Annotated in this window: 49 protein-coding genes (1 of these 49 running past the window's edge); 13 read left to right on the top strand and 36 right to left on the bottom strand. The window is 36.9% G+C overall.

What is annotated here, in order from left to right; all coding sequences use genetic code 11:
- From FC19_RS10230 to pxpB, 11 genes are all read right to left on the bottom strand, one after another.
- Positions 1-2, bottom strand: a 2-nt sliver of a protein-coding gene (locus tag FC19_RS10230; protein WP_057876844.1) for an FAD-dependent oxidoreductase. It extends 1,360 nt beyond the left edge of the window; only 2 of the gene's 1,362 nt are visible here; the start codon is cut by the window's left edge — 2 of its three bases fall inside, at positions 1-2; its stop codon lies off the left edge, out of view.
- 310 nt (positions 3-312) lie between these two features.
- Positions 313-1,704: an aspartate ammonia-lyase gene (locus FC19_RS10225; RefSeq protein ID WP_057876843.1), complete on the bottom strand. Its 1,392-nt coding sequence runs from the start codon at positions 1,702-1,704 to the stop codon at positions 313-315.
- 314 nt (positions 1,705-2,018) lie between these two features.
- The gene (locus tag FC19_RS10220; protein WP_235809374.1) at positions 2,019-2,945 is read right to left on the bottom strand and encodes an ROK family protein; all 927 of its coding nucleotides are present in this window, start codon (positions 2,943-2,945) and stop codon (positions 2,019-2,021) included.
- Positions 2,926-4,278: an APC family permease gene (locus tag FC19_RS10215; RefSeq protein WP_057876841.1), complete on the bottom strand. Its 1,353-nt coding sequence runs from the start codon at positions 4,276-4,278 to the stop codon at positions 2,926-2,928. The genes FC19_RS10220 and FC19_RS10215 overlap by 20 nt, the downstream gene beginning before the upstream one ends.
- A gap of 426 nt (positions 4,279-4,704) precedes the next feature.
- Positions 4,705-5,943 carry an NRAMP family divalent metal transporter gene (locus FC19_RS10210; protein WP_057876840.1) on the bottom strand — a complete coding sequence of 413 codons (1,239 nt, stop codon included), beginning with the start codon at positions 5,941-5,943 and terminating at the stop codon, positions 4,705-4,707.
- Between the two features lie 26 nt (positions 5,944-5,969).
- Positions 5,970-6,719 (bottom strand): LamB/YcsF family protein, encoded by a 750-nt coding sequence (locus FC19_RS10205; protein ID WP_057876839.1) that lies wholly within the window; start codon positions 6,717-6,719, stop codon positions 5,970-5,972.
- A gap of 14 nt (positions 6,720-6,733) precedes the next feature.
- Positions 6,734-7,528 (bottom strand): putative hydro-lyase, encoded by a 795-nt coding sequence (locus FC19_RS10200; protein WP_057876838.1) that lies wholly within the window; start codon positions 7,526-7,528, stop codon positions 6,734-6,736.
- 18 nt (positions 7,529-7,546) lie between these two features.
- Positions 7,547-8,866, bottom strand: coding sequence for an acetyl-CoA carboxylase biotin carboxylase subunit (accC, locus tag FC19_RS10195; RefSeq protein WP_057876886.1), 1,320 nt, complete (start codon positions 8,864-8,866; stop codon positions 7,547-7,549).
- A 10-nt stretch (positions 8,867-8,876) separates the two neighbouring features.
- Positions 8,877-9,308, bottom strand: coding sequence for an acetyl-CoA carboxylase biotin carboxyl carrier protein (gene accB, locus FC19_RS10190; protein WP_057876837.1), 432 nt, complete (start codon positions 9,306-9,308; stop codon positions 8,877-8,879).
- Positions 9,309-9,323: 15 nt separating this feature from the next.
- The gene (locus FC19_RS10185; RefSeq protein ID WP_057876836.1) at positions 9,324-10,349 is read right to left on the bottom strand and encodes a 5-oxoprolinase subunit C family protein; all 1,026 of its coding nucleotides are present in this window, start codon (positions 10,347-10,349) and stop codon (positions 9,324-9,326) included.
- A gap of 17 nt (positions 10,350-10,366) precedes the next feature.
- Complete coding sequence (gene pxpB, locus FC19_RS10180; protein ID WP_057876835.1) at positions 10,367-11,086, bottom strand: 5-oxoprolinase subunit PxpB; 720 nt, start codon at positions 11,084-11,086, stop codon at positions 10,367-10,369.
- 325 nt (positions 11,087-11,411) lie between these two features.
- Here pxpB and FC19_RS10175 point away from each other — a divergent pair, with 325 nt between their 5' ends.
- A complete protein-coding gene (locus FC19_RS10175) occupies positions 11,412-12,326 on the top strand; it encodes an NAD(P)-dependent oxidoreductase (RefSeq protein WP_057876834.1) in 915 nt (304 codons plus the stop codon).
- A 253-nt stretch (positions 12,327-12,579) separates the two neighbouring features.
- Here FC19_RS10175 and FC19_RS10170 read toward each other — a convergent pair whose 3' ends face one another.
- From FC19_RS10170 to FC19_RS10155, 4 genes are all read right to left on the bottom strand, one after another.
- Positions 12,580-14,337 (bottom strand): glycerophosphodiester phosphodiesterase, encoded by a 1,758-nt coding sequence (locus FC19_RS10170; protein ID WP_057876833.1) that lies wholly within the window; start codon positions 14,335-14,337, stop codon positions 12,580-12,582.
- Between the two features lie 137 nt (positions 14,338-14,474).
- Entirely contained in the window at positions 14,475-16,163 is a 1,689-nt protein-coding gene (locus FC19_RS10165) for an alpha-glucosidase (protein ID WP_157061317.1), read from the bottom strand.
- A gap of 439 nt (positions 16,164-16,602) precedes the next feature.
- Positions 16,603-17,826 (bottom strand): MFS transporter, encoded by a 1,224-nt coding sequence (locus FC19_RS10160; RefSeq protein ID WP_420805508.1) that lies wholly within the window; start codon positions 17,824-17,826, stop codon positions 16,603-16,605.
- 242 nt (positions 17,827-18,068) lie between these two features.
- Entirely contained in the window at positions 18,069-18,842 is a 774-nt protein-coding gene (locus tag FC19_RS10155; RefSeq protein ID WP_057876831.1) for a tetratricopeptide repeat protein, read from the bottom strand.
- Positions 18,843-19,043: 201 nt separating this feature from the next.
- Between FC19_RS10155 and FC19_RS10150 the strand changes: the two genes are divergently transcribed.
- From FC19_RS10150 to FC19_RS10125, 6 genes are all read left to right on the top strand, one after another.
- Positions 19,044-19,799, top strand: a complete 756-nt coding sequence (locus tag FC19_RS10150) for a matrixin family metalloprotease (protein ID WP_057876830.1) — start codon at positions 19,044-19,046, stop codon at positions 19,797-19,799.
- Between the two features lie 291 nt (positions 19,800-20,090).
- Positions 20,091-20,336 (top strand): biotin/lipoyl-containing protein, encoded by a 246-nt coding sequence (locus FC19_RS10145; protein ID WP_057876829.1) that lies wholly within the window; start codon positions 20,091-20,093, stop codon positions 20,334-20,336.
- A 9-nt stretch (positions 20,337-20,345) separates the two neighbouring features.
- Positions 20,346-21,224 (top strand): lipoyl synthase, encoded by an 879-nt coding sequence (gene lipA, locus FC19_RS10140; RefSeq protein ID WP_057876828.1) that lies wholly within the window; start codon positions 20,346-20,348, stop codon positions 21,222-21,224.
- Positions 21,221-22,228, top strand: a complete 1,008-nt coding sequence (locus FC19_RS10135; protein ID WP_057876827.1) for a lipoate--protein ligase — start codon at positions 21,221-21,223, stop codon at positions 22,226-22,228. Before lipA ends, FC19_RS10135 begins: the two co-directional genes overlap by 4 nt.
- Before the next feature lie 213 nt (positions 22,229-22,441).
- Positions 22,442-22,828 (top strand): hypothetical protein, encoded by a 387-nt coding sequence (locus tag FC19_RS10130; protein WP_057876826.1) that lies wholly within the window; start codon positions 22,442-22,444, stop codon positions 22,826-22,828.
- 441 nt (positions 22,829-23,269) lie between these two features.
- A complete protein-coding gene (locus tag FC19_RS10125) occupies positions 23,270-23,494 on the top strand; it encodes a hypothetical protein (protein WP_057876825.1) in 225 nt (74 codons plus the stop codon).
- A 221-nt stretch (positions 23,495-23,715) separates the two neighbouring features.
- Here the strand turns inward: FC19_RS10125 and FC19_RS10120 are convergent, their stop codons facing one another.
- Genes FC19_RS10120 through FC19_RS10090 form a run of 7 tightly spaced genes read right to left on the bottom strand, consistent with a single transcriptional unit; the run spans position 23,716 to position 29,694 of the window.
- Positions 23,716-24,099, bottom strand: coding sequence for a Rid family detoxifying hydrolase (locus FC19_RS10120; protein ID WP_057876824.1), 384 nt, complete (start codon positions 24,097-24,099; stop codon positions 23,716-23,718).
- Positions 24,100-24,116: 17 nt separating this feature from the next.
- The gene (locus FC19_RS10115; RefSeq protein WP_083488439.1) at positions 24,117-25,322 is read right to left on the bottom strand and encodes an MFS transporter; all 1,206 of its coding nucleotides are present in this window, start codon (positions 25,320-25,322) and stop codon (positions 24,117-24,119) included.
- A gap of 8 nt (positions 25,323-25,330) precedes the next feature.
- The gene (locus FC19_RS10110) at positions 25,331-26,503 is read right to left on the bottom strand and encodes a pyridoxal phosphate-dependent aminotransferase (protein WP_057876823.1); all 1,173 of its coding nucleotides are present in this window, start codon (positions 26,501-26,503) and stop codon (positions 25,331-25,333) included.
- A gap of 15 nt (positions 26,504-26,518) precedes the next feature.
- The gene (locus FC19_RS10105; protein ID WP_057876822.1) at positions 26,519-27,466 is read right to left on the bottom strand and encodes a 2-hydroxyacid dehydrogenase; all 948 of its coding nucleotides are present in this window, start codon (positions 27,464-27,466) and stop codon (positions 26,519-26,521) included.
- 19 nt (positions 27,467-27,485) lie between these two features.
- Positions 27,486-28,211, bottom strand: coding sequence for an amino acid ABC transporter ATP-binding protein (locus tag FC19_RS10100; RefSeq protein WP_057876821.1), 726 nt, complete (start codon positions 28,209-28,211; stop codon positions 27,486-27,488).
- Entirely contained in the window at positions 28,204-28,866 is a 663-nt protein-coding gene (locus FC19_RS10095; protein WP_057876820.1) for an amino acid ABC transporter permease, read from the bottom strand. Before FC19_RS10095 ends, FC19_RS10100 begins: the two co-directional genes overlap by 8 nt.
- A 15-nt stretch (positions 28,867-28,881) precedes the next feature.
- Positions 28,882-29,694 (bottom strand): basic amino acid ABC transporter substrate-binding protein, encoded by an 813-nt coding sequence (locus FC19_RS10090; protein WP_057876819.1) that lies wholly within the window; start codon positions 29,692-29,694, stop codon positions 28,882-28,884.
- A 328-nt stretch (positions 29,695-30,022) separates the two neighbouring features.
- Here FC19_RS10090 and FC19_RS10085 point away from each other — a divergent pair, with 328 nt between their 5' ends.
- Entirely contained in the window at positions 30,023-31,204 is a 1,182-nt protein-coding gene (locus tag FC19_RS10085; protein ID WP_057876818.1) for a trans-sulfuration enzyme family protein, read from the top strand.
- Positions 31,205-31,236: 32 nt separating this feature from the next.
- Entirely contained in the window at positions 31,237-32,058 is an 822-nt protein-coding gene (locus FC19_RS10080) for a MerR family transcriptional regulator (protein ID WP_057876817.1), read from the top strand.
- Between the two features lie 133 nt (positions 32,059-32,191).
- Here the strand turns inward: FC19_RS10080 and FC19_RS10075 are convergent, their stop codons facing one another.
- The 5 genes from FC19_RS10075 to FC19_RS10055 form a co-directional block, all read right to left on the bottom strand.
- Positions 32,192-32,866, bottom strand: coding sequence for a triose-phosphate isomerase (locus FC19_RS10075; RefSeq protein ID WP_057876816.1), 675 nt, complete (start codon positions 32,864-32,866; stop codon positions 32,192-32,194).
- 285 nt (positions 32,867-33,151) lie between these two features.
- Complete coding sequence (locus FC19_RS10070; RefSeq protein WP_268872824.1) at positions 33,152-37,672, bottom strand: glycoside hydrolase family 70 protein; 4,521 nt, start codon at positions 37,670-37,672, stop codon at positions 33,152-33,154.
- Positions 37,673-38,503: 831 nt separating this feature from the next.
- On the bottom strand, positions 38,504-39,700 hold the full coding sequence (locus FC19_RS10065) for an iron-containing alcohol dehydrogenase (protein WP_201782335.1): 1,197 nt from the start codon (positions 39,698-39,700) through the stop codon (positions 38,504-38,506).
- 115 nt (positions 39,701-39,815) lie between these two features.
- On the bottom strand, positions 39,816-41,033 hold the full coding sequence (locus FC19_RS10060) for an aminotransferase-like domain-containing protein (protein ID WP_057876814.1): 1,218 nt from the start codon (positions 41,031-41,033) through the stop codon (positions 39,816-39,818).
- A gap of 382 nt (positions 41,034-41,415) precedes the next feature.
- A complete protein-coding gene (locus tag FC19_RS10055) occupies positions 41,416-45,489 on the bottom strand; it encodes an MMPL family transporter (protein ID WP_057876813.1) in 4,074 nt (1,357 codons plus the stop codon).
- A 178-nt stretch (positions 45,490-45,667) separates the two neighbouring features.
- Here FC19_RS10055 and FC19_RS10050 point away from each other — a divergent pair, with 178 nt between their 5' ends.
- Positions 45,668-46,207, top strand: a complete 540-nt coding sequence (locus FC19_RS10050) for a TetR/AcrR family transcriptional regulator (protein WP_057876812.1) — start codon at positions 45,668-45,670, stop codon at positions 46,205-46,207.
- Between the two features lie 227 nt (positions 46,208-46,434).
- Here the strand turns inward: FC19_RS10050 and FC19_RS10045 are convergent, their stop codons facing one another.
- The 4 genes from FC19_RS10045 to FC19_RS10030 form a co-directional block, all read right to left on the bottom strand.
- The gene (locus tag FC19_RS10045) at positions 46,435-47,364 is read right to left on the bottom strand and encodes an L-lactate dehydrogenase (RefSeq protein WP_057876811.1); all 930 of its coding nucleotides are present in this window, start codon (positions 47,362-47,364) and stop codon (positions 46,435-46,437) included.
- A gap of 134 nt (positions 47,365-47,498) precedes the next feature.
- The gene (locus FC19_RS10040) at positions 47,499-47,981 is read right to left on the bottom strand and encodes a class Ib ribonucleoside-diphosphate reductase assembly flavoprotein NrdI (RefSeq protein ID WP_187327551.1); all 483 of its coding nucleotides are present in this window, start codon (positions 47,979-47,981) and stop codon (positions 47,499-47,501) included.
- 117 nt (positions 47,982-48,098) lie between these two features.
- Complete coding sequence (nrdF, locus tag FC19_RS10035) at positions 48,099-49,208, bottom strand: class 1b ribonucleoside-diphosphate reductase subunit beta (protein ID WP_083488437.1); 1,110 nt, start codon at positions 49,206-49,208, stop codon at positions 48,099-48,101.
- A 314-nt stretch (positions 49,209-49,522) separates the two neighbouring features.
- A complete protein-coding gene (locus tag FC19_RS10030) occupies positions 49,523-50,929 on the bottom strand; it encodes an aminotransferase-like domain-containing protein (RefSeq protein WP_057876809.1) in 1,407 nt (468 codons plus the stop codon).
- A 150-nt stretch (positions 50,930-51,079) separates the two neighbouring features.
- On the opposite strand from FC19_RS10030, the gene FC19_RS10025 reads away from it, so the two are divergent.
- Genes FC19_RS10025 through FC19_RS10015 form a run of 3 tightly spaced genes read left to right on the top strand, consistent with a single transcriptional unit; the run spans position 51,080 to position 53,290 of the window.
- On the top strand, positions 51,080-51,784 hold the full coding sequence (locus FC19_RS10025; protein ID WP_057876808.1) for an AzlC family ABC transporter permease: 705 nt from the start codon (positions 51,080-51,082) through the stop codon (positions 51,782-51,784).
- Positions 51,771-52,094: a branched-chain amino acid transporter permease gene (locus FC19_RS10020; protein WP_057876807.1), complete on the top strand. Its 324-nt coding sequence runs from the start codon at positions 51,771-51,773 to the stop codon at positions 52,092-52,094. Before FC19_RS10025 ends, FC19_RS10020 begins: the two co-directional genes overlap by 14 nt.
- Positions 52,095-52,153: 59 nt before the next feature.
- The gene (locus FC19_RS10015) at positions 52,154-53,290 is read left to right on the top strand and encodes a trans-sulfuration enzyme family protein (RefSeq protein WP_057876884.1); all 1,137 of its coding nucleotides are present in this window, start codon (positions 52,154-52,156) and stop codon (positions 53,288-53,290) included.
- Positions 53,291-53,883: 593 nt separating this feature from the next.
- Here FC19_RS10015 and FC19_RS10010 read toward each other — a convergent pair.
- From FC19_RS10010 to FC19_RS11735, 5 genes are all read right to left on the bottom strand, one after another.
- Positions 53,884-54,342, bottom strand: coding sequence for an NUDIX hydrolase (locus tag FC19_RS10010; RefSeq protein ID WP_057876806.1), 459 nt, complete (start codon positions 54,340-54,342; stop codon positions 53,884-53,886).
- 131 nt (positions 54,343-54,473) lie between these two features.
- Positions 54,474-54,716, bottom strand: coding sequence for a single-stranded DNA-binding protein (locus FC19_RS10005; RefSeq protein ID WP_057876805.1), 243 nt, complete (start codon positions 54,714-54,716; stop codon positions 54,474-54,476).
- A 39-nt stretch (positions 54,717-54,755) separates the two neighbouring features.
- Complete coding sequence (locus FC19_RS10000; protein WP_057876804.1) at positions 54,756-55,526, bottom strand: SEL1-like repeat protein; 771 nt, start codon at positions 55,524-55,526, stop codon at positions 54,756-54,758.
- Positions 55,527-55,805: 279 nt separating this feature from the next.
- Positions 55,806-56,468 carry a CPBP family intramembrane glutamic endopeptidase gene (locus tag FC19_RS09995; RefSeq protein WP_057876803.1) on the bottom strand — a complete coding sequence of 221 codons (663 nt, stop codon included), beginning with the start codon at positions 56,466-56,468 and terminating at the stop codon, positions 55,806-55,808.
- Positions 56,469-56,689: 221 nt separating this feature from the next.
- On the bottom strand, positions 56,690-57,671 hold a 982-nt coding region (locus tag FC19_RS11735), incomplete at its 5' end, for a L,D-transpeptidase family protein (RefSeq protein ID WP_201782333.1).

Genomic DNA, 57,671 nt, shown 5'->3' with positions numbered 1-57,671 from the left:
ATGTAATAACCTCCTATCTTATATTTACCATTTCAATCAGATAGTACCATTTTAGAATATAGGTTAAAAGGATTTAGAACTGTCATTACTACAAAGTGAATAATTAGTTAATCAATTATTCAAAAATCATCCTTCTGAATATACTTATAAGGCTGAAAAAGCGGCTATAAGTTCTAAGCGTTTAGGCTTCATTTTTCCCCACAGCTCAACATTCAAATTTTCTTGTATATAAAAAATTACTGCCTTAAGACGTTCTGGCAGCAATTTTTTACTAGTACAGAGGACAAAATAGATAAAACGTTATTCTTTTTTTCAAGCAAGATTCCCGATCTTCTCGGATGAATGTTGATGAACTAGGCTTTCTTTCGAGAAAAGCTCATCAATTTTACTATCATCCATTAAAGACTCTGCTCTTAAAATTTCTTTAATAGAGCAATTTTTAGCAATCGCTCGCTTAACTAACCTAGTTGTTGCTTCATAGCCAAGATAAGGTGACAAAATTGTCGCCGTCACAACAGATTTCTCAACATCTAGTGCACATTTTTTGTCATTAGCCTTTATTTCGCAAATACAATTGGTAGTTAATGTTTTAATAGCTTGTGTTAAATGTTCTTCACTCTCTAAAATACGCTTGAACATAATCGGTTCAAATGCATTCAGTTCTAGTTGACCTGATTCGGCAGCCATCGTGACCGTAACATCATTTCCAATTACTTCAAATGCAACCTGATTAACAACTTCTGGAATTACTGGATTCACCTTGCCTGGCATAATTGAAGATCCTGCCTGTTTGCGTGGGAGCGTAATTTCATTTAATCCAGCTTGTGGTCCGCTTGAAAGCAAGCGTAAATCATGGCTTACTTTGGATAAATCAATCGCAAGGCTTTTTAATGCACCAGAAAATTCTGCAAATGCATCACAGTTTTGTGTTGCGTCAAGCAGGTCGGGCGCAAGACAAAGGTCAAGATGTGATTCATGGTTCAAAAGCGGAACAACTTCTTGTTGATAAATATCGCTTGCATTGATTCCCGTTCCAATTGCGGTTCCACCAAGATTAACGCTCTTTAAATTTACTGCCGCCATTTCGAGTCTTGCCAAATCACGTTTAAACATTGAATGATATGCATGGAAAGATCTCCCCAGTGTTGTTGGTACTGCATCTTGAAGCTGGGTACGTGCAACTTTGATTACAGCATTAAACTCAAAAGCTTTTTCTAACATCGTTTCGATCAAGTTGCGAATAGCTTTCAATAACTCTGGCAAGGATTTTAACATTGCCATTTTACCGGCTGTAGGAAAGGTATCATTAGTTGACTGAGATTGATTAACATCATCATTAGGATGAACCAGTTCTTTTCCAGCTTTTTGATTTGCTAAATGTGCAATTACTTCGTTGACACTCATGTTAGAAGATGTCCCCGCACCTCCTTGGATAGCCGGAACGATAAAAGCATCTGCATAATCTCCTTCTAATAGTTCATCGCAAGCATCAACGATTGCCTCAAACTTGGACTCAGGTAAAGTTCCGGCTTCATGATTTGCTTGAGCAGCAGCTTTTTTTATCTGAATTAGACTTTCTATAATTAGTGGGTGAACCTTTTCGCTTGAAATAGGAAAGTTCATCGCTGCCCTTTGACTATGGATTCCATAAAGAACATCATCCGCAATCTTCATCTTACCAATGCAATCTTCTTCAATCCTCATAAATTATACCTCTCCTTAAATTAATTTCTTAAATGCGCCATCAACTTACGTATCAATATATCTTAATTAGACTATAAGTCAATGGAGGTAGACCATTTATGAGTAATCCATAGATTCGGCTTTAAAAAACCCTTTTTATCCAAAGAATCAGCGCTGAATTTTTTATTAAAAAGAGCTTCGTGTTTTTTCGAACCCAAGCTATTTGCTGCTATATATGAACTAATTACGTTTTTTAGGTTCCTAATTATCTAATAACCGTTCAAACCAAAATTTTAATTTTTTTTATTTATTAAGTTGATAATTTAAAAAATAAACTATACCTTTTTAAAAAGAAGCTGGGCGATTCCGTTTAGCGAGGCATTCTGTTCGTAGTAAGCAGGTACCAGTTTAGGTGGAAAAGGAACATTATCGTGCAGTGCAGGTTCTAATCTATCTGCAAAATACGCGAATTGTGCTTCCATTCCCCCACCAATCGCTACAACTTCTGGATCCCATAGAATGCATAAATTGCTGAGCTGAAAACTGAGAAGGTTAAGAATTCTCTCCTTTAGTTGAAAAAGCTCGCTTTCTTCGGAAAAACTTTTATTCCAGAATGCCTTAGCTTCCATTTTAACATTTGTTTTTTTGGCTATTTGCTGAGAAATACCTTGTCCGCCTGCAATCTCTTCAAATGGGGCATGACCCCTCTTATAAGATGTATTATGTTCAACAGAATTCAAAAGATAACCAATCTCACCTGCCGCTCCGTGACTTCCTCTCATCACTTCTTCTCCATGCGTTAAACCAACAGCTATTCCGGTACCTAAGTTCAAATAAAGGCCATTTTTTGTATTTTTCAATGCCCCGTTTAAAACTTCTCCATAAGCAGCAGCTTTGACATCATTTTCAATATAAATAGGGACATTAGGATATTGGAGACTAAAAGCCTCACGCAGATTCACTTGATTCCAATCTTTGATTGTCGGTACTAATCTAAGGTAGTCTCCATCAACTACCCCAATAGTACTGATACCTATTCCAGAAATTAAACAATTCTGACTAAAAAATAAATTTCTACACATTTTTAATGTTTCAGCTACTATTTTATCTCCTTCTTGATGTGCTATAATTATCTTTTCTTTTGCAAGCAGCTTTCCCTGAAGATTAAACAACGCGGCAATAACCTTAGTTCCACCAAAATCAATAGCTAGAATGGTTCCTTTATCATCATCTAACAACATTTCACCCCCTCTTTTTTTCATTTCCGAATGGCCAGCCATCGTGGCTAAAAAAATTTCTGACCAAGAAGATCAATATTCCTAATATCGTCCAGAGAAATGCTAACCATATTGCATCTGTGCCGGAGGAAACAAAAACAAACGCCCATCCGATGAAGGCAATAATACTTGGAAGCGGGTAAAGGAACTGTTTATACGGTCGTTTTAAATTAGGCTTGTTTCTCCGCAGAACAGTTAGCGCAATAATCTGCATCATAAATTGAATAACAATTTGAACCGCCATTAAAGCATTGATCACTGTCGTTAAATTAAAGAAACAACAGACTACCATAATTGCTCCAATAACTAGCAGTGAGTAATTCGGGAATCTAAGTTTAGGATGCAAGTGTGAAAAACTTTTGAAAAAAACACCATCTTGAGCTGCATTGTATGGAATCCTTGACGCACCTAATAATCCGGTATAAACCGATGCGAAGCAGGTCCAAATGATCAAAAGTGTAATGATAATTCCACCTGGTGCTCCCCACGCCTTAGTCATGAATAATGAGCCGATATTAGAACTCTTGGCTGCCTCCTTCCAAGGAACATAGCCAATAATACCGATATTCATTAATAGATCGATTAATGCAACTAAAATGATCGACCAAGTGATGGCTTTGGGAATTGTTTTGCCTGGACTTTTTAGCTCATCACCCATATAAGCTGAAGTATAATAGCCCAAATAATCGTAAATCGACAACAACATACCAGCACCTAATCCTTTAAAAAAGCTTGAGGGTTCAAAAGCATCCTTAGGAAAATCAAAAGCCATTTTAGGATCAAAGTGCAAAACACCAGTTCCAATAACGAGAACAACTGTCAAAATCATCCCAATCCATAGAATAAATGATATTTTCGCTACGCTGCTAACGCGCCTATATAAGAGTGCAATCGCTAAGAGAGTTACAAAAACAGCAATAAGCTTGGTTTGGAGAGCAGTCATATTCGGCAAAAAGAAGCCAACATAATTTGCTAATCCAATTGCACCACTTGACATTGTCAGAGGTGTTGCTAGCAGCACCGACCAGATAAACAGAAAAGGCATCAAATTGCCTGTCCGCCTATAGAAGGCTGCTTTAAAAAAATTATATGTTCCTCCTTCCCCTGGAATTGCACTTCCTAATTCGCTCCATATCTGTCCATCTAACAAAGCTAAGGCAGCTCCAGCTATCCACCCAAACATTGCCTGCGGCCCTCCCATAGCGCTCAAAACGAGTGGTATCGTTATAAAAGGCCCCGCCCCCATCATTTGCGCCATATTTATCGTGATCGCTTGAAAGGAACCTATTTTTCTTTCAAGCTTTTGTTCGACCGTCATCCTTATCCCCCCTAATTATTATGTACTAATAAGCAAGCTATGTTACTAAAAATAACATGACTACCGAAAGTTTAAGCATCGTTGATTGGTTCGTCAATGCTTTTTAAGAAATAGAAGCGCTGACACATTGTATTCAAAGTTGTAATCGGTTAAATGCTTTTCTTAAAAAAGACAGTTTTTTCCGAAAATTATTTTCTCGTGAACAAAAACTTTGAGGTCGGTAAAACAAATTTTTTTAACACGAACAACTTGCCGAAATTGCATTTCTCTTAATCAGGTAAAAATTAGAAATCAATAGATAAAACTGACTCATAGAACGTAATCGCTGAGTTAAATTTCTAGTAAAAAAAGCCATGACAAGCTTTTAGCTTTGTCACAGCTTCAAATTAATACTTTGATTGTTCAATTAGGACTTTTCGCTAAAAATCAAAACAAGCCAATTATTGTTTTAATACTTGCAAAGGCCATAAACAACACAACGGCCCAGCCTGAATATGTCAGCCACTTAGGATGATTATAACTACCAATTATTTTCTTTCTCTTGCTTGCTAACAATAGAATGGTTAATGAAATAGGCAGTACGAACCCATTAGCTGCACCAACAAAAACCAATACTTTAGCAGGATTACCAACAAAATAAAAGATTAGTGTCGAGATCAGGATAAATCCGATAACCAAATACTTTCGGTATTTTTCATATGAACTAACGCCCTTATTTTTCACGGCATAATCAAGGAACGACGTGGAAGTGAAAGTTGATCCCAAAATTGAGGTCATACCAGCTGCAAAAAGGAGAATACCAAAAAATTTATATCCAAAATTACCGGCTGCATACTTGAAAATTGAGGCTGCTGGATTAGTTGGATCTAGTTTATACCCTGCGACTACAACAGATAGTCCAGCCAAAAATAGTAAAACACGTATCACTGAAGCAATTCCTATACCAGTTAATGCTCCTTCATTGACATATTTAATGTTTTTCTCTCCACGTACTCCACCTTCAATTAAACGATGGCCTCCAGAAAATGAGATGTAGCCCCCAACAGTCCCGCCAACAATCGTAACAATTGAGTAGAAGTCAATTTTCGTCGGGACAAAAGTATGCTGGATAGCTGTTCCATATGGTACTGACATTACAAAAATAATATAAACTAAAATTGCTACTTTAACAAAAGCTAATATTTGAACAGTGCGATCCATAACTACTAAAGCATTCTTAACAACAAAAATGATGAGTGCCAAGGCAGCTGCAATCACAGCCCCATTCTCAGGCGAAATTCCGAAAAGAACATTCAACCCTAAGCCTGCCCCACCAACATTACCAATGTTGAAAAATAATCCACCTGCTGCTACTAATGCGGATAAAACATAACCCAATCCGGGGAAAACATCATTAGCAATGCTTTGTGCTTTACGACCACTAACAACAATTATGCGCCAGACATTCATTTGAACAACAATATCAAAAATAATACAAATTAAAATTGCGAAACCAAAATTTGCTCCCATCTGGCCTGTAAATGTAGCAGTTTGCGTCAGAAAACCTGGTCCAACCGCCGCCATTGCCATCAAAAAGGCCGCTCCCATTGCTGTGCTTCGGGGTGAACGACTAGGTTTGATAATTGTATCTGGAGCACTATTATTCTTTTTTCGATCATTAACCATATTGAATTCCTTCTTTCGTTAAAAGATTAAAAGGTAACTGCCTCTATTCCTTCTTTTTCTAATGCTGCTCGCAAATTCTTCACGATCGCTAAAGCTGACTGATTATCGCCATGGACGCATACCGAATCAGTTTTTAACGGAACTTTCTCCCCATTAATCGCAACAACAGCTTGATCCTCGATCATCCTAATGACTCGCTTAGCGATTTGCAAAGGATCAGTAATAACTGCATTAGGTTTACTGCGTGCAACTAATGTTCCATCTGCTTCATAATTGCGATCCCCAAATATTTCTTGCGCATACGGAATCCCGATTTCTTTTGCAGCAGTAATTAATTCGCTATTAGCCAATCCATAAAGCGGTAATTCTGCATCAACTGCCTGAATACCACGGCAGATTGCAAGGGCCAAGTCATGATCTTGCGCAGCTGCGTTGTATAAGGCACCATGTGGCTTAACATGATGCAATTTTTTGCTTTTAGTAAAAGCTGCCAAAGCACCAACTTGGTAAGTTACCATGTGTTGAACTTCGGTTTGAGACAGATTCATGCGTCGTCTGCCAAAACCTTGCAAATCAGAATAGCCTGGATGTGCTCCAATGCCAATTCCTGCAGCTTCTGCCTTTCTTACTGTTTGTGCCATTACGTCAGGGTCACCGGCATGGAATCCGCATGCAATGTTAACTGATGTTACTAAGTTAATGATTTCCCCGTCATTGCCAATACTGTAGTGCCCAAAGCTTTCTCCTAAGTCACTGTTTAAATCAATTTTCAGCATCTTCAGTTCCACCTTTATTCATATTTAAGACTTGTATTCTTAACATCTGTGATCAACATGTGCCCAGGGGCATGTGTGATTACAAAGCTCGGTTTGATTTGCATGATCACATTTTGCGGAGTAACACCACATGGCCAAAAGACTGGCACTTCACCATGCTTAATTTCAACGGCATCACCATAATCTGGTTTCTGAAGATCCTTTATTCCGATATGTTCTGGATGACCGATTTGAATGGGTGCACCATGGACTTTAGGCATTGCAGCTGTTACCTTAACAGCTTTGATGACTTGTTTCTCAGGGATAGGTCGCATACTGACTACCATGTTTCCATGAAACCTACCCGCCTCCTTGAGCGGAATGTTAGTATTAAACATTGGAACGTTCACTTGCTGAGTAATATTGCGAACCTCTATTCCGGCAGCAATTAATTCTGATTCAAAGGAAAAACTGCATCCAATTACAAAGCTGACTAAATCATTACGCCAGAATGATTCAACACTTGTGACCTCCTCATCTAATTTTCCTTCACGATAAATTCGATATTTTGGAAAATCGTTGGCCAGATCAATGTCTTGAGCAAATTCTTTTAACTTTCTACTTCCGGCATCACTGACTTCTAAAACCGGACACGGTGCCGGGTTTCGCTGTGTAAACAGCAAAAAATCATAAGCCAGCTCTCTGGGTAAAATGACGAGATTTGCCTGAGTGTATCCCGACGCAAGTCCGCTTGTCGGTTTTGTGTATTTTCCCTCACGAATTAAATGTCGCAATTCAACTGGACTGTAATCTTTTAATGACTTCAACATTGACCTCTCCCTTCCTAACTAACCAACTTTTGTTAATTTTTCTAACCAATTAACGTCAGTTTTATTATGCAGATACTCAGGCTCATCCAAAAGTTGTGCTAAAAAATCAAGATTAGTCTGAATCCCGTCGATTACGGTTTCGTCCAAAGCTGTTTTCATCAGAGCAATGGCGTTATTCCGATCATGACCATATGCGATAACTTTAGCTATCATTGAATCATAATTCGGTGGTACGCGATAGCCTTGATATAGTGCTGTATCTACTCTGATCCCATATCCACTTGGCATATGCAAAGCGGTTATTTTCCCCGCCTCTTTTGCATTAATGCGACATTCCAAAGCAAATCCCCGAGTACTTATGCTTGCCTGTGCAAGATCGATTTTTTCTCCTAAAGCTACTCGCAACTGCAGCTCCACTAGATTAGTATTAGTTATTAATTCAGTTATCGGATGTTCGACCTGAATTCTAGTATTCATCTCCATGAAATAGAAATTTTCAGGATCATCTAAGAGAAATTCCATCGTTCCTGCACCTACGTAATTAATTTTTTTAGCAGCTTGAATTGAAATATCTACCATTTTCTGTCTTGTTTTATTACTGACTGCCAAAGCAGGTGCCTCTTCCAGTACCTTTTGATGATTAAGTTGCAAAGTACAGTCGCGCTCATGGAGCGCAACTACATTTCCAAATTGATCTGCCATAAGCTGAATTTCTATATGACGCGGATGTGGCAAATATTTTTCAAGATACATTTCATTGTCGTTGAATGCATGCTGTGCCTCTTGTTGTGCCAAAGAAAATTCCTTAACAAAATCTTCTTCTCGAAGGATGACTCGCATTCCTTTTCCTCCTCCTCCAGCACTGGCCTTCAGCATTACCGGAAACCCAATCTTTTTTGCATAACACAATCCCTCTTCGAAAGTTGAAAAACCTCCAGGGCTTCCAGGAACAACCGGTACCCCGACGTCCTTCATTGTTTGCCGTGCTGTCGCCTTTTCTCCCATCAGACCAATTACTTTAGCATTTGGTCCGATAAACTTAAGTTTATTTTTTCTACATTTCCGAGCAAATTCTTCATTTTCAGATAAAAAGCCATACCCCGGATGAATAAAAACCGCTTTAGTCATTTTTGCCGCTTCAATAATACTTTCTTGGTTCAAATAACTTTTAGTTGGCTCTGGTGGCCCTATACAAACAGCTTCATCTGCTAATTGAACGTGAAGAGCTTCCTTGTCAGCAGTTGAATAAACTGCAACTGCCCCCAACCCCAAGGTATGACATGCTCGGATAATTCGAACTGCAATTTCGCCTCGATTAGCAATCAAAACTTTTTCCACTGTTTTCACCTCAATTCTCTAGTTCAAAAAGAGCTTGATCATACTCAACTACAGTTCCATTCTCAACTAGAATCGCCGCAATAATACCATCAGCAGGTGCCTTGATTTCATTCATCATTTTCATCACTTCAATAATTGCAATTGTTTGTCCTTTTTTGACCCGATCGCCAATTTTAACAAAGGTTGGTTTATCAGGTTCTGGCGCCGTATACAAAGTTCCAACTAGAGGTGCTTTTACAATCTCGCCTTCTGTTGCGACTTCTTTTGTTGATTCAGAATCAACTTTTTTTACCGCACGGTCTGCATTTGATTCTATTTCAAGCGCTGCTGCATCGTTTTTTCTTTCCAAAACAATTCGGGCATCTTTTTCTTCAACTTCTAATCTGGCAAGATCTGAACGACCGAATAATTTAATTAAACTTTCAATCTTTTCAATCTCCATTTTTTAAACCACCTTCTAGCCTTTTTCGTTTAACAATACCTTCAATTTTTGTGCGCCTTTGCGCGCCGGTCCAATTGGGTAATGGTATCGATATTCTTTTAAAAACAACCTGAATTTTTCTAATTCGTCAGCCTGTTTAACTAGCTCAGATCTTGCTTCATCTAAAGAAACTTTCTTGAAATGTATTTGCTGCTGACTATTCAGTTGAACAAGTTTTCCCAGATCAACCGCAATAACTGTTGCAATAACCGGATAGCCCCCAGTAGTTTGCCTATCTGTCAAAAGAACAATTGGCAGACCTTCACGGGTAACCTGAACATTTCCTAAGACAGTTCCTTCTGAAAGCATATTGATCTTAGGGACAGACAATCTCGAACCCATCAAGCGGTACCCCATTCTGTCTGCCTGTTGCGAAATACTAAAAAAGTTTTTGCAAAAATTCGTTTGTGCCTCTGAAGTAAATAAATTCCATTGCGGGCCTTTGATAAAACGAATTTCAGCATTTTTTGCACTTCTGTTCTTTTTTTTAGATGTAAGTTCACGAAAATGTAGGCTTGCCATCTTGTAACATTCATTTATAGGAAGTCGATCTCCTTCTTGAAGTCTTCGTCCTTTGAATCCCCCCAACCCTAGCCTGACAGTCGTAGAACGACTGCCTAGTACTAAACCTGTTAAGAACCCCCCTCCCGCAACTGCTAAATACCCGTACCGACCCGCGCTCATTGGCTTAAATGAGAGAGTGGATCCTTTTTTAACGCTATAAACCTTGTTCAAAGAAATCGGTCTTCCATCTAGAAAAGGTTGGGATTCTCCTCCCGCAACTGCTATAAAAGTTCTACATGCAAATCTAAGTTTTGGACCCAACATACAAAGCTCTAAAGTAGCAGCATCATCATCGTTGCCAACCAACATATTAGCTATACGATGAGCCATGATATCAATCGCTCCAGAGACAGGAAATCCTTCTGCCTGATAACCAGAGCGCCCAATATCTTGGATAGTCGATGCCAATCCGCCTTCCAACACTTCAACTGTTTTCACAAAATCGCCTCCTAGAGTTAGACCAGCTCCTTAAGTTCGTAACTCCCTTTCAAATCGAGTTTTTGAATATAGTAATAATCTTTTTTAGAGATTGCTGTAAATTTAATGTGATCACCCGCATGGTAACGCGGTTCAGGATGAGCTGGGTCATACAATTTCACAGGGGTGCGTCCTAAAATTCTCCAGCCTCCAGGTGCTTCAATCGGATACATACCAGTTTGTTTTCCTGCTACTGCTACACTCCCGGCTGGAACCTTAGCACGTGGATTTTTAAGTCTTGACATTGCAATCTTCTCCGAAACTGAGCCCATATACGCGAATCCCGGCATGAAACCCATCATGTAAATGAGATATGGTGTTTCCGTGTGCAACCTGACTAACTCTTCAAAAGTTGTTTTCCCATATTTGATTACCGCTTCAAGATCTATACCAAATTCTTCATCATAGCAAACCGGTAGTTCAATGATGTGTTTTTTATCATCATTCTTTAAAAGTGCGTGGTTTTTAATCACATTCTCAATTTTGTTTGTTAATTCCGTAAAACTTGTCCGGAAAGCATCAAAATTAACTGTTAAAGTGTGATATGCAGGAATTGTCGCAATGATCCCCTCGTCAGTATCTAACAAGGCACGTGCCAGTGACTGGATTGCACGATTTTCTGCCGCATCAATCACCTCAGGGAAAACAATATTCAGGGACTGCTCTCCGACTGGTACAAATTGATAATCGTATTCCATACTTACGTCGCCTCCTCTTAAATTAGATTTTGATGAAAACCGATGTTCACATTCTACACATATAAACAAAATCTTGTCTACAATGTGAAAAAAATATTTTGTACTTTTAACGATTAAAGTAAGCGGTTAACAGGCATGGCGGCAACTAAATAAATTTTAATTCAATGTTTTATAAGCAAATTTATTTTTTTTCAAAACTAAAAGCTTGTTTTTTATTTTTTTAAAATTTAATAAATGTTACAATATTATTAATCTTTTTCTAATCAAAAAATATTTCAATTTGTGTTTATATTACTAAAATTTTAGAAGGGATCGATTAACCATCTTGAAAATTATATATATTGTAGAGCCCATTGAAGAGAGTGGAATTAATCTTCTGAGAAAAGCTGGATACTCCGTTTACGTCCGTCCACAGACTTTATCGATTGAAGAAAGCCGTTCACAGATCGATTTTCAGCAGGTCGTAGGCATGATCATCCGTGCCAGCGATCTAACTGCTTCCGAATTAAGCTTGTTCAAAAATCTTGCAATTATTTCTCGTCATGGGGTAGGCGTTGATAATTTGCCATTGGATACAATAAAAAAACGTAATATTTGCCTGACCTATACGCCGGGCCTAAATGCTGATTCAGTTGCTGAATTAACCTTGTTGCTGGTTTTGAATTTGCTTAGAAAAATACCTGTCAACAAAGTCAGCAGCACTTTCCCAGTCGGATCGTCTCTTGAAAACAAAAAAGTCGGCTTGATTGGTTATGGGAACATTGCTCAAAAATTTAGTTCTTATTTAACTCCGTTCAACAATAAACTGCTCGTTTATAATCATCGCCCCAAAAAATTGAGCTACGGAAAACAAGTCTCGCTCACATACCTGTTAGCTGAATCAGACATTGTCAGCCTCCATATTCCATCAAATAAAGATACACGCGGCTTAATCGGTGAAAAAGAACTTAAAGGAATGAAAAAGACAGCTTTTTTGATCAACACTGCACGTGGCTCGATCGTTGACAGTGATGCTTTATATGAGGCATTGATTAACAAAAAAATAGCTGGAGCTGCCGTCGACGTGCTTGACGTTGGTCAAAGACATGTTCTGAATGATTTTATTAAACTTGATAATTTCATCGCTACTCCGCATATTGGAGCAAACACAAATGAAACCTTAAAGTTATCTTCACTCCGTTGTGCTAAGGAAATCTTGCTATTCTTTAATGGTCAAAAGCCAATCAAACCTTACCTTTAAACACCTGAAATACAGAAGTAAGAAATTAAAGCTCTTCAACCTTCAATAGTAATACCGTAAACTCAGCGAAAAAAAATGATGTAGATATTTTGACAAAAAAATCTCCCCCAGATCCACAGGCTTTGCTTCTATCCTGTTTATCTGAAGGAGATTTTTTACACTTTTAATAACTCTTTGGATTTTTGTAACTTGATATTATATCCTTTTTTTAGTGATGGAGACTAATTCTGTTTAATTAAATAACTTGTGCTTTTCATCGATATAAATTTAACATCAGTGCAAGCATTTTATAAATGTAAGTTTTTTTTGAATGGTAATTCTTAATAGTTCTATTAAGTTTAGATGCATTATCTGTAATAATGCCATTAACTCCCATGCTTAGGTCCCCGTACATTGAGGGGCTTCGATTAACAGTCCAAGTATAAACTTTTTTATGCTGCCGCTGTGCCTCAGTTACAAAGTCATCATTCAAAGTACTGTATTCAACCGAATAAAAATTAGCAACTGTCTTCGGAACACCTAAAACATTAAAAGGTAAAATATATCCGACTTTTAGCTTCGGTGCTTTTTTCTTTAGTTCATAAACAGTCTTGTAGTCCAGAGAGTGCACGACATCTCCATAGCTAACCAATTTTTGCGCATATTTGTTTACAAAAATATCAAGCATATGTTTTGAGTCGTATTTGCTGACTTTAAGCTCAACAATAAGTAATTGACCTATTTTATGCGCTTCATTCAAATATTTATCAAAACTTGCCAGCTTTTCAGAATGTCTGCTTTCATAGGCAGTCAGCTTGGTTGCCTGTTTTAGAGTTAACTTTTGAGCTATTAGGTTTTTTCCAGTAAGTTTTTTTAAATTTGAATCATGACTCACTACAAACTTTTGATCCTTAGTTTCCTGAACATCCATTTCTGTATAATATGGTTTAGCACTTCGATTTGTTTTTTTTAGTGCACTTATAGAATTTTGCAGTGCATTATCACCATCAACACCTCTATGAGCAATCACAATTGGAACTTCATGTGGAGATTTCCGCATAAATATAAACGTATCTCTCGTTCGAATTGTCAGCAAACTCAAGAAAAAGATTGTTAGAAAACATGCTCCCAACAACCCATAATATTTTTGAGGAGTAGCATTTTGCAAGCTCACTTCATCTAATTGTTTCTCTTTATTCATAAAAAAAAGTACGATCTGGATAGAACCAATAATAACAGCTGCAGATGTCATCAGTCTGATAAACCAAGCTATCGTCGTCAATGCCGTAGCCGAATACAGCGCTAGTCCAACGAGGCCTCTTTCAAAAAGCCATTGGACTCCAAGCAAGCAAACATATAGAAAAAAATTAAATATCAGAGCCCCTAAAACTAAACTCGAAAAAGAAAAAGCAAGTTTCCAGAAATATTTTCTAGTTAAAGCAAGCGATTGTTTCAATGCTTTTTTCAAAGTAGACTTCTGCAAAATCATATATGGTAATGTAAATGAAAATCTTATTCCCAAATACATAAGCCCAACATATAACAATGCGACTAATGATATAAAAAGACGCCGCTCTTTAAAAATGTAATCCAAAATAAAAATCGGAATTTTGATCTTAGAAAGTAATTCTGACGTATAACCTGTGCCACTAAATGGCAGGATCAAAAGAAAGTAAAACAAGAAAAAAAATATTTTTTTTGAAAAAACTGCAGATGCTTCTTTAAAGCTACTTTGCAGCATTGACTGCGTTGAAAAGTTTTTGTGCTTAGAAAAATTATAACTGCATAGCAAGAGAAATGTATATTCAAAATAGGCCGCATATAACAGTAAAAAAACAAATATAATTCCACTCATTAATGTCAAATAAGAGCTGTGCGAAGTGAAATATCCGTATTCATCAGCATCTAGAAACCAGTTGCCTCCCATTACTAAACCAGGCATCACCACAAACAATACCAACGCATTGATCAACAAAATATTGGTTAAATATGCTCTTTTATCCTTGCTGTTTTTTTTATTCCACAAATTCAAACTTGCCACATCCTTTTATACTTTGGAACTTCAATCCATCACATATTCTACTAAAAAAAGAACGAGCTTCAAACCAAAAACTTAATTTGTAATCCAAATATATAAAAGAAAGTAATTTGTAGCTTGCGTTGCAAGCCCTATTCTGCAAGAATTACTGCTTGATATGGCAATAAAATTAATTCATTTTCGTCTTTTTGCAATGTGTGGTAATTGTTCAAAATAACCTTAGCCTCTGAACTGTGCAGTGCTTGTTTTACCTTGCTTAAATTAACCAATATTACAACTTTTTTATTATCAAGAACACGTTTATAGGCAATTACTGCTTGCGGGACATTCTTGATTTCCACAAGTTCACCTCTGACAAAAACATCTTGAAGATCCACTTTTTTTCTTAACTGCGACATCTCGCGATAATAATTCAAAACCGAATCAGGATCCAGTTTCTCTGACCCAACATTGATTCCCTTTCTATCTGTTCCCATTTTCAACCATGGCGTAACCCTAGAAAAACCACCAAAGGCCTCGTCATTCCACTGCATTGGTGTTCGTGCATTATCTCTGGACCTGCTGTTTACTATTTCCAAAGCCTCTGCGGGTGAATAACCTTCTTTCAATGCCATCCTGTAATTATTAATTGAGGAAACATCGTTAAATTCATCGATTTTTTTGCGCTTGAAATTTTTCATTCCCAACTCTTGTCCTTGATAAATAAAGGGCGTTCCAGGTAAAAAATAATACATAGTTGCTAGCGCTTTAGCTGCTGTGGGTGTTCGTTCATTAGGATCCTTAATCAGTTTCGACAATACACGCGGTTGATCATGGTTCTCCAAGACATTTGCCGCCCATCCATCGACATTTTTTATTGCTCGTTGACTGCCAAAAAGCGTATCCTTCAATTCTGATACATCCCAATTCGTTTTACCACGATACCATTCATCAGCATTCTTAACTTCAATGTTCATATAACTGAAGTCAAAAATCATTGAAAAATAACCATTCGGCCCTATAAACTTTCTTAGATCATCTTCAGGTACCCCATAAGCTTCGCCAACGGTCATAGCATTATGCTTATCAAAAGTTTCTTGTTTTAATTCATCCAAAAATAAATCTAAACCAGGCCTATTCTGACCTTTTTTAATGACAGCTGCCAGCCCATCACTTCCATCTGCCGGAATACTGGCCCAATCAAGATCTTTCTTTAAATGCGTAATTGCATCAATACGAAATCCTGCTATCCCCTTATCAAGCCACCAGTTAATCATCTCATATATTTCCTGGCGCAATTTTGGATTCTCCCAATTCAAGTCTGGTTGCTGGGCTGCAAATGTATGAAAATAATATGTCCCAGGTTCACCCTGCACTTCAGTCCACGTTGATCCACCAAAAAGTGAGCGCCAATTATTAGGCTTTTGTCCATTCTTTGAAGTTTTAAAAATATAGTAATCACGATAGGGGCTGGTAGGTGATGCTAATGCCTTCTGAAACCATTCATGCTGCTCGGAGGTATGATTTACTACAAGATCCATCATAATTTTGATTCCTCTTTTATTCGCTTCTCGCAAAAGCTCGTCGAAATCTTCCATTGTACCGAACTGAGGATCGATCTTTTGATAGTCTGAAATATCATATCCCATATCAACCATTGGCGACTTATAGATAGGTGAAATCCATATTGTGGACGCTCCCAGTGACTTAATATAATCAAGATGTGCAATAATTCCTTGCAGATCACCAATACCATCATTATTTGTATCTTGAAAAGATCTCGGATATATCTGATAGACTATTTCTTTGTTCCAACGACGTTTATCATTAATTTTTCCCATATTGATAACTCCTTGATTTTTTTGAACGTCCTAGTTCGTATCTTACTTACTAAAAGCATCAAACGAACCCTTCTACTGTTTTTCCATATTTGACTATAATCTTAAAAACTGTCTTAATTTCTTGGGACACTCCTCATTATAAACATTTCTACATCTTGTGCAAACGTTTACGTTGAAATTATTTTTGTGAAGTTGAGCACGAGCAATTTATGTTTAGCTTGGAATTCTGGACTATTGAAAAAACATTAGTTCGTCTAATATAACGATAAAATAAAGGAACTAGGTCAAAATTTACCATTTGACCTAGTTCCTCAGTTGACTTCGTACAAATCTATTCCATAAGTCAGAAATCTCTGTCTAACTTCAAATTGATCAAGGCAAAAAGGTACGCTCTGCCCATAATCTCACATTGTTTTCAAACTCATGCCTACTAATATTTTTACTTATCTAAATCTAGGTGCGAATTTTTTGTTGTCTCAGCCATTTTATAGTAAACGATTAAGCTAACTAAAACTGCACCGGAAACGTAATAAAAGAACCAAGACTCATGCTGAATATCTTTCAACCATAATGCAACATATTCAACTGTACCACCAAAAATTGCGACTGTTAAACCGTACGGAAACCCGACACCCAACGCACGAATTTCAGTTGGAAATAGTTCAGCTTTCACGATAGCATTAATCGACGTATACCCACTAACAATCAATAAGCCTACAAGCATTAAAAGAAAAGCTGCAAATGGATTATCTAAAACTTTCAATCCTGTAAAAATTGGAACCGTTAGCAGCGTGCCCAAAATACCAAACCAATATAATAGCGGTTTACGCCCTACTTTATCTGATATATGACCAAAAACAGGCTGCAAAATCATAAAAATAAACAACGCCCCAAAATTAATTAAAGTAACTAAATGGGTTGGAAGGCCTAATGTGTTTACCATATATTTTTGCATATAAGTCGTATATGTGTAAAAAGCAATTGTTCCGCCGAAAGTCAAACCTACCACGGTCATTACTTGTTTAGGATACTTTGCTAATAGTGTTAAAGTACCCTTAGCATTGGGATTTTTCGCCGTTTTTTTATACTGAATTGTTTCATCCATTGACAAACGCAGGTATAAGACAATTATCGCTCCTATTGCACCTAAAACAAACGGAATACGCCATGCCCAAGCTCTCAATTGTGTATCAGTTAAATAAAATTGGAGGACAATCTGAATCAAGAGTGCCAGCAACTGCCCACTGATTAGGGTAACATATTGAAAAGATGCATAGAAACCACGTCTTTTAGCACTAGCCATCTCTGACAAATAAGTAGCTGAAATTCCATACTCTCCACCTAAAGATAATCCTTGAATCATCCTAATCAGTATCAGAATAATAGGTGAAAAAATTCCGATTGTCTGATAGGTCGGGACTAGCGAAATAAGCAAGGATCCTGTTGCCATAATGCTGACAGAAAGTGTCAAAGCCGAGCGGCGGCCATGCTGATCAGCATATTTTCCCATCACAAAACTGCCAAAAGGTCGCATCAGAAAACCAATGGCAAATACAGCTGCCGTACTCAGAAGCTCTGCTGTTTGATTTTGACTAGGAAAAAATGAGCCTGCGAAATAAATTGAAAAAGACGCATATATGTACCAGTCAAACCATTCAACCATGTTTCCGAGCGATCCTTTTATAATATTACTAGTTATTCGATGTTCATTTTGCAATTTATCGCCCTCAATACTTATATTTTTTTAATCCTTAATTAATCATTATTTAATTATTTTAAGGCTAAAAACTTTCCTTGTAAAGAGAGTTCACATTTCAATGTGGAAACCGATGTGACAGGTCAATGTTCAATTACAACATGATATACTACAGTATTCATTCCCTGCTAAAGTTTTTATAGAACTATTTACTGTTTTTTTCTGCTCATTTTTTGCCAAAGTAATTCTTCTTCACAGGTTAAGGCTTCCTCTTCGAATATTAATTTTTCAGCTATTTTATATAGCTGTCTTCCCTTTTCTGGTTTCCCGTTATTTTGATACAAATCAGCTAATTCAGCCAAGGCATCGACGTCAGCATTATCTTTAATGGCTTTCTTAAACCAACGTTCCGCTTGTTCTATTTGTGCCATCTCATAATAAAGATAACCTGCGTGATACGCTGCTTTTTTGTTCTCTAATAAACATCCATACATAAAACATTTATGTGCCGTTATATAATCATGTGTTCTATTATAGGTTAGTCCCAGTCCAATGAAACCGTCTGTAATTTCTTGATCGATTTGAAACAAATAAATGTCCTCCGCCATTTCATATTCATCACAGTAGCGGCAGATGTCGCCAAAATATTGAAGATATACTTGGGAATTTTCCTCCTTGGCGATAAGATTTTCTTTTAATAGAGCAATCGTGTTTAAATTTTCGACTTTTATATCATTCAAAAATTTGTTCAAATTCATAAATTCTTTTGTCTCATCCTCTGGAAAGCTTGATACATATGCTTTTTTGGCCTTGTCAAAACAAAGAGCCTCTTGAACATAATCACGCTTGATTCCCTCGACTACACGCTCTAATTTATCAAAACCAATTTCTTTAATCCTCTTCTTTTCTTTAAATGCATACTTAATGTTTATTTGTTGCTGAAATTGCCAATCTACCTTCTCTAACATCCTTTTCTTATCCATCTTTTTCATCCTTTCATACTAAAAATTGGCCTTCCGATTTATAAGTACGCTTTTTACTGTTCTTTTTACTTCTAAAACAAAAATATTTTCTAATTTTTTTGTTTTCTTAAAATCCCACTTAAATTCTTAACTTATTTTTTAATTTTGGACGCTAAAATTCATGTATAATCAAGTCACAGCCTAAAATTGAGAGGTGATTATATGAAACCTTTTAGGTTTGTAAAATTGTTGTTTCTAGGTGTATTTCTTGCTTATTGTTTCCAAAATCCCCCAGATATTGAATATGGTAAAAAATGGATAAGCAATAAAATTGAACAAGTTACCTCACTTTTAGAAACACCACAACAAGTCCCGCTTCAAGGAACTTCTTCATCCGAAAGCAGCTCTGACTCAAGTGAAGACGATTCAAGCAGCTCAACTAGGTCCGTAAACGGACAGGATGATTCTCAAAGTTCTTCTTCCTCTACATCCTCGAGCACCACTTCTGATTCATCAAGTACGAATGGAGCTGTTTGGCCTAAAAAAACAGCTAGCGTATACTTCGATATTCCTGAAGATGTATCTTCCAACTATCGCTATGTTTGGGAACAAGCACTTAATAATTGGAACAAATTCAAGGTTTTCAACTTAGTCACGACCAACAACAAGAATCAGGCTGATATCATTTTAACCACTGAAAATGAAAGCAATACTGCACAAGCCGGTGTGACGGAAACAAGGTTATTGATAAATCCATTAACTAATAAAAAAGTCATGACGCACGCAGTTGCAAAACTTAATCTGTATTACCTCAACTACTATTCAACCGAGCGTAAAATCAATACTGCTGAGCATGAATTGGGGCACGCAATGGGTCTGGATCACGTTACCGACCATACTTCAGTCATGGAGCCTCAAGGTTCTGATTACGGTATTCAACAATCTGATGTTGAAAGACTGAAACAGTTATACAAGTAAAATGTTACTATAATGTGCTTATATTCTAGGTATTGATGTTGCAGTGATTAGAGCTTGTTATTATACATTCAGGATTACAACAGGGCTAGGCCAAATCTTTGGCCCAGCCCTTTATTTTGTTCCTCATATTATTTCAACAATTTAATAAACTTGTTGTATTAAAATATTAGGAACTTTTTGCTGTAAGTTATGGCATTTACAGCCCTTTTGTAAGCGCTATTTACTGATTTGTAACATAGTGTTATATTTAAGAAAATGATAGTTTTTTTTTGAAAGGTGGTGATCTTAATTATGATAAAAGAAGTTCACATGCCAAAATTGAGTCCTAAATCAAATCAGTATTTTTTTGGAGAATGGCTTAAAGAACCTGGTGATAAAGTTAGCAAGGGCGATGTTTTGTTTGAGGTCGAAACTGATAAAGTTGTCAGCCAAGTCGAAAGTCAGGAAACTGGTGTTCTAAAAGAACATCAAGTTAAATCTGGTCAAACAGTCGTGGTCGGCGATCTTGTTGCAACGATTGAAGTTTCAGAAAGCTGAGGTAGCACTATGAAGCAAAACAATAAAAAAACAACGAAACCAGTATGGCTAAAAGTCACTTATGATCAAAAAAAAGTTGATCGCATGAATGAACTTCTCTCAGGTTTAAGCTTAAATACCGTCTGTGCTGAAGCCAATTGTCCTAATCTAGGTGAGTGTTTTGGCAGTGGCACAGCTTCTTTCATGATACTTGGTCCTAACTGCACGCGTTCGTGTCGTTTTTGTGATGTTCCTCATGGTCATCCTAAGCCGGTAGATCTTACTGAGCCTTTACGTGTCGCTCAAGCAACAAAGAAACTCGGCTTAACGCATGTCGTAGTAACAAGTGTTGATCGAGACGACTTGCCTGATCTCGGATCAGATCAATTTGTCCGCACAATTCAAGCGCTGCATGAAGTTACACCTGAAACGACGATTGAAGTTTTGACACCTGACTTTCAGGGCCGCACCGATTGCCTCGATAAAATAATCGCAGCTAAACCTGATGTTTTCAACCATAACATGGAAACGGTTCGTTCAATTACACCAAAGGTACGTCACCGAGCAACTTATTCCACATCCTTGGGTGTCTTGAAATATGTTAAAGAACATGCCACTTCCAAAACATTTGTCAAAACTGGTATTATGCTAGGCTTAGGTGAAAAGGACGAAGAAGTTTATGCTCTCATGAATGATTTGCGCTCAATCAATGTTGATTTTCTTACTATCGGTCAATATGTTCAACCATCTGAAAAACACTACAAATTACGTGAATGGGTTCCCTTGGAACGCTATCAAAAATACTACCATGAAGCAAAAATACGTGGTTTTAAGTTCATAGCCAGTTCGCCGTTGGTTCGTAGTTCATACAAAGCCCAAGAAGAACTTATGGCGGTCTATGAGAAATGATTACAATACCTGTAGCATCGCTGAATGCCTCTTACATTTTCGCACTAGAATATTACCTAATGACGGAAAAAAAGTTCACTGATCCGATTTTTATGATCTGGTCAACCAAACCAACTGTTATGTTGGGTAAATATCAGGACGTCAGTACTGAAGTTGACTTAACCTATATTCAAAACCATGATATTCAACTCGTTCGCCGCTGCTCGGGAGGCGGAACAATCTATACCGACAATGGGTGTTGTCAATTTAGTCTTGTTCAGCCGACCAACAAAAAAATAATTGATTTTTCAGATGGGATACACATAATTGCAACTGCACTCAAAGAAACCGGCTTTCACATTACACCTGATAGCCGCAACGATCTTATTGATGATGTTGGTTTTAAAGTCTCTGGTAACGCGCAGTATCTGTTAAATGATTATCGCTTGCACCATGGTAGTCTTTTATTCGATCCCGACCAAGTATTTATGAACAACGCTTTACGTTCAGATCCTGTTAAATTAAAGGCTAAGGGTATCTCATCAACACGACAAAGAACCGGTAATCTAAAACGGCAGCAACCGACCTGGTCTCCTTCTAAATTTAAAAAAGAATTGAATGCTGCAGTCTTGAACAACGTGCCGCACAAAATTTATCACCTATGTTCAAAAGATAAAGAGCGGATCAACGATATTGCAGAACAGAGATTTTGCAGCGGTAACCTGCTCTCTTCTTCTGAGAAACTAAGTTTTTTAAAAAAGCGATACATCAAAGGGGCCGGTTTAGTTCAGCTTAAATTTGAGGTAAAAGAAAATAAGTTAAGACATGTCCGTATCAATGGTGACTTTTTTAGTGAACTCGATCCGCAAAAATTTTCAAATATTTTAGATGGAACTCCATTCACACCTTCTGCTATCCATCAAATAATTGAAAAAGCTTTGCAACCGACACCAATTGTCGGTATTACTGCCGGAGAACTAGTTGATTTAATATTTAAAAAAAATTGCCCACATACCAGACACTAATTCTTGAATCAGACTTTTATTTCTTATCTTACAAATAATTTAACTATGCGCAAGAATTGTCTTTATAGTACTTTAATAAATATTTGACGTGCGGCTTGCATATAACATTCCTTCGTTATTATTCTGCTTTTCTTTTTTAAAATATTTATGCTAATATTATGACTAAAGCGTATTCACATATTCTATATTACAGATTTTAGGGGGAAGCAAGGGATGAAATTTGACTGGAAATATGGCTTAATAACAAACATTCCGCTCTTCGTTTTATTTTTTATTGTTTGTTTAAGACAACTATTCTCACAGTTTTTTGACAACCTGCAAAATTATTTGATAATAGTCGCTGTCTTTGCTATAAGTTGGGTACTATATTATTATATCTGGGAACGCTCTTTCTATCGTGAACATCCAGAATATAAGGCGAGCAATCGAAAAATTTCAAATCTGGGATGGATAATTACCACATTAGGTGTACTTTTGCTTCTTGGTTTAATAGGAATATCAAATACAAACAATTTCACTCTTTACTGGGCTATTTTGACATTAATTATTTTTTTCAGAGATTCCCTATCACGCGTTAACCAGAACTTAGACAAGTGTTAAGAATGTGTAGCGGAAGAAGATAAAATCTAAATGTGCTACAAACCTGTTTTAGATCTTGAATCTATAACTAATTTGTATTTAAGTGGATTTAACTAACTACTAAAACATCTCCATTTCATATAATTCGTGGCTTAAACAAAAGGCTGGATCAAAAATCAAATTTTGGTCCAGCCTTATTTGAGTATCTCCTATACTATTTTTGCGAAGACATTTTCCTTGAATGATAACTTTTTCGTTCTATCATGCAGCTTTTCAAAAACTACAACACTTTAATTATAGTGCGGTCCTAATATGCTATATTTAACCTTATAAAACACAATTATTTGGTCTCCCTCATTTTTTTGGAATACTTGGTTAAAAATATGCTATAATAATTATAGAAATTAATAACACGGTTATTTAACTTAGATAATATGGTATATAAACCTATCCTTTAAAAGAATGAAGGGACTGATAAAAATTTTTGTAAAAGCAAGAAGAATCATCTCGCTGATCCTCCTGTCGATCTCATTAATTGCGTTGTTCTTTTTCCCAGAAGCTGTTCTCGCTAAAATATTTTTTGTCACTGTTTTAGCCATTTACGTTTTGACCACACCAGGGCCTTTTTTTCAAAAATCTGCAGGTAAACGTGCTGCCTTGCGTAAAGCAGGATATCAAAAAAGATAACTGCATATATCCAATGTCAATTGTTTTTAGAATAAACGATCTAAAAAGTTATCCAAATAACCCAATTTGAAAGTCACATTTCAAATTGGGTTATTTGGAATAGTTCACAACGTTCGACCGAACCTACTTAAGGACAGGGCTGCTTGTCAAATTCCCTCGCTCATTATCTTTTAAGCGAACATACTAGTACTATTTTTAAAAACTTGGTCTTCTGCTAATTTTCATTTTTGACATATAGCTTCCACTTCTATTTTGGCATCAGCTGGCAAAGCAGCCACATTCACCGTTGATCGTGCGGGATAATAATTAGATTCCTTAAAAAAAGCATTGTAAACATCATTTACTTTTTGAAAATCATGAATATTTGTCATAAAAATAGTTACTTTAACAATATTTCCAATGCAAAAACCCGCTGCATCAATGACCGCTTTTAGATTCTTCAGTGTCTGTTTCGTTTGTAGTGAGACTTCTGAACTCTTTATTTTTCCTGAGACAGGGTCAATTCCAATCTGTCCTGAACAATATAATGTATTTTCTATCTTTATTGCTTGTGAATAAGCACCAAGAGCATTTGGTGCCTGATTCGTTTGAATTCTTTCAGTCATTTTTGTTCCTCTCTTTTTCACGTTTTTCTAAATATTTTTCTTTTATTCATTTGGATAATCAATAACCCTGCAATCAACGAAATTAACAAAGCATTAAGCAAAAAAACGCTTTTTATTCCCCACACAGCTGAAACGCTGGTCCCAACTAATGTTCCCAACATGCCGCCTAAAGCATTCGCAGATTGATTGTAACTTAAACTTCTGCCGATGAATTTCTGGTCTACGTGCTGGGTTATACTAAGTTGAATCTCTGGAAGCGTACTTGCATCTGCGATTCCAAGCATAAAACGCAATAAAAATAAAAACGCAAGAGTCACAACCATACTTTGCAGAAGATTAACCACTATAGTCAGAAAAATTCCTAAGATAAGAATTCGCACAACTCCCCATTTATCAGCGGCCTTTCCAATAAAAAATGCAAAGAGAACGTTTGAAATTCCCGGTAAAGCTGCGGCTATTCCACTAAGCAACAGCAAATGACTGGCTGAGTCAAGTATTTGCTTGATGAAAAGTGTTAGAACCGGTACTATTGAAGCATTGCCTGCCTGAATAACTGTGGTCAACAATAACATTATTAATAAATACTTAATATCAGGAACATGTTCCCAAAATTTACCTGAAACCTCTTCAAAATTATTTTTCTTCTTAAATTTTTCAGCATCTTCCGTGACAAAAAACATACTGAGCAAAAAAACTGTAAATAGTAGAAAACCTGTCATAAAAAACGTGATCCTAATCGAAAAAAGATCTGCAAAAACTCCACCAACAATCGGGCCAATCAAGTTTCCCGATATATAACCAGTTGTAAGAACATTCACGATTTTCCCAAGCTGTTTTTTCGGAGCTTGTAGAATAATAAGTGCTTGCGCGTTGGGAGTATAGCCGTCGGAAAGGCCTTGAAGACACCTCAACAAAATTAGTTGCCATACATTCGTGGCCAATCCCATTAAAGTGATCGTAACTGCCATTCCCAATGAGCAGCGTAGCAACATAGCCCGCCTACCATAGCGGTCAGCTATTTTCCCCCAGAATGGGGAAACCAGAATTACGATAACATATGATGCAGAATAAACAATACCACTGAGGAATAATGCTGTTTTTTCAGATGTGTCATTCATTGATTTTACATATATTGTTAGAAAGGGCATGATTTCACTAAAACCAACACCGGCTAGAAAGGTCCCTATCCAAAGCACAATTAAATTTTTTCTCCAGTTTTCCATATACTGTTTTATTTGCTGAAAATTTTCAAACTTCTGACAGCCGACTCTAAGCGTGCCATTGCCTCTTTCAGGGTTGTCAAATCTGCAGCGTATGATATTCTGATATATCCTTCTGCATATTCTGAAAAAGCCGTCCCTGGAACTACAGCTAGTTTGTAAGTCTTCAATAGCCAAATTGAAAAGTCCCAAGAGGATATCTGAAAAGAGCTAATATCAGCAAAAATATAAAAAGCTCCTTCTGGTTTAACATATGGGATATTTAGTTTTTCTAAATAATCAGTAATAAATTTTTTCCGTTTGGCAAAAATAGGAACAAGTTTAGCTGGATTATCGCTATCTTCAGACATAGCCGCGACAGCTGCTGCTTGCGAAATGCTGGAGGCCCCACCGACATTAGTTTGATGAACCTTAAACATCTCCTTGCTTATCCACTCTGGTGCCAACACATATCCTATGCGCCAACCTGTCATACTATGTGACTTTGAAAGACCGTTTAGAACAATTGTGCGTTTTTTCATATCTGGCAACGTGACAATTGATGGTGCCTGTTTCATATCGCCATATACCAGTAAATCGTAGACGTCATCTGTAATTACATACAAATCATTTTTCTTAATAACCTCAGCCAACGCTGCTAGCTCCTTGAGTGATAAAATGGTGCCAGTTGGATTGTTGGGATAATTCAGAATAACGGCTTTTGTTTTTGGAGTAATAGCATTTTCCAATAGTTCAGATGTTAACTTAAAATCAGTTTTTGATGTATCGACCAAAACAGGAACTGCCCCTGCTATTTTGGTTGAAGTAATATAGGCCGGATATGCAGGTGAAGCCATTATGATTTCATCACCTGCGTTGCATAAGGTCCTTAGTGTCAGATCTATCCCCTCACTAACTCCGACTGTTACAGTAATCTCAGTTTTATAATCATATGCCATTCCGTAATGTTTGCCCACAAAGGTAGAAATTGCACTTCTCAGTTTCAACGTTCCAGCATTTGATGTATACTTTGTAAAATTATTTTTAATTGCATTAATACCCGCCAATTTTGTTTTTTCGGGCGTTGGCAAGTCAATCTCTCCAACTGTCAATTGGATTACATCACTTGTGTCATCAACAAAATCAGAAATATGTCTGATGCCTGATTGCTGTGCCTTTTCCACGTACTTATTAATATTTTTCATGCCGCTGCCTCCATTTTAATTAAAGTGGTTTACTGGATGGAGCAAAGTAGCGGTTTCTATAAAATTGACTACCTCTTTAGCAACCATCATTCCAGTTTTTTCAATAGTATCTGTTGTCTGTGCTCCAATATGCGGTGTAATAATGACATTAGACAACTTCAATAATGGATGATCTACACCTATTGGTTCATTCTGCAAGGTGTCCAAAGCAGCACCACCAATTTCCTTATTTTTTAAAAATTTGAATAGATCCTGTTCATTGATCAGACCACCTCTAGATGTATTAATCAATAAGGTTTCTTTGTGCATTTGTTTAAGTACAGTTTCATCTATCAAATTTGCGGTTGCTTTGACAAGTGGAATATGCAAAGAAACAATATCCGCATTGCAAATCAAGGTATCGAATGGTACTTGGCATCCGTACTTAATTTTTTTTTGAGAGCGATTTGCAACTAAAATATCAGTCCCGAAAACTTCTAAGAGTCTTTCAACTTTTTTTGCAATATGCCCATAACCAATAAGTCCAACCGTTTTACCTCTTAGTTCACTACCAGTCAGATGGCTGGCGTATAACTGTTTTACTCCCTTGTGCGATTCATTATTTGCAACAACGATTTTATGACTCAAAGCCAACATCAGTCCGACGCTCAGCTCCGCAACAGAATCAGCGTTAACTCCCTCAGTATTCGTTACGTGAATTTTTCTTGTTGTCAATTCGTCTAATGGTAAATTGTCGATTCCAACTCCGCATCTTGCAATCAAATGTAAATTAGGGAGATATTTCAACAATTCCATAGGAAATTGAATATCAGGAAAAATAAGAACACTGATTTTTTCACCGATCGATTTAAATGTTTCCATATCTAAATCTCCAGCTCCAAGAACAACTTCTATATCGTTATCGTTCAAATAATCAAGACAAACTCTAGGCAATCTTCCAATTGAATATACAAGCTCATTCATATAAAAACCTCGACTTTATTTAAACTAGAACTTTCGCCAAAAAGTCCTGTGTTCTTTGGTGAATTGGATGATCAAAAAGCTCGTCAGGGGTATTTTCTTCGACAATGTGCCCTCCATCCATGAATAAAACACGATTGCTAACTTGCCGTGCAAATCCCATTTCATGTGTAACGATAATCATCGTCATCCCTTCATTGGCTAACTTTTTCATTACCTGTAAAACTTCCCCTACCATTTCAGGATCCAAGGCGGATGTTGGTTCATCAAACAACATCAATTGAGGATGCATCGCAAGTGATCTAGCAATCGCTACTCTTTGTTTTTGTCCCCCAGAAAGAGAATGCGGATAAGCACCTGCTTTTTCTCCCAATCCAACAAGGTCTAACAGATATTTTGCATCTTCAACAGCTTCTTTTTTTTCAATTTTTTTCACAAGAATAGGAGCCAAAGTAATATTTTGTAATACAGTTAAATTGGGAAAAAGATTGAAATGCTGAAAAACCATTCCAAGCTTTCCTTTTAATTCACACAATTTATGATCCTCTTCTGTCATTTTGGTATCGTTAAAAAAAATATCTCCACTTGTCGCATTTTCTAATTTAGCTACACATCTAAGCAGCGTTGATTTTCCTGAACCAGAGGGTCCTATAATTACAACAACATCATTTTCATCAACTTTAAAATTAATATCTTTTAAAACTTCGGAATTGCCAAATTTTTTTTGTAAATGTTCTACTCTAATCATTAACAGCTAACCTTCTTTCTACACTATGCAAGATGGAACTGATTGATAACGTTAAAATCAGGTAAATTAAACCAGATGTTAAATACGGTTCCCATACCCGATAATATTGTGCGTTCATTGCTTGAGCCCAATACGTTACCTCAGGCGCTGAAATCACAGATGCCAACGACGAGTCTTTGATCAAACTGATGAATTCGTTCCCCAAAGGAGGGAGAATAATTTTTACTGCTTGTGGCAAAATGATATGCAGCATCGTTTGGTTAGGTGAAAGCCCTAAAGTAGCAGCAGCCTCTCCTTGACCCTCAGAAACAGCTTGAATTCCTGACCGAAAAATCTCGGCAATATACGCACTTGAGTTCAAAGACAAAGCTAATATTCCGGCAACTATACTGTTTGATTTTCCAAGTACCAACGGAACTACTCCAAAATTGATTACAAGAATCTGAACCAAAAGCGGGGTCCCTCTAAACAAACCAACGTATCCCTTAAATGGTGCAGCTAAAAATTTATTAGGAAGCATTTTACCCAACGCTATCAAGAGTCCAAATACTGTTCCTAGAGCAATACTGGCGATTGAAAAACCAATTGTATAAATAATTCCTTTAAAAAAGTAAGGCAAGTAATCGATAATCAACTGAAAATTAAAAGATGTCATTTAATTACCTCCCCCTTATTTGAATTTAGACAATTCTTTTGTATTTGGAGTTACCCCAAACCATTTCTTGTAGATTTTTTGATATGTTCCATCAGCAATCAATTTTTTCAAAGCTTTATCATAGCTCTTCTTATATGAAGTTCCTTTTGGAAACATCAAACCAAAATATTCCGGTGAAAACGCCTTGTCATCCTTAACAATTTTTAACTTATTTCCTTTGTTATTTTCAATAAATTTTTCATTATTTGTGTTGTCTCCTATTGCTGCATCAGCTTGACCATGCATCACCATTTGAAAAGTAACCCCGCTTTGCGTTGCTAAAATTTTAGAGTTGTCTTTGCCAAATAGTTTCTTTGCTGCTTCTTGTCCTGTAGAACCGGTTTGGACAGCAATTTTAGAATTTTTTAAATCACTTGCACTTTTTACTGTGCTGTTCTGTGGAACGACTATACTTTGACGTGAAACAAAATACGGATCTGAAAAATCAAAGGTTTTACCTCTATCCGATGTGATCGTTATTCCTGAAATACCAACATCGGCTTTTCCTTGCTGTAATTGGGTAAACATTGATTCCCAGCTTGCATTTTTGATCGTATATTTGTACCCAGCTTCTTTAGACAACTCTTTGATCAAATCAACATCGAAACCAACTAGTTTGCCATTTTTCAAATATTCGAAGGGATTCCAATTAGCATATGTCAGAACTCGGATTGTTTTATTGGAAGCTTTACTGCTGTTCGCGTCCTTCATTTTTGAAAATCCAAAAACAACGGCAATAAAGAGAATAATTATGCAAGTCACTATCCCGTAAATTTTACTTTTTTTCATATCAATGTCCTCCAATCTATTTATCCACTATTGTTAACTATGTAGTTAGTATAGAGTCAAAGTGATCTACTATCTCCTTGTTTTATTGTTATGCAGCGTTTTCATTGTTTTGTTTATTAATTCAAATTTATCTTTAGGTTTTAATAAACAACAATCTTGTTTTTTTTAACCTAAGATAATTATTATGCATTATAATGAGATCTATTATTATTTTTAATGCATAAAGCCTAGAATGTTAAGGTACAAAGGAGGTAAATAGTATTTTTTGACTCTATCGCTACTTTAGAGAATACAATATCCATAATTCTAAATTATAGGAGGAATTATGATGAAGAAAGAAAACACACGTGAAACAGATATTCTATATAAGGGTACGAGGGTTAAAAAAAATGCGCGCACACCTGAAACCCTCCCATTGTACTTAACAACCGCTTTTAACGTTGATGACTTAGCCGACTTAAAGAATCGTTATAAAGAGCAAGGTTACACATATATTCGGACGCGCAATCCTAATCGGAATGCTTTGTCAGAACTGGTTACTTATCTGGAAAAAGGCCAGAATTCAATAATATGTTCCTCTGGAATGGCCGCCATTTCGACTACCTTATTGACTGTTTGTCATTCAGGGGACCATATAGTCGCAGATCACACACTTTATGGGGAATCGATTGACCTGTTAGAAAAACTTAAGACTTATGGTGTCAGTGTTACATTCGTGAATGTTGCTGATCGGGATGAGGTTGAAAAAGCTTTTACAAAACATACGGTTGCCGTTTATACTGAAACAATATCCAATCCAACGATTAACACTATAGACATAGAAAAAATTGCTGCTCTAACTCATGAACATAAAAGTCAGTTGATAATTGATAATACTTTTGCAACTTCTTATCTCCTATCTCCCTTAACTCAAGGAGCAGATATCGTGGTAAATAGCTTAACTAAATTTGCCAATGGACACAGTGATGTCTGTCTTGGTTCAGTCACTAGTTCTAACGCGTTTATCAAAAAAGCATATGATCTTCAGGTTCTACTGGGGACAACTGCAGCTCCATTTGATGCCTGGCTTTGCGAACGTGGAATGCGAACTATGGATCTTCGTGTCCAAAAACAATCAGATAATGCTCTTGAATTAGCAAGATTTTTAAAAAACAGCAAATTTGTAAAGAAAGTCCATTACATCGGATTGGCTGACCATACTCAGCACCAATTGGCAAAAAAACAGTTTTCTAATGGTTATGGTGGAATGCTTAGTTTTGAACTTTCAGAAAATGAAACGCTGATTAACAAATTTCTCAACAAACTCACTTTTGTGCACTATGCAATGACATTAGGTGGTTACCGAACGACTATCTCTCACCCAGCAACATCTTCACATTATGACATGCCAAAAGATCAACGCTTAAAGTTAGGGATTACAGATGGTTTATTACGAGTATCAGTAGGAATTGAAAACATAAATGATTTAATTGAGGACTTCAAAGATGCTTTAACTGTATATGATGTGTAACTTGATTTAATAGATTATCAGTGGGTGATATATTGAACGAATTATTCACTATTGGGCAAACTTCAAAAATATTTGATGTTTCCGTTCAAACTTTACGCTACTACAGTAAAGTTGGTATTTTAAGACCGCACTTCGTCAACCCGCAAAATGGGTATCGCTACTATTCCTATGAACAATTTCATATTATTGATAGAATCAAATACCTGCGTCGGCTAGGTCTATCGATTGATGAAATTCGGACTATCTATTCAACACCGCAGACAACTGATGAATTGAAAAAAGATTTGAATGCGCAAAGCAAAAGACTCAGTTCTGAAATAAATCGACTGCAAAAATTGGTGCGCGAAGTTGATAGATATAAAAATTACTTTTCATTTCAAGGCAACAATGATATTGGATATGTCCCTTATTCGTTGTATAAAAATGAACGAAGACTGCTTTGTGTTTCTTGCAAAAATAAAACGCGTGAACAGTATCATATCGATCTTTTGAAACTCAGACACAGTGTTCCTTACAAAGAACTAGAAATTTTTAGACAGTTTGTTCTTATATTGGATATCAACGACCTAAAAAATAATATCATTACTCCATTAAAAATAGGGTTCTTTATAACAGATGAATGTTCTTTAAAATCATCACCAAATATTTTACAGTTACCTGCAAATGATTTCATTTGTTTTCAGGGTAAAATATTAACCGATGATTGGTGCCCTGATTTCGCACTAAAAATTGCTGAAAAATTAGGGATTTGTGGATCTGCTATTGCTTGTGAATACGAAAATAGTTTACTTGAATATAAAAAATGCATTTATGAAGTAGAAATTCCAGTTGACCTTCAAGAAAATGGAATGTAATCTGCCGGTTTGAATAAGTTCTGAGATTGCTAAACGAAAAAAGCTGACTATTCAAACAAAATAATTTGTTAGAGAACAAAATAAAACAAGAGGCTAGGTCACCATCGACTCAGCCTCTTGTTTTATTTTGTACTCATTTAAATTTAGACATTGCAGACATCATTTCTTCTAATTTTTCTTCCCAGTTTGAAGCCTTCACGATTCCACTGGCTCCACCGGTCCCATCTGCTCCCCATGTTAACATTTTCGAAACATCATCAGCATCATCCACTCCCGCAGCGGCGATAACTGCAATTTTAGGATCAACTGAATGAACAGCTTCGATTGCTTGCTTAACATAACTTTCATCACTTGTGCTACCAGATCCAACTAAATCTGCTGGCTCACAAATCATTATGTCAGGGTGCATTTCTGCAATTGCTCGACACTGCTCAAAACTATCAGCACATGCAATGCTCAGCATGGATAATTTACGAGCACGTTTTATACTATCATCAAGATCTGAAATAGTTAAGGGATCTTCCGAATGATTGAGAACTACGGCATCTACCCCGTAATAACTCAACGCTTCCGGCAAAACACTGCCCAGTTTACCTGGTTCAACAGCATCCATATGCTGTGCAGTAATGATTAAATGATCAGTATTTTCTTTGAGTGCAGGAATATCAATCTGCTGACTAGTAAAAAGGCAATCAAGACCGTACTTATCCGCTATCTTCTCTGTTAACTTGGCTAACTTGATCACATCATCCCCGTAAACATACGTTTTAGGGTTCACCATAAAAAGTGGTTTCTTAAATTTTCTCATCAAGTCACTCCTTAAAATTTTGGGTACTCATTATTGACTTCTATACTATCTATTGTATAGACTTCGCTATGCATTGCAAGCGATCACAACTGCCTTGCATTTTTATTATTCAATTTTCTATCCAACGTAGAAATGTTTCAGGAAAAAGAAAGCTACGATCACGATCAGCTTTCAACTATCAATAATTCAAAGTTAAGTGAGTAAAATAATGTTTAAATTGTAGTACTACATAAAGTTCAAGCTAAAACTCAAACCTGGAAAAATCTCTGCATCAAAAGTTATATATTAATGCTGTTCACCTTCTACTAATTCACCACTATCAGCAGCATAGTACTTTTTGTCGCCGTCACTATTAACAATATATTGTCCCTTAACTTGATAAGCATTTTGATCAAAATAAAGCTGTTGACCATTAATCGTTTGAGGACCGACCATAGCAATGCCATTATTATCTAAATATATCCACTTACTAGAGACTAATTGAACAAAACGATTAGTGAGCATTTCACCACTGTCGGCATCATAATATCGTAGATTGCCATCCTGATCTCTGACTGCCTGCCCCTTGATCTGATAACCATCCTTGTCAAAACAAAACTGCTGTCCATTAATCATCTGTACACCTGTTACGGCAATGCCATTACCCCCTAAATACACCCAAGTATTAGAAGACACTCTCTCAAAACGGTTAGTGAGCACTTCACCGCTGTCGGCATCATAATATCGTAGATTGCCATCCTGATCTCTGACTGCCTGCCCCTTGATCTGATAACCATCCTTGTCAAAACAAAGCTGCTGTCCATTAATCACCTGTGCACCCGTTGTGGCAATACCATTAGCTCCTAAATACACCCAAGTATTAGAAGACACTCTCTCAAAACGGTTAGTGAGCATTTCACCGCTGTCAGCATCATAATATCGTAGATTGCCATCCTGATCTCTGACTGCCTGCCCTTTGATCTGATAACCATCCTTGTCAAAATAGAGCTTTTGACCATTAATCACCTGTGCACCCGTTGTGGCAATACCGTCAGCTCCTAGATAAATCCATGTGTTAGGTGCGATTTCCGCAAAGGTATTTTTTTCCATATCTCCAGAATCACTTGAAAAATATCTTAAATTACCCTTTTCGTCTCTGATTGCCTGTCCTTTAATTTGATAACCATCCGCATCAAAATATTGTGTTGTTGTTTTGCCTCCGAAAGAAACCTCAACAAGCCCGCGGACCATAATTCCATTTTGGTCAAAGTAGTACCACTTTTTCCCATCAGTCATAAGATAGTTATTGGCGTAACCCGCACCTAGGTCTCCAAAGTAGTAAATATTTTTCTTTTCATCTTCGAAGAACGCGTCTCGCAACTCAACTCCGTTTGGAAGAAAATAATAGAGATTCCCATTGACGTTCTGCAGTCCGTACTGCATATGTCCGTTTTTGTCGAAATAATACCAATTTGCCTTTTCATCTTCGATAAAAGTCTCTTTAGCTTGATAGCCACTGCTTGAGTAATAGGTGATTCCCGTACCATCTGAGACGAATCCCGTAGCAGCCGATAAATTGAGTAGCTGTTTAGGCAAAAAGCTTTCAGTTTTACTGATCTTGAAATATTTGTTCGAACCCCAGTCTTTAAGAACATAGAAAGCTCCCCGACCTTGTATGTTGCTTCCATTGAAGTACTTTGCCGACCATTGTGTTATTCTTTTGCTTGCATCGATTGGAACTCCTGTCGAAATCTGATTCATGGTAAAGAGATCAGGATAAAGTTTTTTAATTTTTTTCAAGAAAGCTCCCCCGTACCTAGCTTGAAACTTTCCACCACCAACAGTTTTAGAAACATATAAGGTTTTGTTGATAACCGAGTCTTTATTTTGTTCACCAAAATTATTGATACGTGCTGCAGTTACAACCTCGTCTCCAGAAAGATTATAAATCTGATCTGGAACCCAGTCAGCAATAACTTTCATTTTTTGCGCATGTAAAGCTTTAACTGCTGATATAAGCTGATCAGCCGTCCCATATTTTGTTGGTGAACCAAACCCAAGGTCATATCGATCTGTAAAAGCATAACCATTCTGGATAATTGAATCTAAGAAACTATTGTCTGTACTGGAGCGATATTGAGGCGGCAGCTCAAAATATGTAATGCCCCAATCTTTAAACAACTCAGCATTTTCGACAATTTTAACATTTGCATACTCTTCAGTCGTAGTTGGAAAGTCCTGAAAATTAGAAAAGCCTTCATAAATAACTTGTGAATCCAATGCCGAATTCGAATGCAAGGTTTTTCCATCCGTGGAAACAGCTGAACTACTTTCTGTCCGTGCATCTTGATCATTCCCTGCACCGACAGGCACCCATGCTGCTAAGAACCCTGACACCTGCGGATTGCTCCGCCCGCTAATTTCTGAAGATTCAAAAATAAGTTGTCCATTTCCATCGGTATACTTAATATAACTTGCAGGTACTGAAGCATCTGTTTGGTATGTTGCAAGGCCATCAGATGTTGTTAGAATTAATGGACGGTAAGCTTGATTGCAATGAGCTTTCCCCATATTGACAACTATTCGATCAGATACATTAAGTTTTAAACCTGGTTCATTGCTTTCGATGACAGCTATCCCCTGTGTACGTGTTGTCGTATTTCCCTTATCATCGGCTGTTAATGCTCCGCTCCCATAACGAACAGAAGTTAGAACACCACGATAATCTTCTTGACTCATTGCCGTTGAACCTTCAACATAGTTCACTATCATACTTTGACCACCAGCAACATATTTTTGCCGTGCTCGCAACAATGTATCAATTGCAGAATAATACGGTGACTTATTAGCCATGTATTGCCCATTGTCTGTAAACAAATCTCCATAATATATCCTAGGAATTGTGTCTTTATTGGTCAAAAGCAGAGCATATGTACTGGGAATATTATATTGGGTAAACTGTTTGTCAGTCTTAAGTTGATCCGCGTTATATATTTCAAAAGCCTGCCGCAACTGGTCTAACGTGAAAGTTAATCCGTCTGACTTAGGATCAATTTTTTCTTTAATGATCTCTGCGATTACTGTCTGTACTTCGCTGTCATGCGCTCTGACAAAAGAATAATTTGGAATAGCTTCATTTTCAGTCATATCATTACTTCGATTTACCAAACTATTAGTGATCAAAGGTTCTAAACCGCTCCTTCTACTCTTGTTTGCATCAGTATAGGGCATTGTTAACGCGTATTTCAAAGACAAACGAAGTTTATTATCCATTGCAGCTTGTTCTGAACCATGATCTTTAACATACTGCGCATCATTATCACTCCAATCTTCCAATATAGAGATATGTTGATTGGCGTTATTATCGCTTTGGTTCACCTTGTAAGCATCTTGGAAATAATTACCCGCAATTTGAAGCAAGTCAGCATCAACATTGTCAACCGCATCAACACGAATACTGTCAAAATTTCCGTCTGCGTCATTTTTCACAATCGAGCCAAAGTTCAATAAGTAATACATCCAATTAAGCTGTTCAGCTTGGACAACTGGATTAGAGTTATCAACATCATTCGCTAAAAGAAACTCGTAGCCCCCAAGACTAGAATCGAGAGTATATGCCTTATGACCTTGCTGGTTAGTAGGCGTTCGGTTCAGCAGACGATAATTTGAGTTAGATTTGGGTGTCAAATCACTATTCTCGTAAAGCAGTGCCCCTCCTTGTAAATGATCTTTGCTATCTCCAGTTGTCTGTGATTCACTTGAAATATTCCAGTTAGGCTGACTATTAACAAATTCAGTTATCAAGCTTTGAAGCCATTGAGTGTCCCCTGTTTGACTGATTTTTTTCTCAATATTTGCCTGGACTTGCTCCGCTGAAGCATTTAAAACACTTTGATCATCATCAACCGTGTAAACTTTGTCGTTGTCTAATTTCTGTTGCTGCATAAAATTGAGATAATTAACTTGTGTTTTTTTATCGGGCCACCAGTCCATTAAGAGCGGGCGATAGTCAGTTGTAGAAGATGCCTCCCACTGAACACCATTACGCAGAATATTTTTCGGACGATACCAACTATTTGCAGTTAGATAACCGTCGGTAGTTTTAAAACTTTTAGTGGATGTGTCGTACGCTGAATTGTTTTCTGTATACTCATCATCCAGATTTGATAGCCCTTCCTTATATAAATTTGAAGTACTGGTCAATTCTCCTGTATTCTTGTCAAAATATAAGGTTTGTCCATCAACTACGATAGAGAAATTTTTCTTGATTTGACCACTATCATCAATATAATATTTTTTGCCATCAATCGTTTTAACATTCTTAGCATCTGCAAGAGCCTTAGTTAAATTATCATCTGTATTATCCGCAACGATTGCAGTCGTCTGCTGCGTTATCTGATCATTATTCTGTGTTGTCGCTTGCTTCTTATCCGCAGCGGTTGCAGTTGCCTGCTGCGGTGCCTGATCATTATTCTGTGTTGTCGCTTGTTGCTTATCCGCAGCGGTTGCAGTCGCCTGCTGCGGTGCCTGATCATTATTCTGTGTCGTTGCTTGTCGCTTATCCGCAGCGGTTGCAGTTGCCTGCTGCGTTATCTGATCATTATTCTGTGTTGTCGCTTGTCGCTTATCCGCAGCGGTTGCAGTTGTCTGAGTACCATTTAAGTTAACAGAAGTTTTCCCTGTCTTGACAGCATTATTATTGATTGTTTCAGCCTTTATTGCTTGATTGGCGTGCGCCGTTCCTAACGCTAATGATAGGACTGTTATGGCTGCAAAAGCCCAAGTTTTACCTTTTTTGTACATTTTGTAGTGTAACTTATTATCCAACAAACCAATTCTCTCCTCTTTAAAACAAAATATTCACAGTGATTTATAAATTTATAAATCTACCACATCCAATAATTATATTTATAGTCCACTTTTTTTGCTTATTAAATAAAATTAATGAGTTTTATGCTAATATTGTCCTCTCCCTTTTTTAAACATATTATTTGAAATTAAGATATATAACATGTAAAAATATAATTAAGAAACAACTTATGACCCTTTTTTATGATTATAAATTATTAAATTTATAAAAAGAACCATAAAAGAAACTAAACATTTAAAAGATTATCACATTTATTATGTTTTATTTTTTAAATTAAAATAAAATACTACCATCAAAAAAGTCTAGCCTTCACCTAATAAAAAAATATGTAAATATAAACATTTTTATTTATATATATATTTCATAAAATTGAACGTAAAATTCATATTATTTCCAAAATATTTACTTAAAGGTCAATTTCATTAGTCATGAAATAATTATTTAAGCAGCAATGGATCATTAAATAAAAGCGATATACTCTTTATACAGATTAAGCGATTACATTTTTCGGTAAAAAACTAATAATATAGATTACTTTTTCTAAAACTACTTTGATAACTAAGATACTTAATTTTTTACTGTTTTAAACATCTCAAAATTAAAAAAATGCCATTTATTCCTAATAATACATACATTAGCCTCTTCAAATAAATTCAAATGTTTAAAAAAGCATTAAGACGGACCCACAAGAAATGTTATTTTTTAAAATCAAAAATCCCCCAAAAGCTGAATATAATCCAACTTTTGGGGGATTTATTTGTATAAGACTTACTAGAGCAAATAACGTTTTACAAAAGGGTAATATAAATAGACGCAACATCATCTTCTGACAACTTAATTGGTGAATTGACCATCAAACGTTGCTGATTAGCAATAACTGATTTGGCAAATTCATGACACATTTTTTCATCCATTCCGATTTGACGCAAGCGTTGGTTCGGCAAAATCAAATCAATGATGCTTTCCAAACGTTTCCATACCTGATTAGGCTGCACAGACAGCTCATTCGCTAAGATTGTCTCTAATTCCGTTAAATCGGCACCTAGTTCCTGATATTTTTTAAATGTACCACTGAATACGAGATAATTAGATTGACCGTGAGCAATATGAAACTCTGCACCGATCGGATAAGCTAAGGCATGTACCGGCCCACAACCCGCATTTCCAAATGCGATTCCAGCCTGTGTGCTTGCTTCCAGAAACGCTTGTAAATCTTTCCCTTGGGGGGTCTTTCCTATAGTCTGTTCAAAAATCATTTTACGATAACCACGTAAAAAAGCAGTCATTGCACTTAAAGAGAAACTTTTACTAAAAGATGTTGCTTTTGGCGATATGTACGATTCAATCGAATGAACTAGAGCATCAATTGAGCTTGTCGCAAATACTTTGTATGGCATTGTTGTTGCGAGTTGCCCGATTAGATATACCTGATCTGCATACATTTGGTCATAAGCTAATCCAATTTTTGTTTTTTGGGAAACAAAGTTAAAAACAGCAACATTAGTTACTTCACTTCCGGTCCCAGTTGTTGTCGGAATAATAATCAATTCACGTTTTTTTGGCAATTCTTTGCCTTTTTTAACAAGTTCAGCAATTGTTAAACCCTCTCCGTAAACAGAAAGTTTAGCATTGTCGATTACTGATCCGCCACCGATTGCAATGACACGTTTATAATTTTTTTCACCAAGCTTATTTAATAGTTTGTCAGCTGCAACATCCGTTGGTTCACCCTTCAAGTAATCTTCTAAAAAGATAGTATCAACAGGAATTGAATCTAAGGGAAAATGCGGTTCGATAATATATCGATTTGTCAGTAACACATCTTCATCACTAGTATGAATAGTATTAAAAAAATCCTGCAAATTGGTGCTTGTCCGAATAATCGGCTTAACTATAAAAGATGACATTTTTAAACACCCCACTATTTTTTTGAACAATCCGCTTTCAGATTCAGCTAACTGCCCTTCAAGCTTAATATTAGACAAAACATTTGTTTTTAGCAATAAAAAAATGCATAATTCTTGTCTCAAAGTGCCCACTACTTTGATAAAAGTCAAATACATTTTTATAACACTATAAATATGACTGCTGTGCATCCTCTCAGAGAACTGCTCCAACTTTGTTTGCTGTAATTGCACTTCGAATACTCTTAGCTAATTTGGTTATTCCAACCTTAATCTGTTCCTCGTCTACGCCAGAAAAATTTAAACGCATCCCGTTTTTTCTGTTTCTTTGTGCGTAAAAAACCTTTCCAGGAACAAAACTTATTCGATCTTTCGGGATACAAATTTCACTTAACAGTTTTTGAGCATCAATAACTTCCGGTAAGGTCAGCCAAATAAAAAATCCGCCTTCGGGTCGAGTGTAACGAACATCTGTCGGCATTGTTTTGTCCAGAACAGCAAGCATAGCTTCCAACCGACTCCTATATGTCGGCAACATCTCTGCAATGTGTTTACTTAAGTCATTGTTCTCCATGTATTGATCAAGAGCCGCTAAAACAATCCCCGGAGTCTCTAAATCACTACTTGTTTTCAATTTGCGCAATCGCTCGATCAGTATTTTATCTGCAGCAACCCAGCCCACTCTTAGACCCGGCATTAAAATTTTGGAAAAACTGCTCACATACAAAACACGTCCATGACGGTCAAATGACTTAATAGCAGGTAGTTTTATGCCTTTGTAGCGTAAATCGCGATATGGTGTGTCTTCAAGAATGAAAAAGTCATATCTTTCTGCAAGTTCAACTAGTTTTTCTCGCTTCCGAAATGACAGTGTCACACCTGTAGGATTGTGAAAGTCAGGGACAGTATACAACAATTTAATATTTGGATGAGCCTGAAGCACTAGTTCCAATTGTTCTAAGTTTATGCCATCATCGTCCATCTCGACGTCATAATAGCAAGGATCATATTGATCGAAAGCTGACAACGCACCAACATATGTCGGTGCTTCAACGACAATTTCATCCCCAGCATTCAGCATAAGTTTTCCGATCAGATCTAAGGCCTGTTGACCACCCTGGGTTACTAGAATGTTATCTGCTGTAATGTTAATATCTGCTGTTTGACCAGCCCACTGCGCTAACCTTTCTCGCAGCTTTTCAAAACCACTGACTGTCTGATATTCAAAAATTTGACTGCCAGACTTATCAATAGCTTTATTAAAAGCTTGCTTCATTTGTGCTATGGGAAAAAGCTCAGAATTTGGATTTCCCGCAGAAAATTTTATTCCGTTTTCCCCGAGACTGCCACCGAACATCTCTGCTAAGCGATCCTCTGATCCTGTCACAACACGATCCGCAAATACATCATTCATGTATACCGTCCTCCTTAGACTTACTCTCTTTATTTGATGTTTTCAGTATATCCTAGTTTGCATGATAAATAAAATTCAACTTTTTCATTCTAAGGTGAATATAATTCAATTGTACATTTTGAATTTTTCAATTAGGGATAACTGAAAAAGCCTGATGATTAAAACGTTTTTAATGCGTGATATAAATCGGTAAGATTTGAGTACTAAGCTGAGACTACGAACATAACGTGTCTTTTTTGCTATGAGTAATTCGAAGTCAGTCGAAAAATTTTGATTTATGAAACATACTCATTATGTTTATCTGGAATCAAAAAGAGAACTGGGTCAAAAGTTAACTTTTGACCCAGTTCCCATGTTAATTTACTTATATTTCATTCGCTGCTTAATTTTTTTGCTCCTTTTTCGCATCGAAGTCTTGTTCTTTTTCCATTCGATCGGTTAACGGATATGTCAATCTGATCAAACTTGGGATAATGATTGGAATTGTAAAGACTAAGATCATCAGACCAATAATCACAACCAATGCTACCTGAATCAATGTCAATACTCCTGAAGGAATCAAAGCCGCAAAAGTACCGCTTAAAATCAGAGCTGCAGAAAGAACAACTGAGCCGATAACGGCTGAAGCCCGAATAATCCTAGTGCTTGGAGTTGCTGAAGCATTGTCGAATTCCCGATACTTCATCATTAGGAAGATACTGTAATCAACACCTAAAGCAATTAACATAATAAATCCGAAGAAAGGTGTATTCCAAGTTAGCATATCCTGTCCCAGAAAAACGTGGCTTAGAAGGCGCGTAATGCTTAATGACATAACATACGCCAAAAGCAGTGTTCCTAAAATATAAAATGGTTGCAGAATTGAACGTGTAATCACCATCAATGCAAGCAAGATACCAACTAACATGATCGAAGCCGTTCGAACAAAATCATTTGAGGCAATTTTTTGTGTATCATTGATTGAGGATGTCTCGCCACCAGCCGCAACAGTTGCGCCGGACAAAGATGTTCCTTTTAATGATTTTTGTGCCTGCCCTTGTATCTCTGTGATCTTCTTCATCGCATTTTTAGAACTTGGATTTTCGTTTAAAATGATTGTCATCGATGTTGCATGCTTGTTTTCAGACATGTACGCTTTTACCGCTTCATTATAAGTTTTGCCCTTCAAAACTTTTTTAGGAACGTAGTAGGTATTAGCCGCAGATGAATTTTTGAGCCCTTTTAGATAGCTGTTTGCAGAACCTACTCCTTTATTAATTGTTTTAGTTCCAGTACTTGCGGATCTCAAACCACTCTGCAAAGCACTCATTTGCGAAACGAGCCCCTTCAATGAACTGTACATTGTTTGCTGACCGCTATTAACTGTTCCAAGACCAGAAGTCAATTCACTCTGCTTGTCAGCTAATTGCTTATTTCCAGAGGCTAACTCTCCAGCACCATTCGTCAATTTAGAGGAATTGGCTGCAAGTTTGCCCGTGCCTGTACTCAATGCTCCAATTGCACCAGTCAATTGTGGCACCTGACTCTGCAAGTTTGTCATTCCTGATGCCAGCTGTGTTGAACCGTTACTTAATCGACTAACTCCACTGACAAGGGCAGGTGTTTTAGAATTCAGTTGCCCAACACCGTTGTTAAGTGTCGAAGCACCACTCGTCAATTTATTCGCTCCGTTAGCAGCGCTGGTCACACCGGTTGTGTACTCGCTCAATTTGTCCTTTAATTCATCTGTTCCTGCACTTAACTGACTAAGTCCTGTTGAGACCTGTCGGGAACCATCCAATAAACCAACTTGACTTGATGTTCCCGCTAATGCCGTTTGAATTTGTTGCATCCCCACAACAGCATCGTTAAGTTTATTCAATGCCTGTATAGAAGCATTATTAGCTTTAATCGAATTAGAAGCCAAAGTACCTAAGCTTGAAAGCTTGCTCATTTGAGTACTTAATGCTTTCAATTGATTCAGCTCACCAGTTAAATTTTCACCTGTCGTAGAAAGCGAAGCTAGATCCGTTTGCAATTTTTTAGCACTAGCAGTTGCTGAGGTAAGACCGCTTTGTGCTTGATTTTTTTGTGCATTAATTTTCTCTGAAACTGCAGATTCCAATACTGCCTTCAAAGCGGCAGTTTGCTGTGTACTCAAAGCTTGACCACCATTACTTTGAGAACTCTTGTTAATCGAAGAAACGATATTTTCAATATCTGTCGAAGTTAACCCCGACGTTGTTGAAGATGAGCTCGTTAAGCTTGCGAGTGCGCTCTCCAATGTTGCTGCATCACCCTTCACCGTGTCACTTGAAGCTGACAAAGCTTGAGCCGTCGTCTGAAGTTTGCTGATATCCGGTGTTGAAATAGAACTTGAACTTTGCTCTAACTCAGACATAGCAGTGTTCAACTTCTGTAAATTTGTTTTTAATTCATTGATTTGATCCGTATTTCCAGCAGAAGATGCGGAACTAACTTTACTTTCAAGTTCTTGCAGTCCATTCGAAACTTGCGAAGAACCTTGTTGGAGTTTGGCAACACTTGCGCTTAAGGTACTTGTTCCTGATAATACTTGAGACTTTTTGCTGTCTAAAGTATCAAGTCCGCTAGAAAGCGTCTGCGTTCCAGCGAACAGAGAACTAGTTCCGCTTGCTAACTGTCCGATGCCAGAAGTCAATTGTCCAGTCTGACTGTCCAACTGGCCCAATCCATTGTTTAAAGAATCAGCACCACTAGCTAATTTGTTGACGCCAGTCGTGAGTGTGCTGCTCTTGCTGTTTAATTGATTCAAACCATTGTTAACAGTGAAAACGCCGTTAGAATACGTAACGATGCCTTGCTGAAGAGTTGAAGCTCCATTGGCCAATTGTCCTGCACCGCTGCTCAACTGCTGACTACCGCTATGCAGCTTGCTTGTTCCATCTGCCAGTTTTTTAGCTCCTGAAACACCCTGCTGGGTATTTGCACTGCTTAACTTACTATCAGCACTATCTAACCCATTGCTGATCTTATGCAATCCCTTGCGCGCTGATTTCATTCCACCAGTAACCGTCCCAAGTTGCTTGTTAACATATAGATCTTTAACTGCTGTTCCACCAGGTTGAGTGACAGAAGCAACTGTCTTTACCCCATCAATCTTCCGTAAACGTTTCGTTAATGCATCTATTTCTTTTAAATCTTTTTCATTATTCAAAGAGTGATTACTCTTGATATAAAGTGTCGAAGGTTCAGCAGTTCCTTTTGAGAAGTGATTTTGAACGACCTTAAATCCCCTCTTAGCAGGAATAGAATCATTTAGTTCTGCAAGTGTGTCATAGTTTAACTCGTTATTGTAAATTAGCAGAAATGGCAGAGAAACAGCAAGCACGATTGCCAGATAAACAAGTGGCAGCCGTACCGCACGTGTTGCCAAACCATGCCAGAGTTTACTGCTGCTACCACCATTAAAAGTTTTCATCGGCCAAAATAGTCGTGGACCCAGAATTGCCATGAAAAACGGATTTAAAGTCAGCAAGACTAAGAGTAAAACAGCAACAGCGACGGCAACACCAACTGCTGAGCGATAAACAGAAAATTTTGCTAATCCCAGTGTTGCAAAACCGATCAGAACTGAAGAGCCACTGTAAAGGATCGTCCTTCCAGCAGTTTTCAAGGCCCTTTGAGTCGCTTCTACCTTGCTGCCTCCACGGCTGAGTTCTTCCTTAAACTGATCGAATAGTAGAATATTATAGTCAGTCCCAATCCCAAAAAGAACTACAACCATAAAAACCTGTGTGAAATTTGATAATGGAAAATTAAACTTTTCAACCAAATTCATAACAATACTCAATGAGATTATGAACGAAACACCGACCGACAGTAATGAAACGAGTGGTGTGATTGGTGATTTAAATACTAACATCAAAACAATGAAAATGAAGATGACTGTTATCAGCTCAGTTTTTTTAATCCCCGTTTCTGTTTCCTGAGTGAAGTCATCATTTAAAATATCACTACCAGTGACATAGGTTTTAACACCATTTGTCTTAGCTGCCTTTGTGATATCTTTATTCATCTCGGCAACTGTTTTCTGATTGCCAACCATAAGTTGTAAGAGCTGGGTTGATTTGTCTTTTGAAACCAATTGCTTTTTTGCTGCAGCACTGTCGCTTGCAGCAGTCAAACTCTTTACATGATATTTTTTCTTGTTGTTCTTAAAACGCTGAATTGTTTGCTCAATATGTTCTTTTTGACTTGTTGTAAGTGGTGAAGACCCATTATTAAAAACAACAATAACCTGCCTTGCTCCACCTTGACCACGTCCCCAATCATCTTGAATAGCCTCAGCTACTTGGCTTTTAGCGGTACTCGGTAATTCAGTCTGCCCTTTTTCACGAAGAAGACTGCTGACGTTTGGCAGCATGACAACTGCGGCAAGCATAACAACTAACCAGACAATCGCTTGTATGATGAAACCTCTTCTTTTTGCTCTCACTCTCTACCCCTTCTTCACTAAATAATAAAAGCTCATAGTGACATTTAATGTATAATGTGTTTAAATAATAACAATATGTTAATTTAGATTTACTTAAATTTCAATCATCAATTTCTATCAAAACGTTATTAATTGGACAAATATAGTTTTATTATCTATCTAATGAGGTGTAAAGATAATGGTAGGTGTAAAAAACAACCGACGCGCGCAAATGACGAAGCGCATTATTCAGGAAAGTTTGATCAATCTGCTGCATGAAAATAATAGTTCACTGAATGAGATCACCGTTACGGCTGTCTGCAAAGCTGCTGATGTTAATCGAGGGACCTTTTATGCTCATTACAAAGATGTTCCAGACTGTATGCATTCGATGGAAAAGAGTGTTAGTGCCGAACTCTTAGCCGCAATTACTTTTACTGAACGTCAAGATTCATGGGAAACGGTTCTAACCGGAATACTTGGTGTTGTTAAGAAAAACTATGCGGTAGCTTCTTACATTTTGAGTAATGATCATGATTTCCTTATGCATTTTTTGTCTTCAACCAAAAACAAGATCCTTGAACAAGATAAAAAAATCAATTCCAATCTTGGAATTAATGAAAGCCAGTATATGTACGAGTTTTATTTAAACGGGATCGTTGGTGTTATTCGTTATTGGCTGAAGAACGGCCTGCAGGAATCGCCAGAGGAGCTAGCTAGAATTATCAATGATTGTTAGGAAACTCTCAATTTGGTTCTTCACTCCTGCTAATATGCGCGGTTCAACACTCTGAGTACATTGATATAATAATTGCAAATTAAAAAGAGGGAGCTGTACCAAAACTAAAGTTTGGATGCAGTTTCCTCTTTTATAATTAACTATCGAACAAAATATTTTTCAATTCCTATCAAAAAAGTACTACAATTTAGACTGGTCTGCTATTCATGCAGCTCAAAATTCGTTGCTTACTCCAGAGAAGCGAGAATTGCACGCATTTTTTCTGCTGACAGTGCCATTTTTTGGCGCTCTGTCGCCACTAGCTGCATTTCAATCACTTGTTTGATTCCACCGCCAGCTATTATAGCAGGTGTACCTAAATAAATGTCTTTTTGCCCATAGTGGCCGACGAGCGGTGCTGAAATCGGCAATGTTACCTCTTCATCATTCAAAATTGCCTTGCAGATTTTCATTAAACAAACTGCCACCCCATAGTGAGTTGCGCCTTTTAAATCAATAATTCTGCTGCCTCGACTCCTGACACTTTCCTCAAGCTCTAATAGTGTCTTCTTGTCCAGAGCAGCAATCTCAGAAAGATTTTTCCCTAAAACTGTGGCCTCCGCAAAAGTCGCGAACAAGCTGTCTCCATGCTCACCTAAAACATATGCATTTTTAATTTCACTCACAAGTACATTTAATTTCAGTGCAAGCTCAACACATAACCGAGCACTGTCTAAAGAAGTTCCTGTGCCAATCACCTTTTCTTTTGAAAAGCCCGATAAGTGCTGTGTAATGGTTGTTAAAACATCTACTGGATTACTTGAAATAACAAAACATCCCTCAAACCCGCTGTTAACGATCGGTGTTACGATCGCTTTAAGAATATTTGTGTTCTTTTTAAACAAATCCAAGCGAGATTCTCCTGGCTGTCGTGGAACACCAGCCGTAATCACTGCAATATCCGCATCAGATGCATCGTCGTAAGTCCCTGACCGAACAACACTGCTGCCAGTCAATGGTGTTACATCTTGCAGATCCAGTATATCTCCCAACGTTCTTTCTTTATTAATATCAACAACCACAAGGTCGACCGAAGCTACATTCTGCAGCAATGAAAATGCGAAGGATGAACCAACTGCACCACTTCCAACTAAAATAACTTTACGCTGCTTTTTCATGGACTCAGCCTTCCTTTCCAAATCCGGAGTTCAGAAGTTACAAACTGCTAGTTTCTTTTAAGTTACTTGCCTTACCCACATTATACTTAATTTTTCCGAAATACTTTAAATTATTGCTTTGCTTCTTTTTGATGCTATTGACCATTAAAAGCTTTAAGTTTCTTTTCGAATTCTGTTTGATACGTAACAAGTTTTGTATAAATACGTTCGACATCAACCGAAGTCCCCCTCAACTCATAGAGATCAATTAGGGGAAAACTAAATTTACTTGCATAATGTTTAGCTGTCAACCCATATTGAGCATTAAAATTTTTATTGCCGCTTCCTACAACACCATAACAAAACTTGTAATTATCATCGTCCTCTAGCGTAAACCGCAACTCTTCAGTCATAATTTCAGTATAACCATTGTGAATGCCATTGCCTCCGCTTAAGTATGTTGGAACAAAAGTTACAAAGGGATCTTTCATTAAAATTTCCCCACTCGCATCTGAAACTTCAACGGTTTCAATTAGCCGAGCATTTTTATCTTGTTTGCAAACTTCTTGAGCATATTCAGCAAGCTTGTGAACAAAGGATCGAGTATTGCCTTCGATACTAATGAACAAGATTCGAATTGGATCTTTTCGTTTATTGTCAGTCATTTTTTTAAAACTCCCTTAATAATTCTTCAGTTAAATAAATACCCGCAAAAAAACTCTACGACCTTTTGGAATTCTTTTTTTATCGACCATCTATTTTTTTGATTTATGAGTTGGATCTTCAGTTCCAACTGCTCCAGATTCTTTTGCAATCTTAAACTTGCCTTTATCATTTGAACCTAAGATCTTATGCTCACTTTTTTTGAATTTCCGCCCCCTATCCGATAGCCCAGGATAACTGTCATCCAATCCAATTAAATAGTCATCATCCTTCATCGCTTCAACTTTTCCCATTAAATAGCCGTTTCCAACTTGTGAGAAGAAGTCATGATTGACCGTTGTTGTTGAAATTCCATTGATAACAATCGGGTTAACATCATCCGCTGTTTCCGGAAAAAGCGGGTCTTCACCTAAATTCATCAAAGCTTTATTGGCATTATAGCGCACAAAAGTCATGACCTCTTTTGTCCAGCCGACTTTATCATAGAGAAGTGTCGCATATTTTTCTTCATTTTCATACAACTTATACAAAAAATTGTACAACCAGTCACGTTGTTGCTGCTGCTTAGCCTCCGAAAGTTCTTTTTTGGCTAACTGGAACTTGTAACCAATATATGTTCCATGAACTGACTCATCACGCAAAATTAATTTAATAATTTCAGCAACATTATTTAATTTATTGTTACCAGCATAATATAGTGGCGTATAAAACCCAGAATAGAACAGACAAGTTTCCAAAAAAACATTTGCAACTTTTTTGTGCAGCGGATCTGGATCATTGTGATAAATATCTATAATCCACTGTGCCTTGTTCTGAAGCAACTCATTTGTATCACTCCAATTAAAAATCTCATCGATCTCGGGTATTGTATTCAGTGTAGAAAAAATAGTTGAATAGCTTTTAGCATGCACAGATTCCATAAATTGAATGTTATTCAAAACAGCTCGTTCATGCTGAGTACGTATATCTTTACTTAAAGCTGCCATCCCATCTTCAGATTGAACCGTATCAAGCATTGTCAGACCACCAAAAATATGCCCAACAAGCCATTGCTCATCAGAACTTAACTCTGCCCAGTCATGTAAATCATTTGAAACAGGAATACGTGTATCAAGCCAAAACTGTTCTGTTAATTTCTCCCACGTTGCCTTATCAATCTGATCTCCGATATTATTCCAATTAATTGCTTTTTTGTTTTCCAATATAGTCCATCCCTTCTATGTACTGCAAAATCTGCTATTAGTTTGAGCACTTGATGTTATACACACAGACTTGCACTATATATGGTAATGCACTATTGATTATAATACAACATATAGTTTGTAGAGACTTATATTAATTATCTTTTCTATACCAAGAATGGCTCCATGAACTTTGCAGCAAATACTTGACTCCAGCTGCCGCTGAATACCTTGTCACACTCCTCTTAAATTGTCTTCAACTTGTTCTAGAATAAAAAAATAAACTAAACAATTATCCTATGCATTATTTTTAAATTAGAAAATTTAATTCTTCCCTAGATCAATTTTTGTTCCCCTAACACCACTTTCAATTTTGTTAGAGCTGGCTTTAGCAGGCCGATTGTTTGTGTTGCTGATAAGGAAATTCTTAAAAACTCGTGATTAATTTTGGGACCGACTAAAAACCGATCTGAATGGAAAACTCTGATGCCATTAGCTAACAGCAAAGACTCGATAGCTTCAGCTCCCAAGTTGTTCTTTTTTAACGGCAGCCATTTAATAAATGCCGGCGTATTCTTGTACTCTTTTTCTTTGATGTCAAAAACCGCAGAAAAAATAGCGTTGGCTTTAAGAGCTAATTGTAATTTTTTATGCATAATTTTATATGCTGTTCCAGTCAGCAGCGCTTGCGTAATAATTTCAGCATCTAAAGACGAAGTTTTAACATTAATATTGCACAATGCCTGTTGTAAATTTTGCCGATAAGCATCCGGAAAAACCAAATATCCAACTCGCAGTCCCGCAGCAACTGGTTTGGACATGCTACAGATATAGACACTTTGTTTCGGAAGTAAAGAACTTAACTTGACAATTTTATTTTCGTTATCCATACCGATAAAACCTAAGTAATCGTCTTCAATAACAATCAAGCCATATTTTTTGATTACACCAGCCAATGTCTTGCGACGTTTCTCCGACATTCTGATCCCGGTCGGATTAGAACATCCTGTCATTAAATAAATCCCACGCAAATTGCTGTTTCGGCATGCCTTTTCTAGACCAGCTGCTATCATTCCTTCACCATCGAAATCAATTGGAACCAGCTTGATATTAATCATTTTAGCTAATGCAATAAAATTAGCGTATGTAAAACGATCTACCGCAATTTTGTCATTTGGATTAAATAATCCCAGCAATATAATCGTCAATGCATTCTGACCGCCAGAAGTGATAGCTATATTTTCAGTTTTTGCTTTGATGCCTAGTTTAGCTAAGTAATTCGCGGCAACCTGCCTATGAAAAACAGTTCCAACAGCATTCTTATAGTTCAACAATTTTTCTATGCTGGATTTAGCAGCAACATCTGCAATAGTGGTGTTCAACATACTATTACATTGCTCAAACGATGAATTTAATCCTAATTCAAATAGAGAATCTTTGTATAACGAAGAAATTGAAATTGTTTTGTTCGCAGCTTGTGCAATATATGTTCCTTTACCAATGAGTCCATATGTTAACCCAAGTTGTTCACTCAATTTATATGCTCTTGTAACTGTCGTAAAATTGATATCTAAGAAATCTGCTAATTCTCTTTGCGATGGCAGCCTTGTTCCAGGCAGCAAAATACCTTTCGCGATATCACTCTCCATTTTACTAACTAATGCCTTGTAAAGAGGGCGTTTAAGAACTGTTCTGTTGGGCATCCACGTCAAAGAATTTTGCTCAAAAGTATTAATCGACATATAAACAACCTTTCACAATGATTAAAAACAGTTTAGCGTTTAGTAATCAAAATTTAAAAAACATTGTAATGCATACAATTATATCATTGATTGTACCATTTTAAGTGATAAAATTTCCTTATACAAGTCTTAAGGAGGTGTTATTTAGTAATGGACAATGCTAAAACTGCTGCTTTTAAATTTGCACTAAAAAAAACAATGCCAATTATGACTGGTTTTTTATTTATTGGAATCACTTATGGTGTGTATATGCATCAAGAGGGTTTTAACTTTTTATATCCCACGCTAATGGCATTTATTATTTTTGCTGGATCATTAGAATTTGTTGTCGCTAGTTTGTTGATCCATACATTTCATCCTCTAAGTGTATTTCTTCTGGCACTGATCATTAATTCTCGACACCTATTTTATAGTGTTTCGATGCTTGAAAAGTACAATATTGATGGGTGGAAAAAATACTACATGATTTTTGGAATGTGTGATGAATCTTTTTCAGTGAATTATACAACAGAGGTGCCAGAAGAAGTGGACCATGGATGGTTCATGTTCTATGTCACTTGCTTAAATCATTTTTATTGGGTATTTTCATCAATGCTTGGCGGCCTTTTCGGCAGTCTTATCCATTTTAATCTTAATGGCTTGTCTTTTGTTATGACCGCCCTATTCATTGTACTTTTCGTTGATCAATTGATACGTGAAAATAATCACGTCAGCTCCTTATGCGGTGTCCTTGTTTCTTCTATCTTGCTAGTCATTTTAGGTAAAGAATTTTTTTTACCGCTTAGTATGCTGTTGATCACTCTTATCTTTTATATCAAAGAAAATCGGAAGGTGAAAGCACATGAATCTAGCTGAGGAAATTCTAACAATCGGGATCGCAGCTTGTGGAACAATGCTAACTCGCTTTCTTCCATTTATACTGATTCCTAGCAATAAACCTATTCCCGCTTTTATTCAACAACTTGGAAAGTTTCTGCCGCCAGCAATTCTCGGAATGCTAGTCATTTATTGTTACAAAGATTTGCCTGCTAATCTGAATTTAAATGCTCTTTTTGAAATTACTGCCGGTATAATCACAGCACTTGTTCATTTTTGGAAGAAAAACATGTTTTTATCAATCGGCATAGGCACATGCAGCTACATTCTGCTGCTAAATTTTTTCTAAATCCGTATCAATATTATCAAAAAATCACTCAAATATTCTTTGGAAAAGGAGCACAAAAAATGAAAATAAATACAAAACTATTGCACGATTATCCCGTTGTCGATACTTATACAGGAGCTTCTTCAATTCCTAAATACCAATCATCAACATTCGCGCAGAAAGAATTATACGGTCAGCCTCAAAAATATCTATATACGAGATTTGGTAACCCAACTGTTGATGCTTTAGAGAGTGGGTTTTGTTCACTTGAAAACGCAAACTATGCTTTGGCATATTCTTCTGGAATGGCTGCCATCGCAAATGTTCTTATGCTTTTAAATGCAGGTGATCATATTATTGCTCCACTTGAGGTTTACGGAGGAACTTGCCAATTCGCGACAGAAATTCTCCCTAAATACAACATCAGTGTTTCATTCGTAGATATGTCAGATTTAAATGATATAAAGGCCCATCTTCATTCGAATACAAAAATGATTTACATTGAAACACCATCGAATCCCTTGCTTAAAGTTTGCGATATTCAGAAAATTGTTGCATTAGCACACCAAAATAATATTCTGACTGTTGCTGACAATACATTTATGACAGCTTTATACCAGAAACCTCTTGATCTAGGAAGCGATATTGTTCTTGAAAGTGTAACCAAATTTGTTAATGGTCACAGTGATGTGGTAGCAGGTTTAGTGGCTACAAATCAATCTTCCCTAGCAGAAAAATTGCGGCTGTTACAAAAAAACTTTGGTGCAATTCTTGGCGTCGAAGATGCTTGGCTTGTTTTGCGCGGAATGAAGACCATGGGTTTGCGGATGGAAAAGGCAGTTGAAAATGCTCAACAATTAGCTGAATACTTGGTAACCAACCCTAAAATCAAGCATGTTTATTATCCTGGATTAGAAGATCATCCCGATGCAGCTGTCCATGCCCACCAAGCTTCAAATGGCGGAGCAGTCTTATCTTTTGAGGTTTATGATAAAAAAACACTTGAAAAGCTTACTAAAAAAATAAAGTTGCCTATATTGGCTGTCAGTTTAGGCGGCGTTGAATCGATCCTCTCACACCCTGCTACGATGTCACACGCTTGTTTGACTCCGGAAGAACGCCAAAAACAAGGTGTGACTGATGAACTATTGCGTCTATCTTGTGGAATAGAAAACATTGAAGATCTCTTAGAGGACTTCAAACAGGCCTTGAAATAAAGGTTTTAAAAGCAAGCCTGACAGAGTTCATTTTTCAGGTTTCCATGATGGACTGCTAGCATAAAATTATTGACTTATTCATAATGTTTCCTGATTTAGATGAAAAAATTATTTTGGAACGTTAATCACGTAAACTACTAACCAGAAATAAACTTAGGTCCAGTTAAAAATTGATTTCGATCAATTTCTAACTGGACCTAAGTTTTTATTATTTATTTTTTCAAAACAAACGTAAGTCTTTTTATTCTGAAAAATTTTTGGACTAGACGGCTAATCGTACTTTAAAGCATTCTCACTTTTTTGAACAGCCAGTTAACTAAACCGACTATCATATCGCACATTCCACCCAAAAACACCATAAAGGTGAGTGACCAACTAACTAACCATCCTAGATTGGTCCACATTAATCCACTCAATACTATTAACAATGTTATAACAAATAATGTTGTCATCATAAATTCATCGCATTCCTATTGACTTTACTGCAACTTCCAATTTAATACTAACACATATACGATTTTGATGTTAGTCTTTCAAAACGTTTCTATAGATGTATGCTTAATTCCAATTTTTTACTAAACATAAAAGTATACTCAGGAACGACATGTCTGTTCCGCATAAAAAAGCATTTCCTCCGTCTGTTTGTTGAGTAATGGCGGCAGATTGTTAAAATTAAAATAACCCAAAGCAAGCGTCTCGTCCGTCGGTTTGCTTAGCAGATTGCCTCCAACTGGTTGCACTAAAAAAAGCTGTGAGATAGTTTGTGCTTTATCGCCATTCGGATATTCTACAAAACCACGATCAAACATTTTTAGAGGCCGTATGATTTTAACCTCCAGCCCACTATCCTCTTTGTATTCTCGAACACATGCTGCAGCAAACGTTTCCCCATATTCTAAATAACCGCCTGGTAAACTCCAATTATTGGTATCAGTTCTTAGATGCAGCAAAACTTTTTTGTCATCATTTAGTAAGATTCCAGCTGCTGTGTTTAAAATAATAGGAGTGTTGCCGACCATAGATCTGATCATTTTAATGTAATTTTCTTCCATCGATTCCCATCCTTTCAACAGAACCAGTCTTATCACTTTAATTGATAATAATAGGTCTGAGGCTGAGGTGCACCATCAAAGATAAAGTTAAAGCCAAAAAAATAACTTCATCGATATTTACCAGATATTACCTAGTGTTTTAAATACTGAGTACGTTTTTTTCTGTCCTTTTTAGGAAGCAGACTGACGTTAATGTAATGTCCCTGCAGTACCTCCCGGCGGAACATGTTTCCGGCCATTACGCGATCTCCAATATAAAGCTTATCCCATTCTTTTTCTCCATACAGTTCTGGCAGAGAAAAATTTTGATTATTTGGTATGTCATCTAACTGTGCATCGATTACTTCAAAAATGCTTTTTAATTTGCTATTCATATGAAGCATCTCCTAGCTTGAATTTTTTGCTCAAACTTTTTAATGCTCGCTCAACATTTTAGCAATTTGCTGATCAGCCTGTTTTATCATCAGTAAACCAAGCTGTTCTCTGTTAGTGTCAACGTAGAGTTCCCCCAGCTCACGTAGTGAATGAGGGTACTTATCTCTTTTAATTGAAACCTCAAACCATTTTTCCGCCAGTAATAAATCCTGTGGTTTCATATATCTATATGTGAATGCTAAGTTATATGCCGCTGACTCATCACCCTCTTGAAAAGCCAGTCGATAACAATGCGCCGCTTGCATATGATCCTCTAAGAGCTCATCATAGACCATCCCCATTTTTACACGGGCACCTTCAATCCCTTGTTCTAATTCGAATTGATAAACATCAAGCGTTTTACCTGAGTCCAACTCATCCCAGCAACATTCTCCAAAATACTGAAGAAATTCCCAACTAGATTTACTCCCAGATGCTGCAGCTATCTTAAGCATCTTCAGAGTTGTCTTATTATCATCTTCTATCTTGTGTACCATCCTGACCAAAAGCTGATATGCACCTGGTTGCTTTAATTTACATGCCTCATACAATGCTTCCGAAACATCATACTCACTCAAAACACCAAGTTCTTTTTCTTTTTTTATAACTTTCACAACAGCATCCATATAGTCCATGTCCGAATAGTCTATCTCATTTTCAAGTAATATTACTTTGGTATGAACGTTATACTTATATTTAATATTCAATTGATGATCCAAACGTGTACACAATCTTTCAAGGCTCTCTCTATAACTACGCTTTTTCCCCATATTTCAACTCCGTCCTTGAAAAATATTTTTATATCTTAAGTAAGAGCATTATACCACATCTGCGTGTAAAAAACGGTTTCTAAAAAAGATCATTTTTGCTATCAATCGCAAAATAATTTAAAAATTATCTCTAATATTTGTTAAAACAAAATAAACGATGAGACAGATTAACCAAGTCAAAGTTTTCCACTTTAATCTTCGTTCAATCATAGTTGAGATAACCAAAAAAGCCAAGACAAGATTACCCTGCCTCAGCCGCTATCCAATTCATAATTTTCATTAAATAAACAAGAAAATCGATGTATCCCATATGCAATGTAGAATCGTGCTCGGCCACAAATTCCTGGACTTATAGAAAATCCATCCAAAAATTAAACCTAACGGCAACACAGTGGCAACATTGACCACCCATCCCATCAGTGATAATCTTTCCGCAAAGTAAATTGGAAAATGAATAGCTTGAAATAGCAATGCCTGAAAAATGATTGCATTGGTCATGCCAAACTTCGCCAATAAGTAGTTGCAAAACAAGCCCCGAAAAACAAATTCTTCAATTAATCCAGCAGCCAGTGTCACACTAAAGAAGTTACCGCCCTCCTTGGTAAAAGGCATGGGCGTGATATAAAATGAATGGTGCCGAATCCATATTGAAAAACCCAAATACGCAATAAATATGGCTAAGGTCCACCAAAACTGAACTGGAAAATGACGATTATATAATTTCTTTTTAGATAACCAAAGCTGTCCCTGAGTTTTGTTCAGCCAAAACAAGCCCAGCGGTACCCAAATCAATACCTTAACGCCGACATTAATCAGGTCGTTGGTAATCCCAGTCGTTATCTGTCCTTGAATCAGTGTTAAATACCCCTGGGCGATCAACCAAATCACCCAAAAAATCGCGTAATTCAAATAAACTGTTTTTAATGACCATTGTTTACGCAATCAAGTGCCTCCTTATGCTAATACTTCTGTTAAATCTTAAATTTTTTTGATTATCAATTATTATTGTCCTCTCCAAGATAATCCCGTAAGAATGCCGTAATTTACGACCATAATCGACCCTGTTTCTGCGAATCATATTGATACTGTGTGTCAAACCAGTGACCCTCACTATACAGCCAGCACACTTTAAATATCTATATCATAAATCGATAAAATATTTTTTAATAATTCGAAATCTGATTGATATTATTGACATTCACAATATATGCTCCAGCTTTTAGAGTGCCAAGCAATTGAATCATCACGCTGCGTGGAACTGATACACAGCCAGCAGTTGGTTTTCCATTAGCTACATGTAAGAAGAAACCTGATCCAGCTCCTTTAGTCCTCTGTGACGTATTATAATTAATAACAACCGCATACTCATATTGAGTCGGATAATCAGCTAAGTGTTCATTTTTGCTATTAGCCCATGAGCGTTCTTGCCATGTATTATAATCACTATCATTAACATCTTCGATCCAATAAGATCTACTATCGATGTGCCGATAAGTTAATGAAGTATTGGCACTTGTATGTGTACCAAAAGCAAAGCCTAATGAATAAGCACCAAGTGGGGTTGTACTTGAGCCTTCACTTGCCTTTCCAACACCTTTACTTCCAACATAACCAGAAGTCGACAAGCTGCGATACCAAATTCCATTTTTGTCTTTAGCATAAAGGTACACTGAAGCCGAAGTTCTCCTTGCAACAGTTACAACTGTTTGGGATGTTTTAGCCGCAAAAGAAGCCGCACTGAGCTTCAGGCCAATTGAATCAACATTAGTCAGTGCCCCAGTTGCGTTATTGAAATTATAAGACTTCCCGTTTATTGTTTGTGATCCATACAGCATACGTCCTTGACCGTCATAGTATGCAATTTTATTTTGATTGCTGATATACTGAAATCCAGTCTTCATTGCTCCGCTGTTTTGATCAAACAGGTACCACTTGCCATTGATCTGTTGTTGACCATACTGCATCTGTCCACTGGTATTGTAGTATGCTGTCTTCTTCTGATTACTGATATACTGAAATCCAGTCTTCATTGCGCCAGTATTCTGATCAAATAGGTACCACTTGCCATTGATCTGTTGCTGACCATACTGCATCTGTCCACTGGTGTTGTAGTAAACTGTCTTTTTCTGATTACTGATATACTGG

The sequence above is a fragment of the Liquorilactobacillus aquaticus DSM 21051 genome, assembly GCF_001436755.1.
Lineage (GTDB): Bacteria > Bacillota > Bacilli > Lactobacillales > Lactobacillaceae > Liquorilactobacillus > Liquorilactobacillus aquaticus.
The sequence above is the reverse complement of the archived record's forward strand: the minus strand, read 5'-3'. Positions and strand labels throughout refer to the sequence as shown.

Coding starts and splice junctions, on each gene's coding strand:
- FC19_RS10225 (WP_057876843.1), bottom strand. CDS start 1,704: ATGAGGATTGAAGAAGATTGCATTGGTAAGATGAAGATTGCGGATGAT.
- FC19_RS10220 (WP_235809374.1), bottom strand. CDS start 2,945: ATGAAAAAAAGAGGGGGTGAAATGTTGTTAGATGATGATAAAGGAACC.
- FC19_RS10215 (WP_057876841.1), bottom strand. CDS start 4,278: ATGACGGTCGAACAAAAGCTTGAAAGAAAAATAGGTTCCTTTCAAGCG.
- FC19_RS10210 (WP_057876840.1), bottom strand. CDS start 5,943: ATGGTTAATGATCGAAAAAAGAATAATAGTGCTCCAGATACAATTATC.
- FC19_RS10205 (WP_057876839.1), bottom strand. CDS start 6,719: ATGCTGAAAATTGATTTAAACAGTGACTTAGGAGAAAGCTTTGGGCAC.
- FC19_RS10200 (WP_057876838.1), bottom strand. CDS start 7,528: ATGTTGAAGTCATTAAAAGATTACAGTCCAGTTGAATTGCGACATTTA.
- accB (WP_057876837.1), bottom strand. CDS start 9,308: ATGGAGATTGAAAAGATTGAAAGTTTAATTAAATTATTCGGTCGTTCA.
- pxpB (WP_057876835.1), bottom strand. CDS start 11,086: ATGGAATACGATTATCAATTTGTACCAGTCGGAGAGCAGTCCCTGAAT.
- FC19_RS10165 (WP_157061317.1), bottom strand. CDS start 16,163: ATGGGAAAAATTAATGATAAACGTCGTTGGAACAAAGAAATAGTCTAT.
- FC19_RS10160 (WP_420805508.1), bottom strand. CDS start 17,826: ATGGTTGAATGGTTTGACTGGTACATATATGCGTCTTTTTCAATTTAT.
- FC19_RS10155 (WP_057876831.1), bottom strand. CDS start 18,842: ATGGATAAGAAAAGGATGTTAGAGAAGGTAGATTGGCAATTTCAGCAA.
- FC19_RS10150 (WP_057876830.1), top strand. CDS start 19,044: ATGAAACCTTTTAGGTTTGTAAAATTGTTGTTTCTAGGTGTATTTCTT.
- FC19_RS10145 (WP_057876829.1), top strand. CDS start 20,091: ATGATAAAAGAAGTTCACATGCCAAAATTGAGTCCTAAATCAAATCAG.
- lipA (WP_057876828.1), top strand. CDS start 20,346: ATGAAGCAAAACAATAAAAAAACAACGAAACCAGTATGGCTAAAAGTC.
- FC19_RS10135 (WP_057876827.1), top strand. CDS start 21,221: ATGATTACAATACCTGTAGCATCGCTGAATGCCTCTTACATTTTCGCA.
- FC19_RS10130 (WP_057876826.1), top strand. CDS start 22,442: ATGAAATTTGACTGGAAATATGGCTTAATAACAAACATTCCGCTCTTC.
- FC19_RS10125 (WP_057876825.1), top strand. CDS start 23,270: ATGAAGGGACTGATAAAAATTTTTGTAAAAGCAAGAAGAATCATCTCG.
- FC19_RS10120 (WP_057876824.1), bottom strand. CDS start 24,099: ATGACTGAAAGAATTCAAACGAATCAGGCACCAAATGCTCTTGGTGCT.
- FC19_RS10115 (WP_083488439.1), bottom strand. CDS start 25,322: ATGGAAAACTGGAGAAAAAATTTAATTGTGCTTTGGATAGGGACCTTT.
- FC19_RS10110 (WP_057876823.1), bottom strand. CDS start 26,503: ATGAAAAATATTAATAAGTACGTGGAAAAGGCACAGCAATCAGGCATC.
- FC19_RS10105 (WP_057876822.1), bottom strand. CDS start 27,466: ATGAATGAGCTTGTATATTCAATTGGAAGATTGCCTAGAGTTTGTCTT.
- FC19_RS10100 (WP_057876821.1), bottom strand. CDS start 28,211: ATGATTAGAGTAGAACATTTACAAAAAAAATTTGGCAATTCCGAAGTT.
- FC19_RS10095 (WP_057876820.1), bottom strand. CDS start 28,866: ATGACATCTTTTAATTTTCAGTTGATTATCGATTACTTGCCTTACTTT.
- FC19_RS10090 (WP_057876819.1), bottom strand. CDS start 29,694: ATGAAAAAAAGTAAAATTTACGGGATAGTGACTTGCATAATTATTCTC.
- FC19_RS10085 (WP_057876818.1), top strand. CDS start 30,023: ATGAAGAAAGAAAACACACGTGAAACAGATATTCTATATAAGGGTACG.
- FC19_RS10075 (WP_057876816.1), bottom strand. CDS start 32,866: ATGAGAAAATTTAAGAAACCACTTTTTATGGTGAACCCTAAAACGTAT.
- FC19_RS10060 (WP_057876814.1), bottom strand. CDS start 41,033: ATGAATGATGTATTTGCGGATCGTGTTGTGACAGGATCAGAGGATCGC.
- FC19_RS10050 (WP_057876812.1), top strand. CDS start 45,668: ATGGTAGGTGTAAAAAACAACCGACGCGCGCAAATGACGAAGCGCATT.
- FC19_RS10045 (WP_057876811.1), bottom strand. CDS start 47,364: ATGAAAAAGCAGCGTAAAGTTATTTTAGTTGGAAGTGGTGCAGTTGGT.
- FC19_RS10030 (WP_057876809.1), bottom strand. CDS start 50,929: ATGTCGATTAATACTTTTGAGCAAAATTCTTTGACGTGGATGCCCAAC.
- FC19_RS10025 (WP_057876808.1), top strand. CDS start 51,080: ATGGACAATGCTAAAACTGCTGCTTTTAAATTTGCACTAAAAAAAACA.
- FC19_RS10020 (WP_057876807.1), top strand. CDS start 51,771: ATGAATCTAGCTGAGGAAATTCTAACAATCGGGATCGCAGCTTGTGGA.
- FC19_RS10015 (WP_057876884.1), top strand. CDS start 52,154: ATGAAAATAAATACAAAACTATTGCACGATTATCCCGTTGTCGATACT.
- FC19_RS10010 (WP_057876806.1), bottom strand. CDS start 54,342: ATGGAAGAAAATTACATTAAAATGATCAGATCTATGGTCGGCAACACT.
- FC19_RS10005 (WP_057876805.1), bottom strand. CDS start 54,716: ATGAATAGCAAATTAAAAAGCATTTTTGAAGTAATCGATGCACAGTTA.
- FC19_RS10000 (WP_057876804.1), bottom strand. CDS start 55,526: ATGGGGAAAAAGCGTAGTTATAGAGAGAGCCTTGAAAGATTGTGTACA.